General features: G+C 37.1%; 46 protein-coding genes, 1 tRNA gene and 7 pseudogenes. 19 read left to right on the plus strand and 35 right to left on the minus strand.

Annotated features, from left to right (window positions below; all coding sequences use genetic code 11):
• The coding region (locus PVV70_RS02775; RefSeq protein WP_273757780.1) for an antA/AntB antirepressor family protein at positions 1-422 on the minus strand (422 nt) is incomplete at its 3' end.
• 253 nt (positions 423-675) lie between these two features.
• Positions 676-1,257, minus strand: a complete 582-nt coding sequence (locus PVV70_RS02780; RefSeq protein WP_404977257.1) for an antA/AntB antirepressor family protein — start codon at positions 1,255-1,257, stop codon at positions 676-678.
• Between the two features lie 391 nt (positions 1,258-1,648).
• Between PVV70_RS02780 and PVV70_RS02785 the strand changes: the two genes are divergently transcribed.
• The 8 genes and pseudogenes from PVV70_RS02785 (at position 1,649) to PVV70_RS02820 (ending at position 7,826) form a co-directional block, all read left to right on the plus strand.
• Positions 1,649-2,884, plus strand: coding sequence for a phage tail sheath subtilisin-like domain-containing protein (locus PVV70_RS02785; RefSeq protein ID WP_273757781.1), 1,236 nt, complete (start codon positions 1,649-1,651; stop codon positions 2,882-2,884).
• Complete coding sequence (locus PVV70_RS02790; protein ID WP_273757782.1) at positions 2,884-3,390, plus strand: phage major tail tube protein; 507 nt, start codon at positions 2,884-2,886, stop codon at positions 3,388-3,390. The genes PVV70_RS02785 and PVV70_RS02790 overlap by 1 nt, the downstream gene beginning before the upstream one ends.
• Before the next feature lies 1 nt (position 3,391).
• Entirely contained in the window at positions 3,392-3,676 is a 285-nt protein-coding gene (locus PVV70_RS02795; protein ID WP_273757783.1) for a phage tail assembly protein, read from the plus strand.
• A gap of 8 nt (positions 3,677-3,684) precedes the next feature.
• Positions 3,685-3,789, plus strand: a complete 105-nt coding sequence (locus tag PVV70_RS09790; RefSeq protein ID WP_268885528.1) for a GpE family phage tail protein — start codon at positions 3,685-3,687, stop codon at positions 3,787-3,789.
• Positions 3,786-5,921 (plus strand): annotated as a pseudogene (locus PVV70_RS02805) (phage tail protein). Before PVV70_RS09790 ends, PVV70_RS02805 begins: the two are co-directional and overlap by 4 nt.
• Before the next feature lie 5 nt (positions 5,922-5,926).
• Positions 5,927-6,307, plus strand: coding sequence for a phage tail protein (locus tag PVV70_RS02810; protein ID WP_273757784.1), 381 nt, complete (start codon positions 5,927-5,929; stop codon positions 6,305-6,307).
• Positions 6,304-6,528 carry a tail protein X gene (locus tag PVV70_RS02815; protein WP_273757785.1) on the plus strand — a complete coding sequence of 75 codons (225 nt, stop codon included), beginning with the start codon at positions 6,304-6,306 and terminating at the stop codon, positions 6,526-6,528. The genes PVV70_RS02810 and PVV70_RS02815 overlap by 4 nt, the downstream gene beginning before the upstream one ends.
• Positions 6,525-7,826: pseudogene (locus tag PVV70_RS02820) on the plus strand (phage late control D family protein). Before PVV70_RS02815 ends, PVV70_RS02820 begins: the two are co-directional and overlap by 4 nt.
• 58 nt (positions 7,827-7,884) lie before the next feature.
• Here PVV70_RS02820 and PVV70_RS02825 read toward each other — a convergent pair.
• Together PVV70_RS02825 and PVV70_RS02830 are read right to left on the minus strand one after the other, a co-directional pair.
• Positions 7,885-8,208 (minus strand): type II toxin-antitoxin system PemK/MazF family toxin, encoded by a 324-nt coding sequence (locus PVV70_RS02825; RefSeq protein ID WP_273757786.1) that lies wholly within the window; start codon positions 8,206-8,208, stop codon positions 7,885-7,887.
• Positions 8,208-8,432 (minus strand): antitoxin MazE family protein, encoded by a 225-nt coding sequence (locus PVV70_RS02830; protein WP_273757787.1) that lies wholly within the window; start codon positions 8,430-8,432, stop codon positions 8,208-8,210. Before PVV70_RS02830 ends, PVV70_RS02825 begins: the two co-directional genes overlap by 1 nt.
• 143 nt (positions 8,433-8,575) lie before the next feature.
• On the opposite strand from PVV70_RS02830, the gene PVV70_RS02835 reads away from it, so the two are divergent.
• The 4 genes and pseudogenes from PVV70_RS02835 (at position 8,576) to PVV70_RS02850 (ending at position 9,804) form a co-directional block, all read left to right on the plus strand.
• Positions 8,576-9,238, plus strand: a complete 663-nt coding sequence (locus PVV70_RS02835) for a lysozyme (protein ID WP_273757788.1) — start codon at positions 8,576-8,578, stop codon at positions 9,236-9,238.
• Positions 9,235-9,462, plus strand: coding sequence for a hypothetical protein (locus PVV70_RS02840; RefSeq protein ID WP_273757789.1), 228 nt, complete (start codon positions 9,235-9,237; stop codon positions 9,460-9,462). The genes PVV70_RS02835 and PVV70_RS02840 overlap by 4 nt, the downstream gene beginning before the upstream one ends.
• Positions 9,395-9,598, plus strand: coding sequence for a hypothetical protein (locus tag PVV70_RS02845; protein WP_273757790.1), 204 nt, complete (start codon positions 9,395-9,397; stop codon positions 9,596-9,598). The genes PVV70_RS02840 and PVV70_RS02845 overlap by 68 nt, the downstream gene beginning before the upstream one ends.
• A pseudogene (locus PVV70_RS02850) lies at positions 9,591-9,804 on the plus strand (hypothetical protein). The gene PVV70_RS02845 and the pseudogene PVV70_RS02850 overlap by 8 nt, the downstream one beginning before the upstream one ends.
• Positions 9,805-9,926: 122 nt before the next feature.
• Here PVV70_RS02850 and PVV70_RS02855 read toward each other — a convergent pair.
• From PVV70_RS02855 to PVV70_RS02900, 10 genes and pseudogenes are all read right to left on the minus strand, one after another.
• On the minus strand, positions 9,927-10,208 hold the full coding sequence (locus PVV70_RS02855) for a type II toxin-antitoxin system YafQ family toxin (protein WP_273757791.1): 282 nt from the start codon (positions 10,206-10,208) through the stop codon (positions 9,927-9,929).
• A gap of 12 nt (positions 10,209-10,220) precedes the next feature.
• Positions 10,221-10,496, minus strand: a complete 276-nt coding sequence (locus PVV70_RS02860; RefSeq protein WP_273757793.1) for a type II toxin-antitoxin system RelB/DinJ family antitoxin — start codon at positions 10,494-10,496, stop codon at positions 10,221-10,223.
• A 114-nt stretch (positions 10,497-10,610) separates the two neighbouring features.
• Positions 10,611-10,889, minus strand: coding sequence for a hypothetical protein (locus tag PVV70_RS02865; protein ID WP_273757794.1), 279 nt, complete (start codon positions 10,887-10,889; stop codon positions 10,611-10,613).
• Positions 10,886-11,635 carry an antA/AntB antirepressor family protein gene (locus PVV70_RS02870; RefSeq protein WP_273757795.1) on the minus strand — a complete coding sequence of 250 codons (750 nt, stop codon included), beginning with the start codon at positions 11,633-11,635 and terminating at the stop codon, positions 10,886-10,888. The genes PVV70_RS02865 and PVV70_RS02870 overlap by 4 nt, the downstream gene beginning before the upstream one ends.
• A 273-nt stretch (positions 11,636-11,908) precedes the next feature.
• Positions 11,909-13,065, minus strand: a pseudogene (locus PVV70_RS02875) (tyrosine-type recombinase/integrase).
• Between the two features lie 1,600 nt (positions 13,066-14,665).
• A complete protein-coding gene (locus PVV70_RS02880) occupies positions 14,666-15,220 on the minus strand; it encodes a biotin transporter BioY (RefSeq protein WP_273757796.1) in 555 nt (184 codons plus the stop codon).
• 329 nt (positions 15,221-15,549) lie between these two features.
• Positions 15,550-16,104 carry a biotin transporter BioY gene (locus tag PVV70_RS02885; protein WP_273757797.1) on the minus strand — a complete coding sequence of 185 codons (555 nt, stop codon included), beginning with the start codon at positions 16,102-16,104 and terminating at the stop codon, positions 15,550-15,552.
• Positions 16,105-16,116: 12 nt separating this feature from the next.
• Positions 16,117-16,757 (minus strand): annotated as a pseudogene (locus tag PVV70_RS02890) (energy-coupling factor transporter transmembrane component T family protein).
• Entirely contained in the window at positions 16,754-17,434 is a 681-nt protein-coding gene (locus PVV70_RS02895) for an energy-coupling factor ABC transporter ATP-binding protein (RefSeq protein ID WP_273757798.1), read from the minus strand. The pseudogene PVV70_RS02890 and the gene PVV70_RS02895 overlap by 4 nt, the downstream one beginning before the upstream one ends.
• A gap of 40 nt (positions 17,435-17,474) precedes the next feature.
• A complete protein-coding gene (locus PVV70_RS02900; RefSeq protein WP_273757799.1) occupies positions 17,475-18,902 on the minus strand; it encodes an amino acid permease in 1,428 nt (475 codons plus the stop codon).
• A gap of 2,182 nt (positions 18,903-21,084) precedes the next feature.
• On the opposite strand from PVV70_RS02900, the gene PVV70_RS02910 reads away from it, so the two are divergent.
• A tRNA-Thr gene (locus PVV70_RS02910) sits at positions 21,085-21,157 on the plus strand.
• A gap of 112 nt (positions 21,158-21,269) precedes the next feature.
• Here the strand turns inward: PVV70_RS02910 and PVV70_RS09795 are convergent.
• Positions 21,270-21,472: pseudogene (locus PVV70_RS09795) on the minus strand (DNA-binding protein).
• Positions 21,473-22,538: 1,066 nt separating this feature from the next.
• On the opposite strand from PVV70_RS09795, the gene PVV70_RS02915 reads away from it, so the two are divergent.
• Both PVV70_RS02915 and PVV70_RS02920 read left to right on the plus strand, forming a co-directional pair.
• Positions 22,539-23,201: a lysozyme gene (locus tag PVV70_RS02915; RefSeq protein WP_273757801.1), complete on the plus strand. Its 663-nt coding sequence runs from the start codon at positions 22,539-22,541 to the stop codon at positions 23,199-23,201.
• Complete coding sequence (locus PVV70_RS02920; protein ID WP_273757803.1) at positions 23,198-23,425, plus strand: hypothetical protein; 228 nt, start codon at positions 23,198-23,200, stop codon at positions 23,423-23,425. Before PVV70_RS02915 ends, PVV70_RS02920 begins: the two co-directional genes overlap by 4 nt.
• A 683-nt stretch (positions 23,426-24,108) precedes the next feature.
• Here PVV70_RS02920 and PVV70_RS02930 read toward each other — a convergent pair.
• The 3 genes and pseudogenes from PVV70_RS02930 to PVV70_RS02940 all read right to left on the minus strand — a co-directional run.
• Positions 24,109-24,327, minus strand: a pseudogene (locus tag PVV70_RS02930) (integrase); the annotation flags it as partial.
• A gap of 1,562 nt (positions 24,328-25,889) precedes the next feature.
• Positions 25,890-27,041: an FMN-dependent L-lactate dehydrogenase LldD gene (gene lldD / locus PVV70_RS02935; protein ID WP_273757805.1), complete on the minus strand. Its 1,152-nt coding sequence runs from the start codon at positions 27,039-27,041 to the stop codon at positions 25,890-25,892.
• 838 nt (positions 27,042-27,879) lie between these two features.
• On the minus strand, positions 27,880-28,968 hold the full coding sequence (locus PVV70_RS02940) for a 2'-deoxycytidine 5'-triphosphate deaminase (RefSeq protein ID WP_273757806.1): 1,089 nt from the start codon (positions 28,966-28,968) through the stop codon (positions 27,880-27,882).
• 261 nt (positions 28,969-29,229) lie between these two features.
• Here PVV70_RS02940 and mutL point away from each other — a divergent pair, with 261 nt between their 5' ends.
• Both mutL and PVV70_RS02950 read left to right on the plus strand, forming a co-directional pair.
• On the plus strand, positions 29,230-31,080 hold the full coding sequence (gene mutL / locus PVV70_RS02945; protein WP_273757807.1) for a DNA mismatch repair endonuclease MutL: 1,851 nt from the start codon (positions 29,230-29,232) through the stop codon (positions 31,078-31,080).
• Between the two features lie 107 nt (positions 31,081-31,187).
• Complete coding sequence (locus PVV70_RS02950; protein ID WP_273757808.1) at positions 31,188-31,418, plus strand: DUF2093 domain-containing protein; 231 nt, start codon at positions 31,188-31,190, stop codon at positions 31,416-31,418.
• Between the two features lie 11 nt (positions 31,419-31,429).
• Here the strand turns inward: PVV70_RS02950 and lpxK are convergent, their stop codons facing one another.
• The 8 genes from lpxK to PVV70_RS02990 all read right to left on the minus strand — a co-directional run bounded on the left by lpxK (position 31,430) and on the right by PVV70_RS02990 (position 41,249).
• Complete coding sequence (gene lpxK, locus PVV70_RS02955) at positions 31,430-32,479, minus strand: tetraacyldisaccharide 4'-kinase (RefSeq protein ID WP_273757809.1); 1,050 nt, start codon at positions 32,477-32,479, stop codon at positions 31,430-31,432.
• The gene (waaA, locus tag PVV70_RS02960) at positions 32,469-33,791 is read right to left on the minus strand and encodes a lipid IV(A) 3-deoxy-D-manno-octulosonic acid transferase (RefSeq protein WP_273757810.1); all 1,323 of its coding nucleotides are present in this window, start codon (positions 33,789-33,791) and stop codon (positions 32,469-32,471) included. The genes lpxK and waaA overlap by 11 nt, the downstream gene beginning before the upstream one ends.
• Positions 33,792-35,049: 1,258 nt before the next feature.
• Complete coding sequence (locus tag PVV70_RS02965; RefSeq protein ID WP_273757811.1) at positions 35,050-35,295, minus strand: DUF4170 domain-containing protein; 246 nt, start codon at positions 35,293-35,295, stop codon at positions 35,050-35,052.
• 46 nt (positions 35,296-35,341) lie between these two features.
• The gene (locus tag PVV70_RS02970) at positions 35,342-36,145 is read right to left on the minus strand and encodes a 3'(2'),5'-bisphosphate nucleotidase CysQ (protein ID WP_273757812.1); all 804 of its coding nucleotides are present in this window, start codon (positions 36,143-36,145) and stop codon (positions 35,342-35,344) included.
• Complete coding sequence (locus PVV70_RS02975) at positions 36,132-37,463, minus strand: TldD/PmbA family protein (protein WP_273757813.1); 1,332 nt, start codon at positions 37,461-37,463, stop codon at positions 36,132-36,134. Before PVV70_RS02975 ends, PVV70_RS02970 begins: the two co-directional genes overlap by 14 nt.
• A 770-nt stretch (positions 37,464-38,233) precedes the next feature.
• Positions 38,234-38,680: a hypothetical protein gene (locus PVV70_RS02980; RefSeq protein WP_273757814.1), complete on the minus strand. Its 447-nt coding sequence runs from the start codon at positions 38,678-38,680 to the stop codon at positions 38,234-38,236.
• Between the two features lie 621 nt (positions 38,681-39,301).
• Entirely contained in the window at positions 39,302-39,868 is a 567-nt protein-coding gene (gene rsmD / locus PVV70_RS02985; protein WP_273757815.1) for a 16S rRNA (guanine(966)-N(2))-methyltransferase RsmD, read from the minus strand.
• Positions 39,849-41,249 carry a pseudouridine synthase gene (locus tag PVV70_RS02990; protein ID WP_273757816.1) on the minus strand — a complete coding sequence of 467 codons (1,401 nt, stop codon included), beginning with the start codon at positions 41,247-41,249 and terminating at the stop codon, positions 39,849-39,851. The genes rsmD and PVV70_RS02990 overlap by 20 nt, the downstream gene beginning before the upstream one ends.
• Positions 41,250-41,516: 267 nt before the next feature.
• Between PVV70_RS02990 and PVV70_RS02995 the strand changes: the two genes are divergently transcribed.
• Together PVV70_RS02995 and PVV70_RS03000 are read left to right on the plus strand one after the other, a co-directional pair.
• The gene (locus tag PVV70_RS02995) at positions 41,517-41,963 is read left to right on the plus strand and encodes a nucleoside deaminase (protein ID WP_273757817.1); all 447 of its coding nucleotides are present in this window, start codon (positions 41,517-41,519) and stop codon (positions 41,961-41,963) included.
• A gap of 430 nt (positions 41,964-42,393) precedes the next feature.
• Entirely contained in the window at positions 42,394-42,639 is a 246-nt protein-coding gene (locus PVV70_RS03000; protein ID WP_273757818.1) for a hypothetical protein, read from the plus strand.
• Here PVV70_RS03000 and PVV70_RS03005 read toward each other — a convergent pair.
• The 9 genes from PVV70_RS03005 to mutM form a co-directional block, all read right to left on the minus strand.
• The gene (locus tag PVV70_RS03005) at positions 42,626-43,117 is read right to left on the minus strand and encodes a hypothetical protein (RefSeq protein WP_273757819.1); all 492 of its coding nucleotides are present in this window, start codon (positions 43,115-43,117) and stop codon (positions 42,626-42,628) included. The genes PVV70_RS03000 and PVV70_RS03005 overlap by 14 nt on opposite strands.
• Before the next feature lie 178 nt (positions 43,118-43,295).
• Positions 43,296-46,211 carry an isoleucine--tRNA ligase gene (gene ileS, locus PVV70_RS03010; protein WP_273757820.1) on the minus strand — a complete coding sequence of 972 codons (2,916 nt, stop codon included), beginning with the start codon at positions 46,209-46,211 and terminating at the stop codon, positions 43,296-43,298.
• 247 nt (positions 46,212-46,458) lie between these two features.
• Positions 46,459-48,072, minus strand: a complete 1,614-nt coding sequence (locus PVV70_RS03015) for an outer membrane protein (RefSeq protein WP_273757821.1) — start codon at positions 48,070-48,072, stop codon at positions 46,459-46,461.
• A 1,268-nt stretch (positions 48,073-49,340) separates the two neighbouring features.
• The gene (locus PVV70_RS03020) at positions 49,341-50,171 is read right to left on the minus strand and encodes an outer membrane protein (RefSeq protein WP_273757822.1); all 831 of its coding nucleotides are present in this window, start codon (positions 50,169-50,171) and stop codon (positions 49,341-49,343) included.
• 337 nt (positions 50,172-50,508) lie between these two features.
• Entirely contained in the window at positions 50,509-51,342 is an 834-nt protein-coding gene (locus PVV70_RS03025) for an outer membrane protein (RefSeq protein WP_273757823.1), read from the minus strand.
• Between the two features lie 1,479 nt (positions 51,343-52,821).
• Positions 52,822-53,151 carry a hypothetical protein gene (locus PVV70_RS03030; RefSeq protein ID WP_273757824.1) on the minus strand — a complete coding sequence of 110 codons (330 nt, stop codon included), beginning with the start codon at positions 53,149-53,151 and terminating at the stop codon, positions 52,822-52,824.
• Positions 53,152-54,484: 1,333 nt separating this feature from the next.
• Positions 54,485-55,105 carry a ribonuclease D gene (locus PVV70_RS03035; RefSeq protein WP_273757825.1) on the minus strand — a complete coding sequence of 207 codons (621 nt, stop codon included), beginning with the start codon at positions 55,103-55,105 and terminating at the stop codon, positions 54,485-54,487.
• Complete coding sequence (locus PVV70_RS03040) at positions 55,098-56,492, minus strand: M20/M25/M40 family metallo-hydrolase (RefSeq protein ID WP_273757826.1); 1,395 nt, start codon at positions 56,490-56,492, stop codon at positions 55,098-55,100. Before PVV70_RS03040 ends, PVV70_RS03035 begins: the two co-directional genes overlap by 8 nt.
• An 85-nt stretch (positions 56,493-56,577) precedes the next feature.
• Complete coding sequence (mutM, locus tag PVV70_RS03045) at positions 56,578-57,453, minus strand: bifunctional DNA-formamidopyrimidine glycosylase/DNA-(apurinic or apyrimidinic site) lyase (RefSeq protein WP_273757827.1); 876 nt, start codon at positions 57,451-57,453, stop codon at positions 56,578-56,580.
• Positions 57,454-57,671 lie beyond the last annotated feature (218 nt).

Genomic DNA, 57,671 nt, shown 5'->3' on the forward strand with positions numbered 1-57,671 from the left:
AATTCTGCAATCACATGATCTTTTTGTTCAATTTGACTTTGTAAGTGATTCAAAACACCAAGTAATGCTTCGGGTTTTGAGTAATCAACTTGTGGTGTTGCTACTTTTTTCAAAAGCCGTTCACATTCTATAAAATATAAACGGGCTTCTCTACCTTTCTTATTGTTCTCCACCATAGAGAGTTCTTTGGCTACACTTAAAGTGAGATGACATTCTTTTAATACCACATTTTGACGTTCGCCAATTTTGGCGAGCGTTAAAATATAATCTCTTTCTTCTTTAAAGCCATATTTATTGATACGATCTTTAATCCAATTGGAAAAATCTCGCTTTATCCCTAAGAATGTGTGCAATTCGCGTGCATTAACGGCTTGAACAATCTCTTGCCCAATTGCTTGTTCTGATATTTTAATGAGAGTCATTGTGAACTCCTAGTTGTTAGACGTTTTTCATTGACATTTTTTACAAAAATGCCGGGTGCTGAAAAACACGGCAACTAGCCCGTCGTTATGCTTTCCCCGAAAGGGTATTGTATAGCATAACCACACCCGACAAAGTTATTATATGCATGTAGCATACAATGAGTCAAAACTTTTTAATTGCGGAAGATTAGTTATTTCGGCAACTAATCCGCTAGTTGTTTTAAGGCGTTTTTCAGGCACCTGATTTGATTATTCATATTGTCACTACATTGTCAAGTGGCAATATAATATTTTTATAAAAATAATCAGTTAAATCTTTTGGTCGTACCTCTAGCATCTTTGCTGCTTCAATAAGACCGAACAGCCCATCAGAGCGTTTTAAGCCCTCCAAAGCCTCTGCTTTTGGAGTTAATTCTGCAATGGTGTTATCCTTCTGCTCAATTTGGCTTTGTAGGTGATTCAAGACGCCAAGTAAGGCCTCGGGTTTGGAATAGTCAACTTGTGGTGTTGCTACTTTTTTCAAAAGCCGTTCACATTCGATAAAATATAAACGGGCTTCTCTACCTTTCTTATTGTTCTCCACCATAGAAAGTTCTTTAGCTACACTTAAAGTGAGATGATAGTCTTTAGAAGGGCGACCACCTTGGAGGTTTTCGCCAAAATTGGCGAAAACTATATAATCCTTATTTTCTATAAAGCTGTATTTGTTAATACGGTCTTTAATCCAATTGGAAAAATCCCGTTTTACCTCTAAGAATGTGTGTAGATCACGAGCACTAACAGTTTGAACAATTTCCTGGTCAATTGTTTGTTCTGATATTTTAATGAGAGTCATTGTGAACTCCTGTCCGATTAGATGTTTTTCATTGATACTCAACAAGAAGTGCCGGGTGCTGAAAAACACGGCGAACAGTCCGTCGTTATGCTTTCCTCATAAGAGTATTGTATAGCATAACTACACCCGACAAATTTCTTATACGCTTGTAGCATATAAGGAGTCAAAGCTTTAATATGCGGAGAAGAGATTGTTTCGGCAATCCGTCCGCTGTCCGTTTAAGGTGTTTTTCAGGCACCTGATTCGAAAATACACATCACAGAAATAATGTCAATATACTTTTGATATTTTTATTAATTTCATCTTTGGATGCTGAGCATTGAAAAACACAGCTCTTCATCTCTCATTTTTTATCTTCATTTCATTCGCCACTATTTTAAAGGAGCATAAAATGGCAACAGGTTTTCTACACGGTGTTGAAGTCATCGAAGTTGATGACGGCACACGCCCCCTTCGTGCAGTTCAGTCTGGCGTTATCGGAATTATCGGCACAGCGCCCGATGCCGATGAACAAGCTTTTCCTCTTAACACACCGGTTTTGGTCGCAGGCTCTCTTTCACAAGCCGCAAAACTGGACAAAACAGGAAAACGACGTGGCACTTTGCCCAATGCCATTGATCTGATTTTCAAGCAAGTGGGAGCAATTGTTGTTGTTATCCGTGTAAAAGAAGGTGACAACGAAAACGCAACACTCACCAACATTCTAGGTGGTGTAAACGAAAATGGCACCTATGAAGGTGTTCATGCTTTCATTGGAGCGCAATCTGTTGTGGGACAAACACCACGTATTCTGATTGCTCCAGGCTTTACACATCAACGTCCATCCAGTGTGACCATTGAAGGGGATGGAACGAGCGATAGTGCCAAAACTGAGATCAGTATAACATCTAATCCCGTTGCGGCAGAGTTGATTGGCATTGCAGAACGTTTGCGCGCCATTGTGGTGATTGATGCACCAAACACAACAGATGAAGCAGCTCTTAGCGCAGCAAAGGATTTTGATTCAAAACGCGCCATTCTTATTGATCCATTTGTAAAGGTCAATCGCAATGGCAAGATCTTAGAAGAACCAGCAAGTGCAGCGGTTGCTGGGGTCATTGCTAAAAATGATTTTACCAATGGTTTTTGGCATTCTCCTTCAAACAAAGTGATTAATGGAATTGTGGGAACTGCACGCCCGATTGATTTTTCCATTGGTGATCGTGCAAGCCGCGCTAACCTTCTCAATGAACAAAATATCACAACCATTATTCGTGAAAATAGCTATCGCCTCTGGGGCAATCGCACCCTTTCAAGCGATACAAAATTTGCCTTTTTATCCGTGGTACGCACCGCAGATATGATTAATGATGCTATTTTGCGCGGACATCTATGGGCAGTCGATCGCAATATCAAAAAGACCTATCTGAATGATGTGAGTGAAAGCGTCAATGCTTATTTGCGTGATTTAAAAGCGCAAGGCGCCATTCTTGGAGGACGCTGTACACCAGATCTAGAACTTAACACAGCAAGTGCTATTGGAGATGGCAGAGTTTATTTCAATGTGGAATTCACACCAACAACACCCGCAGAACACATCACTTTCCGTTCACAAATCATCAATGATTACCTAGAGGAGATCTTTTAATGACTATCCCTGTTTTACCAAGAGTTTTGAAATATTTTAACATTTATGTCGATGGTATTCCTTATCAAGCAGAGTGTGAAAGCGTCACCTTACCAAACTTGAATTTGGTCGTTGAAAGTTACCGTGGTGGTGGCATGGATAGCGCCATTGAAGTTGATCTTGGGCTTGAAACCCTCACGCTTACCATGACCATTTCTGATTGTTCACCAGAATTAATGGTGCTGTTGGGACGCACTGATGTCGACATATCACTACGCAGTTCAATGCAAGCCCAAGGCACACCCGCAGAAGGGGTTATCATTACCATGAGAGGACTTTCCAAAGGCTTTGAAATGGCAGAATGGCAACCAGGAGGCAAAGCAACTTCTACAGCAACATTCACATTGCAATATTTCAAATATGTTCAGAAAGACGTTGAAATTGTTGAGATCGACGTCCTCAACATGGTGAGAAAATTCAATGGCGTCAATCAACTCGCAGAGCATAGAGAAATTTTAGGATTATAAAATGACTGTACAAAAAACTGTTACACACCAATTGCTTGTTCCTATCACATTTGAAGGAAAAGAACATAGCGAAATCACCTTACAACGCCCCAAAACAAAAGATTTGCAAGCCATCGACAAAAAAGAAGGCATAGAGCAAACAATCGCTATGATTGCACGTCTTTCTGGATGGCCGCATGACGCGATCAGTGAACTCGATATCAATGATCTCTCAAACATTGGAGAGATTTTGGAATCTTTTATCAAACGGCGGGAAACCTCGACTGGGAAACCGCCGCTAAACTGATCGCCGATATTGCCATTGTGTTCCATTGGTCCCTTTCAGAGATGATGGAAATGGAACCGCAAGAACTCATATTCTGGCGAAAACAAGCAGCAGAAAGGTATAAGACAAAATGAGTAAAAAAGTTGCCGATGCAAAGGTCAAGTTGTCTCTTGAAGATAAACACACCATACCTTTAAAACGTGTGCAAAAGGAATTCGACAATTTATCAAAAACATTATCCCATAGTTTGAGTCTTCCACGCTTTTCTGCTGCTGTAAAAAACATGACAAAAAGCCTTCATGGCGTTCAAAGTGCTCTTGGCACAGCGGCAAGCCGTGCTTCAGTCTTTACCGATGTCCTAGAGCTTGCTGGTGGTGGTCTTGTGGAAAGCTTGACCGCCGTTACTATGAAAACCATGCATATGGGCGATAGTCTCTACCATGCCTCACGCCATTTAGGAATGAGTGTTACAGCCCTTCAATTATGGGGTGATGCAGCCGATAATTCAGGATATTCGGCCGAACTCTTTCAACAATCCTTAGCAACCTTAAATAGACGTTCTGCGCAAGCATATGCCGGACAAAAAAGAGGTATTATGGGATTTGAAGCGCTTGGTATTTCTGTCAAAAATACTTCTGGTAAACTCAAATCAAATTCTCTCTTACTAGAAGAAATTACTGAAAAAATGAGTAAGATGAAAAATCAAGCACAAAGGCAGCACATTGCTGCTCTGTTGTTTGGTGGGGATGGTAAAGAAATGGCCGCCATGCTTTCACAAGGCATGGCACCCATTAAAGAACTCTTTGCAAAGGCGAGAAAAGGAAAATGGCTGATAGGTGCTGATGTTGCACGCTATGCAGCAGATTTAAGTGATAAGCTTGGTGCTTTTAAGAAAAAAATAGGCGGTATCGCAAGCTTTATTGGTGCACGTTTCATGCCCGTGATCAATGATTTAATTGATGCATTTTCAAAGTTGATTGATGAAAACCGTAACCTCATCCAAACAACCGTGGCAAGCTGGGCAAAAACCTTAAAACAAGTCTTGCAAGATTTACTTAATCCTACCTCTGATTTAAGAAAAGGCATCAGTGATCTCACAGAGAGAATTAAAGGCTGGTTCCAATGGCTAGAGCCCTTAATTGGTGAAATAACCCTCTTTAAAGTTGGACTTGTCGCCCTTGGTTCATTTATTTTTGGTCCACTCATTGCCGCATTAGCAGCCGTAGGAGTAGCGTTTGTTAGCCTTGGCTATGCTATGATGACCACCCCTATCGGTTGGCTCATTGGCGGTATTGTAGCACTTGTTGCACTCTATAAAAATTGGGATACAATCAACGGCTGGATGGCAGCATCTTTAGCCGCAGTTGGAGCCGTTCTTATCGGGGCATTCATTGCGGCAGTGGTACCGGCCGCTTCTGCAGTTGCTGGTCTTGCGGTATCTCTTGTCGCGTCACTTATCCCAGCAATAACTGCCGTTAGTTCTGCTTTTATATCGTTTGGTATTGCTATCATGACCACACCTATTGGCTGGATAATGGCTGGTATTGCAGCCCTTATTGGAATTGGATATCTGCTCTATAAAAACTGGGATACAGTCATGAATTTCTTACGCAATTTGTGGAATTCTTTTGCCAACTTATGCAGTACTGTTTTTAATAAACTCTTTAGTCTCTTTAAAAAGTTTTCACCCCTCTCTTGGATTGCAAAAAAAATCAATGACCTCATTAAATGGCTGTTTGGGATCGATTTAATGGCCGCAGGAACCAATCTGATTAACGGACTTTGGGAAGGCATAAAAAACAAATGGAATGATCTGTATAACTGGCTTGGCAAACATATGGATGGATTAACCAGTTGGATGCCAAACTGGATGAGAGAAAAGTTAGGATTTAAGGCTACAATCGACAAAAATTCAACCCAAACCATTAAAACCCTTACCGATGAAGCACAAGCCCCTGGCAAAAGAATTCTTGATACAGCCATTATCCCCAATGCACCCTCTGGGAAAGGTAAGAGCAGTTCTAATAAAGGCATAGTCGAAACAGGACAAATGCAGGCGACAAATGTAAAGGTTGAATCTTTCAAAGTTTCAGAGCCCATTACCGTTCACAAGCCGGTAGAAATCGATGCCCGCGTGATGATTTAAAATTTAAATGTTTCTGTTCCCAATGGTTTAAAAGACGAAATCCGCGCCGCCGTAAATCAAGCCCTTGAACACTATGCCAAACAACAGCGTTTGGCTATCGCTTCTAGCCTTTCGGATTAAACATCATGATGTTAGCTTTAGGTCATTTTATCTTTTCCATTGAAACAGCAGCTTATCAAGCCCTCGATATGACCTATAACATTCCATGGGTCGAGCAAGGGCGATTGAGGCGCAAGGCTGCTCTTCAATTGCCAGCTGTTGCCAATGCGGAATTTTCCCTAACAGGTGTGGTTTATCCAGACTTTAAAGGCGGTTATAGACAACTGGAATATTTACGACAAATGGCACATGAGGGACCTCATATCCTTGTGACGGGTCAAGGCAAGATTTTGGGCAAGTTTGTCATTCTTTCTGTTAAAGAAAAGCAAAGCTTCTTTTATCAAAATGGTAGCCCAAAAAAACAAGAATTTACCGTCAATTTGAGAGAATATGGTGAAGAACTATGAGTAATCTTTACGTAACCAAAGAAGGCGATATGGTTGATGCTATTTGCTGGAGATATTATGCCAAAGGACAACAAGCCCTTGCTGTTGAGCGCGTTTATGCGGCTAATTTTGGTCTTGCAGACTATGGACCCATCTTAAAAGCAGGCATCACAATCCTCTTGCCGGCCCTTCCCTATCCTAAAGCCACACCAGTGATCAGAATTTGGGGCAGTCAATCATGAAACCTTTTTGCAGAATGATGGCAAATGGAGAGGATATTACAAGAACTCTCATGGACTATGTTTCGTCGATTGAAATTACCGATGAAGCGGAAGACAAAAGCGACCGTATCACCATAGAGCTTGATGACCGCGCCCGTGAGAGCGATAATGGCTTTCTTGATATTCCTCTCATCGGAACTATCATTTCTGTCACTCTTGGCTATGAAGGCGGTAAAAACCGCGATATGGGAGCCTATTTGATTGATGAAATCTCTGTAAGCAGCCCACCACAAACCTTAAGTGTTACAGGGCGCGCTGCTTCTATGAACACATCTTATCGAACACCAAAAAGCCAATCTTATCATCAACAAACCCTCGGGGGTATCATTCAAGAAATAGCGCAGCGCAATGGCTATACAGCAAAGGTAGATCCCAATCTTGCCAAAATTGTCGTGCGTCACATCGATCAAACCGCTGAAAGTGATATGGCTTTTGCCACACGCCTTGCAGAAGAATATGACGCCGTCGCAAAACCTGTTGATGGCAAATTGGTGCTTGCCAAACGCGGTGAAGGAAAAGCCATCACCGGTGAAACGCTCCCTATTGTTGTTATTCATGAAAAATATTGCACCTCTTGGGATTTTAAATATAGTGCACGCGATGAAGCAGGTAGTGCCAATGGCTTAGCAACAGATGCAGGAGATGACCAAAAAGCCGCCGCTGATGCAAGGGAACCAGAGGAAATTGAGGAAGGCGAAGATGTGACCCATATGGATGAAAATGATGTCCCTAATTTGCCTAAAGCATAAAAACAATCCTCTGAAAAACAAGAGCAAGAAAAAGAGAAAAAGGGCGGTGTCCTTGCAAGCTATCATGATATCCGCACTGGTGAAAAAAAGGAAGTCAAGGTTGGTAAAGAACCTTTTCATGAGCTTAAATATACTTACCATAATCAATCAGAAGCGGTTGCAGCCATTGCGACTTATCGCAACAAATCATCGCGTAGGAAATCTTCCTTTTCGTGTGATATCGGTGGTGATCCCTTCGTGCAAGCAGAAGCAAAGCTTATTCAAGAGCCCCCTTTCCGCCCTTATATTCCAGCAGAATGGCGCATCAAAAGCGTCAAACACAAGCTTGATAAAACAGGTGGATATACAACAAAAATAGACTGCGAACTTTTTGATAAAGCCCAAGAAGACGCTGCAAAAAACGTAGCCAATACCACACCAGACAAAGACGATACCCTTGATCCAAACGCCCCTCCCAATGCATGCGATGAAGGAGACGGCGTCATTCATATGGATAAAGAAGATATATGAATAAAACTATCTTCTGATGATAAAAATCATATTTCTGTCCGAAAGGAAATCCAATTTTTTATTTTACTATTCCTAAAAATACAGCCAAACAGCGTTCAATCTCTAGCAGTTCCTTTGCTTGAAGAGAGCCAAAAGAGGGACTCATTTTGTCACATCTTACAGTCATGATCTTATCAATCATAACTTGCGAAGGCTTTTGTAAACCATTTTTAGCGTTTGGTTGAAGAGTAATACGGAGTAATGGTGCATCAACAAGTGTACTTGTAATCGGTAAAACCGTCATGCTTGTATGTTCACTAAATTCATTCGCTTGAATGATCAGTGCAGGTCTTGGTTTACCAAAATCACCTTGCATAGCTATTGTTACAAGAGAACCGCGCATTATTCTGCCCAGCCATCAACATCCGTTAAAGATTGATCCATAAATAATTGTATAGATGTATCAGATTTATCCATTTTTGCTACTAAACGGGATTGACGGCGGCACTCTTCTGCAAAGTCTGGTCTGTGTGTATCTGGAACCCAAATTTGCATTAAACGCAGACCTGCTTTTCTTTGTGCATTACGATGTCTTTGAACCCGTTCATTAACGTGTACTGTACCCATAATAAAATCTCCATTATGTTTCATGTAACGTATAACACAAAAAAAAGTTACATGAAACGAGATTTTTAATAAAACGCAATAATCACAATTTTTAACATTTACTCAGCCTCACCTTGTGTGGGGCTTTTTTTATGGAGAAGTTCATGCGAAAAATATCACAAGAAGGGCTAGCACTCATAAAACAATGGGAAGGCTTGCGCCTCAATGCTTATAAAGACGCCATTGGGGTATGGACAATCGGGTATGGACATACCAGTGCCGCCGGAAAACCTTTCGTTCACAAAGGCATGACAATTACTGAAAAACAAGCCGAAGAACTTCTTTGTAAAGACTTAAGACAATTTGAAAACACTGTTGCAAAAGCCGTTACAGTCTCTTTAAATTCTTGGCAATTCGCAGCCTTAGTATCTTTTTGTTATAATGTAGGAACAACAGCTTTTTGCAATTCTACACTGCTAAAAAAGCTCAATCAAGGTGAATATGAAGCAGTACCGGCCGAATTACAGAAATGGACCAAAGCGGGTGGTAAGCGCCTGCAAGGTCTTGTCCACCGGCGTGTCGCAGAAGCGGGATTATGGGCGAAAGGGGCGTTTGTTTCCTCCAACTATCAAACCGTAGAAACGCAAGCGCCAACAGGACTTTTAAAAGCAGAAGCATTGGCACCAGTCATTGGTTCTTTTTCAGGTCTTGGCGGCTTGTTAGCGGGCAATGGTCCAGTGCAATGGGCACTTGCCACCATCATGGTTTTAGCTGCAGGTGTTGGTCTTTTCTTTGTTGCCAAACGCTTTCAGGAGCACCGACTATGATGTTATGGATAAAAAAGAATCTGCTGTTAACAGGTGCGGCTTTTGCCGCTTTTTTTATGGCTTTAGCCAAAGCTTTCATGCTTGGCAAAAAGAGTGAACAGCAAAAACAGATAGAAAAAACTTTAAAGGCAGCAACAACACGTCTGGAGGTGGAAAATGAAATTAATCAAAAAACTGATGCTGATGTGCGCACTGCTCTCTCTCGTTGGCTGCGCAACAAATAAGTATGTTTCTTGTATTGGTTGGTTACCCATTTATTTAAACAAAAGAGATGTTAACGTCATCAGTTCAAGCTTAGCAAGAGATATCTTAAAACATAACACTATAGGTGAACGTTTGTGTGGATGGGAACATGGCTAGAAGAAAAACAAGAGACGATATAGAACTCTACAGAAGCGGAAAAAGAAATCCTTCAAGAAATTATCATGATCTATAAAAGCGTGAAAGTAATGTCTCGTTATACGAAATGGATTGTACTAATTATACTCTTATTAGCGCTTGATTTTTCACGTATTATGGATGCATTTGTAAGTATTTTTACACAAAAACCAAATATCCGACTCTAAATACGCTCTGAGACGTGCTAAATTTTTTAGCCAATAGATTTTTAATTTTGCACGTCTCATGAAAGAGATCAATAATGCCTTTGCACATTTTAAACAGGGGTTTTAAAAAAACTGAAAAATTGTCATAAACGCAATTCAGCATGTGAACCAAGCCTTAAAAGTTCTAATGTTTCATCATCAGGCTTTCGATAGATCAAAACCAAATCTGGTTTGATATGGCAATCACGACAGTTTCGCCATTGACCTGTTAGTGCGTGATCTCTCCACTGCACTTTTAGTGGTTCGTTTTCCGCTAACAATTTGATCACAAGAAGTAAATCTGTCTCTAATGTATCAGCATATCTCCCCCTACTTTCACGTTTAAGATCACGCCGAAAAGACTTCGTATAAACAATTTCCCGCATAGCTAACCAAGATCACTTTGCAGATTTACATACTTCAGCTTTATCCGCACGAATCATGGCGCGCAGATCATCCAATGACGTACGTTCGACACGCCCCATCTCTGCATCTTCAATAGCTTGCAATGTTTCCGGATTGGGTTGAAAGAGATCAAGAGGCAATGCTCTATCTCTAGCAATGCGGGTCATAAACATACGGACCACATCTGATACAGTTAAGCCCGTGGATTTGATAACCGCACTTGCAACTTCTTGAACTTCATCAGGAATGCGTGCTTGAATTTTACCCATTTGCCTCAATCTCCTATTTATTTGTACTACAATGTACTACATTTAAGACTCATGTCAAGAGATTTATCTAATAACCCTCTCCCCGCTTTTAAAACGGGGAAGAGGATGTTTACTTTAAGCAACCTTTTTAATGGGGTTGTCTAAATGGGGTTCGTAAGCACGCAATAAAGATTCTATAATCGGAGGTGGTCTCAAAGTTCCAAAATTTGTAATCATTGCCAAAATTTTTAGTGCATTTGGAGTTTCATCTTGAAGTTTTAAAATCAAAGCTTTTTCTATCGCATCCATAGTTTCAATGAGGGTATTAAAAGCCTTATCTTCAATATCATCACGATCAGAAAACTGATACAATGCCATCCACAAATCACATAAAAAGTCGATACTGGTATTCATTGCACACCTCCGTGGATTTGCTCTCTCAAACATGCCAATCCTCTGGAGGTTATTTTCGTAGAAGGGAGGACCTTTTCTGTACCATCCGGTCTTTGAATAGTGATCGCAGGGCAATCCATGAGTTGTTTTTTGATCTTATCCTGATAAGGCAACAGAGGTGCCCCTGGAGCACGTCGATACACCCAATCATGTTTGCGCAAATAATCGGTCAAATCCTTTGGTCTCACCTCTAACATTTTAGCTGCTTCAATAAGACCAAACAGCCCATCAGAGCGCTTTAAACCATCTAAAGCCTCTGCTTTTGGCTTGAGTGTACTCACTTCGTTTCTTAAGTCTTCTAATTGATTGATACTCTCTAAAAGAAGTTGTTTAATTGTAAGCGGATTTTCTAAAGCATTGGCAAGATTTATCTGTGGTGTTGCTACTTTTTTCAAAAGCCGTTCACACTTGATAAAGTATTGACGCGCTTCATGTCCTTTCTCATTGCGCTCAACCATTGAGAGCTCTTTTACCATGTCTAAGGTAAGGTGGTATTCTTTGCTGATAACATTTTTACGTTTCCCAATTTTGGGAAGCGTTAAAATATAGTCTTTTCCCTCTTCAAATTCATACTGATTAATGCGGTTCGTAATCCAAGTAGCAAAACGTTTTCCTATTGCCAAAAACGTATGTAATTCACGTGCATTTACTGTCTGAACGCTCTCTTGATCTATGACTTGTTCTGATATTTCTATAAGATTGTTCATGATGAACTCCTTACTACTTAGATGTTTTTCATTGACACTCTAAAAAGAGTGCCGGGTGCTGAAAAACACGGTAGTAAGTCCGTCGCTATGCTTTTCCCAAAAGGGTATTTTATGGCATAGCCACACCCGACAAGATCCTTATATGCTACATACATATAATGAGTCAAAGCCTTTAAATTTGCGGAAGATTAGTTATTTCGGGAACCAATCCGCTTACTATCAAGGTGTTTTTCAAGCACCTATCTCAACAATAGACACATTGTTATAAGTCTGTCAAGTCGCTCCCGTTATAAATGCAGCCCACTGTTCCAAGAGAACATGGCGTTGTTCTAAAAAATCCGTTCGCATATAGGCTTTTGTCACTGAACTCCCAACTGAATGTGCAAGAACAGTTTCTGCAATCTCAAAAGGCGTTGACGTTGTCTCTGCTATCCAATCCCGTAAGCTTGAACGGAAACCATGGGGACGATAAGCCAAACCACAAACTGTCATATATTTTGCCATGCTTACATCAGAAATCGGCTTGCCGGTAATACCAGAAAAGAGAAAACCTTTTTTTTCAAAAGGGAAAGATTTCTCAATCACTTTCAAAGCTTCACGACTTAATGGCACGCGAAAATCGGAAACCTTCCTACAATACCTTTCATATTTTCTTTGGGTATTGTCCATATATTTTTATCTATTTGTTCAAGACGCAAATATCGCAATGGATGTGATCGCACCCCTGTCAAAATCAGAAGCTTCAGTGCTAAATTTGAAAGAATCTTATCATCTAAATTCTGATAAAAAGCCGGTACTTCTTGCCATGGCATAGCAGGAATATTTGTTGATGTAGCACGAGGTTTTCCTAAAAGGGCGCGTGCTTTCATACAAGCCTGTAGATCAACATCCAAACCAAGAGCTGCAGCATATTTCAAACAAATGTTAATACGATTAAGTGCTTTTCGTGCTGTGTCTGCTTTTTCATGCCAAAGAGGAGCAAGAACATTGCGAATGATATTAGCCGTTAATTTTTCTATAGAGAGGCTGCCTATGTGTGGAATAACATGCAATTCCAGCGGAGAAAACCAGCGCCCATTTTTGCCTTCATTTTTTAACTCTGCTTTTTTACTTTCAAAAGCCGCTGTTGCAATCTCACTGAATATGTTGCTTTGCTGTTTTAAGACAGTTTGTTCTCGAAAGACAATAGGGTCATTGCCTTCTCTGAGAATAGTACTATAATGCTTGGCAAGTTCGCGCGCTTCTTTCAGAGAAAGTTGTGCGACTGGACCGAGCCCCATTTCACGGCGTTTGTTGTGGTATGTATAGCGAAAAAACCAAGAACGTGTATTGTCTTTTCGAACATTCAACCACAGCCCTGCCCCATCACAATATTTACCTTGAGAAGCAGACTTGACAAGTAATGCTGATAATCTATGAATCGCCCTCACTTAATTTCCCTTCTCGTCCACCTTTTCACACATTGCTCGTCCACCTTTTTGGGTCCACCTTTTAGACCACCTTAATTTTTTGATTTGAGATTTTTTCTTTAATTCTTAATTTTTTTATTGGAACATAAAAAACTATACATATCAATACGCTCTTACACATATTTATATACTTTGAATCTTGTTGATAAAGCCCTGTCTGCCGCGTCTGGGCACCATTCTCTTTTTTATTCCTAATAATTTATTGTTTTTACAAATGTTTTTTAAGTGAGAGAGTGGAATTTTCCAACATGTCTCTTAATTATTGTGAGTCAAGACTTCTTCTTGAGATATGTTGGTTGATTCGAGTACTTAAAATGTTTTTGTTTTTAATAAGATGAATCTCTAAAGAATCTTTCGAATTTTATTACAATTATTATACTGCAATGTTAATTGGGTCCTGAAAATTTTTGATAATATGCGCCATATTGTTAGAACCAAGAGCTATAGTGATCTTGGAACTGGAAAAAATATATGATGGTATCAACTTTTTCCTTCATAACTGTAAAAATGCGGGTGTTCTCATATATCATTCGTGGGGGCTTTATACCATTCACAAGCATCGACACGAAATGGATATGACGTGCCTTGAGAGATGCTTTTTGAAAACAAACTCGTAAATTAACAATAATAAGTATTCGCGTTTGAGCTGTTCTCTTTGTAAGTGAAGGACATCACCCTATTGAAGAACGTGAGACATAAAAGCGTAAGACAATGCTGTAATTTCCATTATTAAAAAGATATTGATATGGGTGCTTTTGAAAGTCGGAAAGCCCAAATTAAAAGGAGGTGATCAAGCGATTGATCGCTTTGCATCTACCCCACATCATTTTCTTTAAAAAATTAAATAATCTACCATTTGAATATGTAAAATATTGAAGAATATAAATATATTCCTAAATTAGTATACACACGTTTTGTTGTTTCAAAAAGCAATGTCATATTTTTCCAAAATACATCATGATCACCAGGATGAGTTGGTAAAATAACTTTATTTAATAAATAATCGCTCTGTTTACTAAGAAATAAATCTGATTTAGAAATAGAAGAATTAACAGTAACATATGTTTCTCTTGGTAAAAATGTGCATTCAGATGCTTTCACAACAGATAAAAAAATTAATAATAGAGCACATATAGCAAAGAAATACTTTATAATCATTTTTATAATTTACCTCCATTAACAAATATTCGTAATGAAATTAACATATTTGTATTTTTGTGTCTATATTATATTTAATAAAAAATAAAAATATATGATATAATATAATTTTATAGTTAAAAATCACATATTTATGATATAAATTAAAATATGATTAGATATAATTATTACTTTATGATATTGGAAAATAAACTACAAAAAATATTATTTTTATAATTTTTCTAAGATATATTTTATAAAAAATAATTAAAATTTATAATAACCATATAAGATATAATAAATTATTATTTTCTATATATTCTCTTTCATTAAAATACAAATAGTGATATAAAAATACTTTAGCTTGTTACTATTTGTGCTCTATCTTTCTCATGCAATGTAATACAAAGTTCAAGAATCAAAACTATCCTTTCTTGGAATGAATGAGAGGGATGTTTTTTTTAACAGTAAGCGCTATAAACGATGCAATTAGCACTTTCAAAAAACCGCTAGCCAAAAAACCTAATGAACTTATTAAAACTGTCAGAAAAGGAACCTGAGTCATATAAGCCACCCATGGTATCCCAAAAGAATAGACAATCCCTATGCCCCCTACAGTATTTATAACAAATAATATTATAAAATTTAATCGTTTCCAAAATAACTCAACCATAAAGCCAATGAAAAATGCAGCAAATGGAAAACTAATCAGATAACCACTTGTAACTCCTGAAAAAACACTCATTCCACCACGACCTCCAGGCAATAAAGGTAGCCCAATCGCAACAAGAAAAAGGAAAAGAAATGATGCTAGAGCTCCCCTTATTCCCCCAAGTATAGATCCTGCTAACATCGGAGCCATAGAATGAGCTGTAATAGGTACCCCCAACAAAAAAGGAAGATAAATAGGAGGGAAAAGACTCAAAACAGCGTAAATAGCAGCAAATAAAGCAATATAGACTAAATCTTTTGTATTCATTAGGCTATTCCCTCATTATTAAAAAACTTGAATTATTTTTGTATAATTAATCAAAAGTATCAGCTTTATAAAAACATTCTTCCAATGTCTTAGATATAAAGAAAAATATTATAAAAATTTATTTTAATAATACTCCTTATATGAATCATATTAGATTCTACAATGTCTGATTATGTCATAAATTACTACAGTTAAATTCAATGGACTTGTGATGATATATAAATATCATATAATAAAAGCATGAAAAAATGTTACATTTATTTTAACCTACTCTTAATTATGCTTCATTTTAAATGTGTGGCATTATAATAATACATTCAAAATAAAACCTATTTCTTCTTTGAATGAATAAGAGGTATGGATCTTTTAATCGCGAGAGCAACAAAAGATGCAATCAATACTTTTAAACAATCACCTATCAAAAAACCTGAGGAGGCTATTAAAACCTTCAGTAAAGAGACTTTAGTCATATATGCTGTCCATGGAACACCAAATACATAAACAACTCCTATGCCACCCACAACATTTATCACAAATAATGTTATAAAATTTAACCGTTTCCAAAATAATTCCACCATTAAACCAATAAAAAATGCGGCAAATGGAAAACCTATCAAATAACCACTTGCAATCCCTGAAAAGACACTGATCCCACCACGACCACCAGGCAACAGAGGCAATCCAATCGCAACGAGAACAAGAAAAAGGAGCGATGCTAAAGCACCTCTTTTTGCTCCAAGTATAGAGCCTGCTAGCATTGGTCCCATCGACTGAGCTGTAATAGGCACTCCTAGAAGAAAAGGAAGATAAATAGAAGGAAAAAGGCCTAAAATAGCATAAATAGCGGCAAATAAAGCAATATAAACTAAATCTTTTGTATTCATTTGATTCTTCTTTCACGATAAAAAACTTTGGTTATTATGAGATGCTGTATCAATCAATCAGCATCATAAGAACGTGCTTCCAATGCTTCAGCTACTTCTGAAGCCATTCTTATGGTTCGTATAATTAAAGGTATTGCAAGAGCGACAACGTTAGTATTAAGTCCCCGCGCTTGCTGTGCTTCATGTACTTCATTAAACTTTTCGCTCAAAAGAGGAATAAACCTAATCGCCATAGAGATAACCATACTTACTTTTGGTGGGTTTATACCAAAAAAACGAAAGGGCTGAAGACCTACTTCAATAGCATCCACCATATCTGAAACTTTTGTTGTAAATGAAATAAGTGATGATAAAGAAAAGAGGATAACAAGACGTAATATGACCTCAACTCCCGTAAGCCAACCGTTAAAAATAGTTTGAAATACGAATAGAAGAACTAAAAGAAATCCCATCGATTTAAACTGCTTTATCACAGTTTTTAAAGGAACTTTGGCAACCTTATAAAATAAAATTACAAACAATAAAAAGAGTCCAAGAAGCACTATGGAAGAAACCATTATTATAAATGTTCCACACACCGTAAGAAATAATAACTTAACTCCAGGACTTAATCTATGAATAAATGTATCCCTTGGAATATATAAACCAATCATGACATTCTTCTTATATATTCCTTAATAGCAACAAAAGGTACATCATCAATTGCTATTTCCCCCTTATCAAAAACTAGCACTCTATCAAACTTTTTCAAAAACTCCAAATCATGCGATACAACTATTGCCGTTTGTGGTAATTCTTCTATCACTTGCGTAACGCGATGCTTATTTCGCAAATCAAGTAATGTCGTCGGCTCATCAAAAATAATGTAATCTGGTTTCATTGCTACTACACTGGAAATAGCGACGAGTTGTTTTTGCCCACCACTTAATAAATGAACAGCGTGATTTCTGAAATCTTGAAGTTCATAGCGCTGTAAAATTTCATCTACACGCTCCTTAATTTCATCTTTACTAAGCTTCAAATTTTTAAGACCAAAGGATAAGTCTTCTTCTACTAATGGTAAAACAATTTGGTTGTCAGGATTTTGAAAAACAAATCCTACTTTACGCTTTACCGCCTTTGCATCGCGTTTTGTATCAAGCCCATCAACACTTACAAAACCATGAGATGGTAATTGGAGCCCATTGATAAGACGAACAAATGTACTTTTTCCAGAACCATTTGCACCAATAACAGCAATCCGTCTTTCGGTAAGTTGCACAGTAATATTCTTTAAAACACACAATTCACCAAAGACTTGTGTTACCTTATCAAATTTTATAATCCCCAAGATTTATTCCAATCAATCCCTTTTATTAGCTCTTCTTTCGTTATTGTTTCAGTTTATAGCCTAAAAGTAAAAACAAGCACCATAGAGGAACAATGATGACTGCCAAACTCATATCAGGCATCTGTACAGGGATATATATTTCAAGAAAGGATACCCTGATTCCTATCATCTCAAAAAGTCGAGCCATTAATCCATTTTTCCCAAAACCACTTATAAACATTATACAAAATAATAAAACAAGAAAGCATAAGCAAAGATAGTTAGCGTAAGGATATAAACAAAACGCATAAATAAAATTTCCTTTTCTGTTCTTATGGGCCTTTCGAAACTTCAAATGAACAATAACAATAATGGTCCAAGTAATAACGGCTGCCGCTGTCGCAAGAGCCATGATCCGCATAAAACTATTATCAGGAATTAAAGCATTAATAATAAGGATTATTGCCGTACAGAACGATGAAAAAAGAATAGAAACATAAGGAACACGAGCAGCACTCAGTTTACTGAAAATATGTGGAGCATTTTTTTGTATAGCTAAACTATAAAGCATACGACCATTAGAATAAATGCCACTATTGTAAACAGAAATAGCCGCCATAATAACCACAAAATTCAAAATATGACCCGCAGCGGGAATTCCTACAGTTTCAAAAATTGTAACAAAAGGACTACCATTTTTTCCAATCATATTCCACGGACTGATTATCATAATAACGCTGATAGAACCAACATAAAAAATTATAATTCTCCACATAACTTGACGAATAGCCGCTGGAATTGTTTTTTGTGGATTAGATGCCTCTCCAGCAGCAATACCAATAAGCTCGGTTCCTCCAAAAGAAAACATTACTACAGAAGTCGCCAAAATAACCCCTATAGCCCCATAAGGGGAAAAACCGCCGTGATCCCAAAGATAATAGATACTCGCTTGATTTTCCCCCATTCCAGAGACAATGAGAAAAATCCCAAAAATAATCATACCAACAACAGCAGCAACTTTGATTAAAGCACAACCAAATTCAAATTCTCCATAAAAACGAACATTCGATAAATTAACTAACGTGACAAACAAAAGTACAATGAAGGATGACTTCCAATGATCAATCAAAATCCAATGATCTAGATAAAATCCAATCACTGTAAGTTCAGTCATACTAACGAGGATATAAAGAAACCAATAATTCCAACCTGTTATAAAACCTGCTAAACTCCCCCAATATTTATAAGCAAAAAAACTAAAAGCACCAGATGTTGGTTCTTCTACAGACATTTCACCAAGCATTCGCATAATGAAATAAATAATAAGTCCCCCGAAAAGATAAGCTAGAATAGTCGAAGGACCCGCCAATTGAATTGCCTCTGTTGATCCATAAAAAAGCCCCGTCCCTATAACGCCACCCAAAGCAATCATTTGAATGTGGCGATTTTGAAGATTACGCTTCAATTCATTATTCACATCCTTACGCATTATTCCTCATTCCCCCCTGAGTATTGATTGTAATCTTTACACGAAAGGTTGATAGTATCTTCGACATATTTTTTTTCAACAGAAATTATACAAGAAAACATAAACCTATCTTTTTGTCATAATGCAACTCCTTGTCTTTTTGTGCATTATGCGAATGTTCCGTTGAAACTACAGGAAGAAATATGCTTCGCTCTTTATTCAAATTAATGGCTTTCATTTTTGTTACACTAACAATTATAGCATTGGTTATTGATAATACACACTCTATCATCACATCACATTGGACAATAACCCCCCTTAATAAAATTCTCGTAAATCTTCTGCAAACAGATATCTATAGCCTGAATCAATCTCTATGCAAGATAATGCCTAATTTTCTGTCCTCCATTTGTATTACTCTCACTTATCTACCAGCATGGATTATCTTTGCTGCTTTAGCAATAATATTTTGTATCTTAACGTACGAAAAACAAAGGCCTTTTCAAAAAATATCATATACATATAATGAAGAATACATTTAAACTTGAAAAAGACTTCTAGAGCTCACTGTACTATACACAACTGATGTAGCTTAGAGTTCCTCCCCCGATTAACACAACTAAAAGTTATTTGATCTAAAAACGAGTTAAAACGCTTTATTATAATAAATGTATATGTTCAATTATGATTTTTAATCGATAACGATAACATCATTTCATTTGCATCAATTCAAGGAAATTAGCGAATAAATTTAATCCCTGCCTATGAGAAAACTCTGTACAGAAAAATTGAAATACATTGAAGTCTCTCGATTTTTTTTGTAGCTGCTTTTTTATACTCTACAAAAATTTTTCTTAGCTTTAGCACTAGAAATCATATATAAAAGCTGTCTTCCGATATCAGCACACTTTAATAAGATTGAAAATTCTTGAAATTAATAAGTAAGTTTTCTAAAGCTTATAAAGACTGTTCTATATGCTAAAAAATACATTAAATGAAAACTGGTCTTTGAATAACGCAAAATCGTGATAAAGAACTTTTCACACTTTCCTCCCCTTATGATATTTACTCTATCACATCTAAAAAAACTAAGAGGCTATTACTAGAAAAATTTTTAAAAAGCATCTTCATAGGGGCATGGCCCTCACGTAAAATAAAACACCAGTGGGTTACACGTTCACGCGCTGGTTTTAAAACAACATCTCTCAATATACCTAAGCCCATTTCATGACATCGACCATGAATGATATAACAGTAAACCCATTCAGCACCTCCATCCTTACGCTGGTAGAGTAAAAAGCCGACACCCTCACATACTTTGCCAGCCCTAAAATGTTGCTATAGCCTTTGATACTTGAAATGATTTATAAAAGGTATTTTTAGCCCTTTCTTAATAGTTTTTATCCACACGGGCTCCTCCCGCTTGCAACGTGCAAACATGGTTTTGACTTATTCACAACGAGGGAGATTAAGAATAAGAAAATTTTACGGTAATCAAAACTTTAATTCAAGTTGAATAATGATAAATTATTATAAATCAGCATATTGCTTTATTGAAAAAATGGCAAAATAACAGCTTCAGTAAGGCTGTTCTCTTCTGAATCTGCAAAGCGTCTCGCTAAAACATCAACTTTTTAGATATCTCCTCCAAACTTTTCCATTGATCAATGACCACACAAGAAAGTCCTCAATGAATTTTTCTTAGTAAGTTCCCTTCGTTTCTCGCTCTATCAGCCGATTTCATCCGACATGATTCCGGCTCCATATTAAGTAAAAAACGTGATTAATTTTATTAACTCTCCCCCTTTTTCTTCCTATAAAATTGCAAAGTAGCTTCAACTAATTTTGCTCGTCTTATTATATAAGGTTTATGATAAACTTTAGTTTCCTGAGCACTTATTTAATAAATTTTTTCCTTATCTCAAAAGCAGAAAATATTTTTATCTTTACTAAGATATCTTAACATAATCTTCTATCTTAAAGGGCTAGGTTTCCAGCTTCTTAATTTGAACACTATCATAAACTGGTAAGCATTTTATAGCATTACAATCACAAGAATACTGCCTTCATGACTTTTGTGCAGTTTTCTCCTTCAATTATTATCACATCTTATAAATTATTGAAAAAAATGCATACTTGCTTTTATACATACTTTTAGCTATTACCCTCAAATTAGTTTTGTATCATTGACTTACAAACCTATGCCGCATTAGCTCAGTTGGTAGAGCACATCATTCGTAATGATGGGGTCGCTGGTTCGAATCCGGCATGCGGCACCGATTTTTGTGTTTAGAATATTTAAATATATAGATTTTTTCTTTATCTTCTATTTTTAGACCATCTTTTAGTCTACCTCTTGTGGCTTATATAATTTTACTTAGTTTGTTGTTATTTTCTCCGTCTTTTTTGAGTAAAAGTGAGTATCTCTTTTTTCTCTATTTCACGACTCTAACTCACTTATATAACTCTGGAAGTAGCGCTTTGAAGCCTCCAAGTATGAATCATTGTTGTGGATACACTAAAAAGCTGTGCACATTCATGGGTGAGGCATATCTATCGTTATTATCTCTATCGCCATTATCAAAGAGCATCTCATTTTTACACTCCATAAATGGGTGAAGATATTGGAAGGAAACAGTTCCCTTCCTAACTTCAAGGAGCTTTTATAAAAATCTTTTGTATCCCTTGTGTTTTTGCACCTAAAAGATTTTAAAAGCCTGATTAATTTGTTGTTCTGAAAACTTAGCTAGTACAACACCAGACAAGATAATACCACTACCAAAGCACCTCACAAAACGCTTCATATGAAGAAAACAAAGCATTATTCATATAAATAAAAAACATAACCAAGACTGCCGCTCAAATTTCTTACAGTACAATATTCTTTAAAAAATTATTAAATATCATTGATCTATAGATTAAATACGCTCCTCTGATATATTGTTTCAGATGGAAACTGACTATAAGAGAGTGATAAAATATCCATTATGTTTTCATGTAAATATATTTTATTTATAAAAAATTTATGTAACAGTTTATTTCAAATCCTTTATGAAGGTATGTTTTTAAGGAAATTAAGCAATTAGATGAAAAAATAAAGAACAATTAAATTAACTATAGCTTTTTTGATTAAATGTGTATAATACGTTATGTATTCGTCATTTTGATTCTAAAATAACTTGTAGACTGAAATGTTTAATTATAATGTCTATTTTTGTTTTATAAAGGTTTATATATTGTAAGTTATGGATTTTAAAAACATTTAAGAATGAATGCTTATTATTTCGTTAATTATTGTATTTCTTACTTTTTCTTGAAAAGAGCTTTTCTTCGCTAAAAGTATTGAGATCTTTCAAAGAAATTGTCTCTAAACATTCTAGATAAATTGTATTTATAGGTGAAATATCTGATTATAGATTTATAAATTGATTTATCAAAAATTGTTGTATTTAGGCTTAAGAGGGAGTTAATTACTACAAAATGAATAGTAGTTAATATGATTTCTGCTATAATAAGAATGATATGGGTTTTAATAAAGTTCATTAAGGTGGTTTTATCTCAATTAAACCCTTTCACTGTTGCGTGCTTTAAAATTGAGTAGATGTAAGTTTTCAATTTATGTCCTGCTTTGTGTAGGTTTTTTATAGGATAAGAATAATGCGGAAAATATCAACAGAAGGGCTTGCACTGATTAAGCAATGGGAGGGTTTACGTTTAAAGGCCTATGAAGATTCTGGTGGAATATGGACAATTGGTTATGGACATACGAGTGCAGCTGGCGCTCCAAGTGTCCATAAAGGCATGAAAATTACAGAAAAAGAAGCTGAAAAGATCCTTTGTCAAGACTTGAGGGAATGTGAAATCGCTGTTGAAAAAGCTGTTGCCGTTTCTTTAAGTGATGAACAATTTGCAGCTTTAGTGTCATTTTCCTATAACGTAGGAATAACAGCTTTTTGCAAATCTACACTTTTAAAAAAGCTAAATAACGGTGAATATGAAGCGGTACCAACTGAATTGCAAAAGTGGACAAGAGTAGGCGGAAAACGTATCCAAGGTCTTGTCAATCGTCGAGCAGCCGAAGCAGGGTTATGGGCGAAAGGAGCTCATGTTGCCCCTAATTATCATGTCGTAGAATCAGAAGGCGTAACAGGGATTTGCAAAATAGAAGCTCTCGCACCAATTATAGGTTCTTTTTCAGGGCTTGGAGGACTTTTTGCAGGAAATGGTCCTGTCCAATGGGCTTTAGCAGGAATTATGGTTTTAGCTGCTTGTACAGCAATGGTATATATTGCTAAACGTTTTCAGGAACACCGCTTATGATCTTATGGATAAAAAAATATCTGACGACAACGTCAGCAATCATAGCAGCTTTTTTTATAGCTTTGATGAAAGCCTTTTTCCTTGGGAAAAGAGTTGAGAAGAAAAAACGAACAAAGGAAGCTTTTAATACAGCGAAAACACGGCTTGAGGTAGAAAATGAAATTAACAAGAAAAGTGATGCTGATGTGCGCAATAAGCTTTCTAACTGGTTGCGCGACGAATGAACGAACTTCTTGTATTGGATGGCTGCCAATTTATTTGAATCGACAAGACATCAATGTCATTAGCCCAAATTTGGCAAGAGAGATTCTCAAACATAACGAACAAGGTGAGCGTGTATGTGGGTGGAAACATACACGAAAAGTGAAGTGATAAAAATACGATTTCTCTGAAATAATAACCAATAAAAAAATTTGAAAGAGATGAATCCATTCAAATTAAAAATAGAAGCTCTTATAGAGCTAAAGCACTTTGGTAGTCTATGTGATTTACTTGGAGCGATTTAATTTCATTGGAGTGACAATTTCATTGGAGTGACGAGGGGGTGCTTGACTTAAAATCAAAGAATTTAATTGGTTATATTTTCGTAAAATGATTGGATGTATTGAGATATTTTAAGGTTGTTTCTGTTATCCTAACCAAACAAGAGGAGAAAGGATTTTGTAGATTGCCCTTTTATTGCCTTTTAAAGACCTGATGATATAAAAAAGGGCTGTCTTCAGCAAAAATTATTTTTAGAAATCTGTCCATATTTAAGAAAATAAATCCACAAAACTATACAGAGATATTAGCTTTTTAGAGGGATATTAATGAAGTTTTTTCAGCTTTCTACTGTAATGTTCTTGAAGATAAAATAAATATTTTCGCTAAAATAAATATTTTCGCATTGTATCTGCTTTTTATGCTAAAGTGGTGCAAAAATATTGCAAATAATATTGGCTGTTAATTTTTCTATAGGTAAGCTCTCTATGTTTGGAATAACATGCAATTTCAGTGGAGAAAACCAACACCTATTTTTACCTTCATTTTTTTACTCAGCTTTTTTACTTTTAAAAGCTGCCTGCACAATTTCTTTAAAAGTATTGCTTTGCTGTTTTAAAATAGTTTGTTCTCGAAAGACAAATGGCAGCTTCACAAATATCTGGAAAGATTGCCCAATTCGCAAAACTTTATCCGACATGTATTGTAGAAGTTGGAAGTACTGAATAAAATTTGATAGGTATAGCTGCTGGTCTTACTTCATGTGAAAAAAGTTCTTTGTTATTTTCCAGGCTTGTTTTTTGAGAACACGTGCCCTTAACAAATAAAGGTAGATACCTGCTTATTGTGAATATCCTGTTCGATTAATTGATATTAGTGCGGGTATTAGCTATGATCCTGAAAATAACCCATCATGCCATTTCCGATTTTTCTTTGTTTCGCACCATTCCTAACATACAGTATTATTGCTTCTGCAGATAATAAAGAAACAAAATCCACAATTTTCCCAACGTTAAACAATCCTATGCACGTTTATATCCCCCTAGGAAAGAACCCTGTTATAAATATTCCAAAAGAGTACTGCAAACATCGATATCAGCAAAGCTTCTGTTATCAAAAAAGGAAAAGATATTCTCCTATTTGCCACTGGAAAAATCGTCTAGATTTATCTTGATGCAGCTGAAGCGCTTAAAAAATATGAAATTATCCCAACAGTTGTCAGTGTATCCACAATCTAACCTTTAGACGGTACATCTATATTAGAACTCTGTAAATCTCACAAATCTATTGTTGTTTGTGAAAAGTATAGTATTCATGGGAAACTTGAAGAAGCAATTGCGAGATTACTTATGAAATATAGCATTGCATGTAAATTTGTATCGTTATGAATACCGGATGAGCCAATCTATAATAGAAGACAATGGGATGTTCTGGCACGTTATAAAATAAGTCGAGAAGATATAAAAAACGGTGTTAGCAATGATATAAGATACAAAAAACATGAAACTACATCTTAATATGGCTAGCCCAGTTTAAAACTATCATAAATCATTAAGGATGCAAAAAAAGGAACTGATAAGCACATTAAATCGCGTTGTCTTGCTTTCTAGTGGACGCGTTTTTTTAAGATACTATATTGTATTTTTATTCTTTTAAAATATATTCTATAAAAAATAATACCATGTCTGTATAATATATTATTCATTAGAATCATCATAAATACTATATATATTATAGAATATATCTCCATTTTTTATTATAATTTATATATACTAACAATACATATTGATTTTTTAAATAAAATTAATTATATACTATATGTGTTTAATTTAATATTAAAAACATGATTAATGTATTATATTTTTTATAAATAGGAGAGGAAAAATGCTCACAACATTATTTATATCTATTTTTTCTATATCAACAGTTGTTATGCCTTTGCTCGCAGCGCTTGTTCCTTTTTATCCTTAGAATGCGTTTTAACAAAGTGAATAACAAATTTATGAAGTGTTATTTGTACTTTTTCTGCTTTGATTGTTATTAAGATTTTTTTTAATATTATTATAGTTATTGAGTATTTATTGTCATATTATAGAAGGGATTTTTGACCTTTTTCTTCAACGTTAACTGTCAACATATCTGTAAAATATACAATGATGCTCTTCTATAAAAAATTTCTTTTTCTAAAAGCAGTATAAAAAATAACTTTCATTGCTTAAAAACATCTGTATTCACTAAACTTTTGTGTGTAATCTCTTTGACTGTCTGAGCACCTGTCAATATCATAGCTACCCGCATTTCATTGGCAAAAAGATCAAGCAGGTGAGTAACACCTTTCTCACCTGCTGCAGCAAGCGCATAAACAAAAGCACGACCAATCATAACGGCATCTGCGCCTTGTGCAATCATGCGTACAACATCAAGACCAGAACGCACACCAGAATCCACTAAAATAACTAAATCACTCTTTACAGCCTCCACAATTGCAGGCAACGCTCGTGCCGTTGATAAGACACCATCGAGTTGGCGTCCGCCATGATTGGAAACAACAATACCATCAGCACCAAATTGTACTGCTTCTCGCGCATCTTCTGGATCAAGAATACCTTTTAAAATCATTTTTCCCTTCCAAAAATCGCGAATCCATTGTAGATCATGCCAACTAATTGATGGATCAAAATTTGCCCCAAGCCAACCAACATAATCATCCAGTGCAATCTTCTTTTTGAGATAGATGGAAACATTTCCAAGATCATGGGGGCGCCCCATAATACCAACGTTCCAAGCCCAATGCGGATGCATAAAAGCTTGTAAAAAACGGCGTAATCCAGCATAAGGACCAGACATCCCCGAATGCGCATCACGGTAACGTGCACCTGGTACTGGCATATCAACTGTAAAAACCAACGTACGGACACCAGATGCCCAAGCGCGCTCTAATGCATCACGCATGAATCCACGATCTTTGAGAACATAAAGTTGAAACCAAAATGCATCTCCAACTGCTTCTTGCACTTCTGCAATAGGACAAACTGAAACAGAAGATAGAGTAAAAGGAATCCCTTTTGCAACGGCTGCACGCGCAGCTTGTACCTCACCACGGCGTGCATACATGCCCGTTAGCCCAACAGGGGCAAGAACAATTGGTAAATTAAGTGTCTGATCAAAAAGCTTTATTGAAAGATCAACACCACCAACTTGCCTTAGAATCCTTTGACGCAGTGCAAGTGCTCGAAGATCGCTACAATTACGTCGTAATGTTTCTTCAGTATAAGCCCCACCATCAATATAGTGAAAAAGAAAGGGAGGAAGACAACGCTTTGCGGCCTTGCGATAATCAAATGTTGAAGAAATAATCATTGGTGGCACCATTGTTCCTAAATAAAAAGAGAAGACATCCTAAAACACATAAGAGCCCCCAGTATCTCCTCTTTGATATCTTCCCAAAACGCTCTATTGAATAGATAAAGGTAACAGAGATTGCAACTTTCTAAAAAAACTCATTGATAAAAACAACGTCTTTTTTCTCTTTTCCAAATTTAAAACCTCAGAGTATGGAGGAGGATCAGTAACCTATTATTCATACATTTATACATCGTTCATCTAAAATTGAAGTGCTAGGCTTTACTGTAAACAGATGCCACTTTGAAAGCTATTGCGCCGCCAGTTTGTTCATTGTAATTCAAAGTTATCTCTCCCTTAAAAGTCTATTGACATTATTTTTTATAAGAATAGAGAGTCTCTTATCACGTAAAATAAACTATAATTCTTCCAAAATATACTAGGTATTTAAGCTCTAAAACAATGAAGTTTATAGCAGCATCTAAGTCTTGCATGTTTGTTTTGAAAATCAAATACGTTATTGTTATATTGAGCTTTATTAACTTGTTGATTTATTATTATAATGCATATGCAATGACTTATTGAAATAAGAATTGAATACCGTAAAACTCTTTCATTTTAGATCTTTTTACGATGAAATAATTGGAACTATTCTTTCGTTCACCATAAACGAAGCTCTTATGGATAAAAACTCCTTTAAAAAAGTAACAATGCCTCTCATATTTTCTAAAATGCAAGGGTAATCATAACTTTTAAAACTGAAAAATGCATAATACCGGTTTTGTGAAGAATAATATTTTCTTACTTAAAAGGTATTTCCTGCATATACTTTATCAAAACTCGTAGTTTTTATAGCTCATTTAAAATGCTTGGATAATTTTAAACCCTGTGCTTGATAATGTGACCCAACATCATGTCCATAAAGGGCTGATGGTCGATTAAGCATATGCTCATAGACCAAACGGCCAATAATTTGACCATGCTCTAAGATAAAGGGAACTTCATGACTCCGCACTTCTAGAACCGCTCGTGCCCCTTTACCACCGGCTTCCATATGCCCAAATCCTGGATCAAAAAAGCCTGCATAATGCACCCTAAACTCACCTACTAAAGGATCGAAAGGGGTCATTTCTGCGGCATAAAGCGAAGGCACATGAACAAACTCTCGTGAGACTAAAATATAAAATTCATCAGGATCAAGAACTAGCTCCCTTTGACCACGATCAAAAAGAGGCTCCCAAAAATCTAAAACGTGGGCAGCAGCACGTTTATCAATATCAATAACACTTGTATGATGTTTACCACGATAACCTATAAGCCCGTTTTCATCTCCTTTTAAATTAATGGAAAGTCCAATACCTCCAGCATTAATATTAGGAAGATCATCCGATATCAGCATTTCTTGCCTTTGCAAAGCGTACAGCTCAATTTCATTTAAATAACTTTGTCCTTTTCTAAATCGAAGCTGTGATAAATGCGAGCCAGTACGTACCAAAATTGGAAATGTTCGTGGACTAACTTCCAAATAAAGCGGACCATGATAACCAGCACAAATTTTATCAAACTCTTGAGCATTATCCGTAATGACCCGTGTAAAAATATCTAATCGTCCCGTCGAGCTTTTTGGATTGGCAATAGCAGATAAAAATTCTGGTAAGGCCAAATTTTCTAAAAGCGGAACGATATAAACACACCCCGTTTCCAAAACAGCTCCATCTCGTAAATCAAACTCATGCAACTTTAACCGTTCAAGCTTATCCAAAACTTTTGCCTCAAGACCCGGCATAAAGGAAGCACGTATACGATAAGCTTTCTCTCCTAAACGAAGATCAAGACTTGCGGGTTGTATTTGAGATCTATTAAACGGATACAGAGCCTTCAGAAAGTTATTATCAATCAAAGCTTGTATATCACTATCTGCTAAAATACCGCTTAGACGCGCCATATATGTTGCCTTCCCTTTTTACACTGTTTCTTTTTTGACCTAGATGATAAATTGGTGCAAGCTATTTTAGGATGATCAAAATTATTTTTTCTATTTTTCCAAGTCATTTATTAATATTTCGAATAATGAAAAATATTTAGTATAATACGCCCTCAAATAATAAGAAGCGTTTAGAAATAATACCTCTCATTCTTGAATGTTACACAAATGATGTTATCATAATTTTCTATAACCCCCTTAAGAATCCTGTTAGAATTTATTATGATTATACGTCATCTTAGCGAAAATATTATTAATCAAATCGCCGCTGGTGAAGTTATTGAACGGCCAGCAAATGTTGTCAAAGAACTTGTTGAAAATGCTATTGATGCTGGTGCAACGCGCATCGAAATTATGACAGCAAATGGGGGGAAAAATTTTATAAAGGTAAGTGATAATGGTTGTGGGATTCCTGCTGATCAGTTAACTTTAGCCGTTTCTCGCCATTGTACCTCAAAGATTACCGATGACGTACACAATATCTGCTTTCTCGGGTTTAGAGGAGAAGCCCTCCCTTCTATTGGTTCTGTTGCTAAACTTAAACTCATTTCACGGACAAAAGAAGCTGAGAATGCTGCTGAAATTTCCGTTACTGCAGGAAAAATTGTAGGTCCCAAACCAGCTGCTGCAAATCTGGGAACAATTGTTGAAGTTCGAGACCTTTTCTTTGTCACGCCAGCACGGTTAAAATTTATGAAAACTGATCGAGCTGAAACAAATGCTATTAGTGATATGATTAAGCGAATTGCTATCGCATTTCCACATATCCGTTTTTCTCTTTCAGGACTAGACAGAACATCTATGGAACTGTCTGCGACAGAAAATAATACTCAAGGACAATTACAACGTATTACCCAAATTATGGGAAAAGAATTTGCCCCTAACAGCATTGCATTGAATGCTGAACGCGAATCCGTGCGCTTAACGGGGTTTGCTTGTTTGCCGTCTTTCAACCGAAATAACAGCCTTCATCAATTTGCTTATGTTAATGGACGTCCGGTGCGTGATAAATTTCTATGGGGTGCAATTCGAGGTGCTTACGCTGATGTCATGACACGGGATCGTTATCCTGTCGCTATTCTTTTTATTGATCTTCCTCCTACTGAGGTCGATGTTAATGTCCATCCAGCCAAAGCTGATGTCCGATTCCGTGATCCAGGATTAATTCGTGGTTTAATCGTTGGAGCAATTCGTGAAGCATTGCAGCAATCTGGTATTCGCCCTACTTCAACTCGTTCTGAAGCAATGCTTGCAGCTTTTCAAACACAAAAACCTTTGGCACAACAACCATTGGGCAATTTTAAAAACGCTCACCAATCCTCTTCTTACAGCTCGCAGTCTCATCATTTTTCCGCCGCTTCAATGGTTCACAAACCGCTCGATAGTACTAGCTCTTTTGGTTTAAAAGAAGATGCCACACCTATCATGGAGGGCTTAAATACACCAAGTGGTGCTACCTACCCAAGCACTATACCTTCATCAGAAGAGTTATCTTATCCTCTAGGTGCGGCTCGAGCACAAATCCATAAAAACTATATTATCGCCCAAACTCAAGATAGTTTGATCATTGTCGATCAACATGCTGCGCACGAACGATTGGTCTATGAAGCACTTAAAAATGCCCTTTATACCAAATCACTTCCTTCACAATTATTACTGATTCCTGAAATTGTAGAACTCTCTGAAGAGGATGCAACATGCCTCTTAACGCACAAAGATGCTTTGCAAAAATTTGGATTAGGAATAGAACCATTTGGACCTGGTGCAATTCTTGTACGCGAAACGCCTTCCATGTTAGGAGAGCTCAACGTGCAAGCTCTTATTAAAGATCTCGCAGATGAGGCGGCTGAGTATGATACAACAAACAATTTAAAAGCAATGCTTGATTATGTTGCAGCAACGATGGCTTGTCACGGCTCAATACGGTCAGGGCGCCTTTTACGCCCCGAAGAAATGAACACACTGTTACGACAAATGGAAGCGACACCTAATACAAGTACGTGTAATCATGGACGTCCTACTTATATTGAACTTAAATTAGCAGATATAGAACGGCTTTTTGGCAGAAAATAAACGCTTAACTCTTTTGACAAGAAAAATATTTTTAAATTAATTCTCGACTTTATAATATATCTTATGGCATTTTTTTGAATGATAATGTCAAGTAAAAAGGAACTAAAATGTTTTCCGATGATGAACGCGAAGCAAAGGTTCGTTATTCTAACAATGGGTATGACATTGTAGAATATGGAACCTATACTATTTGTGCCGTTAGCGGGCAAAAAATCCCTATAGATGATTTAAAATATTGGAATCATCATCGCCAAGAAGCGTATGCTAGTTGTGAAATTTCCTATAACCGTGAACTTGAATGCAACCCATATCTCAAGCAATTGTTACAAAAAGAATAGCTCCTTAAAAGCTACAAATTTAACCTTTGCCCTTTCTGACAAGAAAATTCATAGGAACGTTTTCTAAAGCGGGTTATGACCTCTTCAAGGAGCATACGACAGAAATCTTTTTGAAGAAAATCGACTTCTACATCAAAAACAATAAGATTTTTCAAATCTTTTTGCGTATGAATTGTCTGTATACGAATATAATCTTTAGCTGTTGTCGCTAGCCATAAATTGTGCTTTTGAGCTTTTTGTATAAGAACTGTTAAGTTTTTATCGGTGAAGAAATAGTGATCTGGATAGGTATAAGTTTGCACCACATGACCAGACAATTCTTTAATAGATCGAAAAAATTTATTTGGATTGCCAATCCCTGCAAATGCCAAAAATGATTTTCCCGCAACCTCATCAGAGGCTCTTGCCTTAAGATGAGCACGATGTAAAGGTTTTCCCGTACGCGCAACAAGAAAAGCAACCTTATCATGCGCATCTGGGTGACCAATCAATAAAACGCTATCCATAAAAGAAAATTGCGTTTTTAATGGTACACGTAAAGGTCCTGCTGGAAAGACAGCTCCATTCCCAAAACCACGCATCGCATCCACAACAAGTAACGCATAATCCATATAAAGGCGACGGCTTTGAAAACCGTCATCCATTAAAATAAGATCACATCCCTCTTTTTGCAGCCGTTGTGCTGCTGCATAACGATTAGCCGATACAGCAACAAAAGCATGCCGTGCCAATAAAAGGGCCTCATCTCCAACATCGCGTGCAGTATCATATTTCCCATTTACAAGATGCACTCCTTTAACGGCTCCACCATAACCACGTGATACAACACCAGGAACGAAACCAAGTTCTTTAGCCACTTTGGCAAAAGCGATAACAACCGGCGTTTTACCCGTACCACCACATGTAAAATTTCCAATACATAAAACCGGAAGATCAATCATGGGAGGCTGTCTTGCCATAAAACGATGTGCAAAATAGCCATACCCCAATGAAACTGGAGCTAATAAAACACGCAAAAAACTTTTATTTTTCCACCAAAAATGGGGAGCACTAATATGCATATCCACCCTGACGCTGACGTAAACCTGTTTGTATGACAAGGGGTTGTAAAAATGGATCTAAAATCTTTAATGTGCGCTCAAGTGCACCTGCCATACCCGTTGCGACCTCATGAGCCTTATCAACCATTTCTTGTCGCAATGTTTCATTTGTTAAAAGTTTATACACTTGGATCGCAAGCTGTTTTGTATCTTGAACCATGTATGCTGCATCACGCGTTAAAAATTGTTCGAACATCTCTTGAAAATTTGAAACATGAGGTCCCGTTAAAATAGCGGAATCCAGCAAAGCCAATTCCAATGGATTATGACCACCCTTTCCACATAACGACTTACCAATGAAAGAAACTTTCGACAAACGAAGAAAAAGTCCCATTTCTCCAATCGTATCTCCCCATAAAATGTCGGTATTCATATCTGGAATAGCATTTCTGCTTCTCCGAATAAAACGTAAACTCTGATTGTCACATTTTTTGATAAGATCTTCTACACGTTCAGGATGACGAGGTACAATAATTGTCAACAAATCTGGCAAATAATTTTTAACAATCTTATGAACCTCAAAAGCTACCTCTTCTTCCCCTTCATGCGTTGAAATAGCGGCCCAAACTGGACGGTTGCCGATAGCATTACGATAACGTGCAAGCAATGCTTGATCTTCAACCAAAAAAACATCAGCCTTGAGATTACCAGAAAACGTAACAGATTTTACGCCAAGTGTATGGTAATAAACGCTATCTCTTTCGTTCTGACTAATCGCCAAATCAATATTCTCAAAAATATGTTTGGCAAGAACGCGCCGCTTTTGCCACGCTTTAAAAGAACGTTCAGACATATGGGCATTAACCAGAATCTGCGGAATACGCATTTTGGCAAGTTCTTTAATACGCAGAGGCCAAATTTCCGATTCACAAACCAAAACGAGATCAGGCTTCCAATGACGAATAAAACGCCGCACGACAAAATCTAAGTCCAAAGGCGCATATTGATGAATCAACCGATTCCCAAAATGTTTTTTCACAAGAGAAGAAGATGTCACCGTCCCCGTTGTCAATAAAACATTTATTTTTAATGATAAAATATGATTAATAAGTGGAACAAGCGCAAGTGTTTCTCCCACACTTGCTGCATGCAACCAAACTAATGAACCTTGAGGACGTAGAAGGGAGCTTTTACCTAAACGCTCTTTTTTGCGACACCACTCTTCTTTTCCACGGATAGCACGAAAAAACAAATAAAAAGGGATAACAGGATATAAGCAAAAGCCAATCATCCGATAGGTTAAAAGAGCTGCATGTGCCTTTAATTTTACCATTTAACATCACCTCATCCAGCTGTTTTGAGATACCTATAGGCTTATTTTGTTAAAAAATTCATCAATACTCTTTGGTTCACATCCATATTTTTAAGACTATCCATATCTTGGATACAAAACATTTCTCCTATGAGAAAATTGAAGAAGCTAAAGGAAAAGAAATACAATTTTATCCCCATCTTTTTTTAATCTTCCTATAAGAATAGCATATACACAAAATACAATAGAATAGATAAACCATTGACTATACAATGTCTCTTTTCCAGCTTTCTTTACTCTTCCATATGAAATAGGTACATTTATAGCCATATTTTTTCTCAGATTTAAAGGCATTTCAAACATTAATAATACTCACAAATTTTTATATGAACGTAATATGCTGTACATTATTCTATTCCAATCACAATCATGTTGAACTTACCCTGTTTTATAAATTCCATATTTGTCTTTGCATAACCAAGAAAAAATAGAGTAAAAACTTTCTCAATCTGAGAACAAAACAGCTCCAAGACAATACTACTTGTGTAAAAAAAGTGATAACAAATGAATGATATGCGCCTTTGTGTCTTTGCAATTGTCATCTAAACCTATCTTATAAATAAAGAGATATACCTCATTGCTTTCACAATAAAAACTTGCGCAAATCACCCTCTCATCAGTAATTGCTCCTCATTTTACCAAAGGCACTTTAAAATGTATTGCCTCTTTTTTGAACTCTTTTACGCACTTTGACATCAAATACAGAAACCTCAATCACAGGATATTCGCGTAATCAGGCAATATATTGATGTATAATGATTAACCATTGCGTAACTTACCGCTGAATATCGTAAAATTCTTCTATTTAAAGCCAACTTATGTTGAAGCAATAAAAACCTTTTGCTTATGCACAACAGGTGGAGGGGGCATAGATAAAAACATACGGGAAAGGTACAGTAATACCTCTTATGCCCTCTCTCAAGTGCTAAAATTTATTCTCATCGTTTGAACTCACAAAGTGTACAATGACGTAAGAGAAGAATTTTTATAATATTTAAGCGTAAAAGATGGTAATATAATAATGGATTTTATTCCTTGCGCGAACACCATTATGAAATGGATTTGACACCTTGAGAAAGGTTCCCTTAGGAAATCATATGAGTTTACAATAATACTAGCATTTTGTTCTATGGCATTTTATTTTTCTTAAAATCTCTCTTATGAGAGAGCACGATAAACGAGCGTAAGATAGCGGATATAATGCCTCAATATTTAAGCTTTACTCCGCATCGCCTGTTTCATTATCAAGAAACTGATGCAAATCCACGATGTAATAACGTTGTAATGCATTATCTACACTGCTTTGCGCTTTTGCCTGCCATGCTTCTTTAGCAGATTGATAACTTGAAAAAATACCAACCACATCTAAATCATCAGGATTCTTAAATTGATTACTCTTAAGATTTTTTAATTCACCACCAAATACAAGGTGTAGATATTGTTTTTTTCCGTTGGTTTCGGTCATATGTGCCTCCATATCATTCAGATAATTTTAGCGTGCTTTTATGCGATTAAACTAACTTTGCTTGATGAACAACATCTATCATATCCTGACAGCAATTATTTTTACCAGCAATTAAAAGTCCATATTGATAAGGTTCAATTCCGTAAGACAATAAAGGGGCATCAAGCGATAAAAACCGCCCCCCACACTCGTGCAAAATAAGATCAGCTGCGGCAATATCCCATTCATGACAATTCGGACGAACTAACACAATATCGATCTCGTCTTGAGCCACGAGAACAATACGATAAGCAAGAGAGGGAAGATAATGGTAAAGACTGACTCGATTGAGAAAATCATCTGGTAATTTTTGTGCGAGCGATTTATCAAGCGAAATTTTATATTTTCGATGAACCTGAAGAGCTAAACGAGGAAGTTTTATCCCATTTAATGTTGCCCCTCCACCCGTGACAGCTGCATAGACATCTCCTTGAGCCGGACATTGTAGAACGCCCACAATAGGACGACCATCTTCAATAATAGCAACCGAAATACACCAATAAGGACTGCCAGAAAGAAAACCTCGTGTTCCATCAATAGGATCAACCACAAAGGAGCGTTTATAACTTTGTTGTTCTCGATTATCTTTTGTTTCTTCTGAAATCCATCCATAATTTGGACGCGCCCCAAGAAGCTTCTCTTTCAAAAAATGATCAATAGCAAAGTCTGCCTCACTGACCGGTGAATTACCCTCTTTCATCCAAACATCCAACGTGCATCCAAAATACTGCATTGCTAAATCTCCTGCCTCTCGACAAACGTCATGCAAAAGATTTAAATCAGAAAAATGATGCGTATTATTTTCCTGCAAGTGTCATCCCTTCAATTAACAATGTTGGAGCCGCTGTACTATAACGCCGATCAATATCATTGGCTGGTGTTAAATGTGCTAACATATGAAGCAAATCAGAACCCAGCGTTACTTCACTCACCGGATAAGCAATTTCACCATTTTCAATCCAAAAACCAGAAGCACCCCGACTATACTGACCGGTAACAAAATCAATGCCATGGCCGAATAATTCTGTCACATAAAATCCATTTCCTAAACCTTTTATCATATCGCAAGGTGATACTAAACCCGGTTCAATAGCAAAATTTGTACTTGTCGGCTGCACTAATGACCCCGAACGTACACCGTGTCCATTTGTTTGAAGTCCCAATTCACGTGCTGTGGATGATGAAAGAAGCCAGTTTTTTAAAATACCATTTTCAATAATATTGAGTGTTTGCCCCTCTATCCCTTCTCCATCAAAAGGATGAGAAGCATTTCCCCGTAATCGCAAAGGTTGATCGGTCACATTCACATTAGGCCTCATCACTGGCTTACCTAGAAAGTCCTGTAAAAGACTCGTTTTACGAGCCACAGAAGCTCCATTGACCATAGAGGCGATATGTCCTGCAATTCCACGCGCTGTACGCGGACTAAAAATAACATTAACGCCTCCTGTCGCTGCACGAACTGCCCCCACACGTCGAACTGCACCAAGCCCTGCATTCTTTCCCACAGTTTCTGCATCCTCTAAATCAGAAAAATGTAAGCCTGTTGTGTAATCGTAATCGCGCTCCATCTGTGTCCCTTCCCCCGCAAGAGCACTGCAAGAACGTGAAAAGCAACTGGAGCGATAAGCGCCACAAAAACCATCGCTGGTCACAAGAATAAACCCACTACGGCCATAAGCTGTTGCAGCGCCGCCAGAATTGCTTACACCTTTAACATCAAGAGCTGCCGCTTCTGTTTTTAAAGCATCCTCTGTTAAAAAATGACTGCTGGGTACAAAATCATCAAAAAGATCAAGATCTTTAGGATTCTTAACCAAACACTCTTTATCTGCCAAACCTTCAAATAAACTATCGGGAGAAGCTTTAGCCATTGCAACAGCACGTTCTGCAAGTTCTTGCGGATAAGACGCTAAATTAGCAGAAACACTTGCTACTTTTTTTCCAACAAAAACCCTTAGAGTAAAATCATTGCTCTCCGCTGCTTCTGTCGATTCGACTTTCCCAAAACGAACAGATACACTGGTGGAATGCGCATGAACAATAACAGCATCAGCAGCATCCGCCCCAGAACGCCTTGCCGCTTCAACCAACGACGCCGCTTTCTCAATCTGGTTCTTGTCAGTCATTATAGACTCCCTAAAATATTTTATTATTTACATTGGTAAGCACTCTGACAAATTTATACCAATCAGAATATAACTCTTGTGTGTTCATTCATAAAATTATGCACGTCTTATGCATTTTTTAAATGCATTAAATCACTTTCCTTTTAGCTGCTTTATGAAAAGATGCAATATGTCGTAAAATTTCTTTAGTTTCAAGATTTCTCATCGGCCCTTATCATTTTAAAAGCTCAATCTGCAACTCACAATCAGATCAATAGAAGACTTAGCAATAACTCTTGGAATTAAGCCAAAATCTTCAAAAATTCAACAAGCATAAAACACACGTCTTTTGTTCTCTGAAGTGTCAAATAACCTCCCTCATTCCTATAGAATTCTTTAATGTCTCCACAAGAATCAAGAAAACGATTTATCTTTTTGGATATTGCTTTACTTCTATAAGCTCTCTCGTAATGAAATGACAATCTTGTGACTATAAATAGTGTAAAATATCGTGACAATACTGGCTACAGCTTCACAAGAGCAGAAAAGAGTTTCTACAGTTTTCTTATTTTCAATGAAAAAATCATCTTATAAGTTTTTATATAACAAAATAAAATTTTATAACTTTTATAAGATCTTTAGGGAAAAATTAATCCCGTAAGATGATTTGGCACGCTTTTAATGGCTAATTAAAAAGCTTATTAATTTGTGATACACTCATAACCGGTTTCATCCTAACAAGGCTATAATTTCAGTATCTTTTAAAAGGTCAACTTCTTTATGAAGACACATCAGATAGCTTTATTTTCAGTAAGAGCACGTCTGCTCATTTCAATCATTGCATCGCGAAGATGTAACTTAATTTTTGATCCAATAATCATTCCAAAGAAAGGAGAAAGTAAACCAGACATCGTTACAGTATGACGAATTTTGTTATTTGAAGAACCAGATTTGGTTGAACAAATATATTCATGATCAAAACTCATGCGTGTAAAAGGAAGTTTCGCATAATCAGAAAAACAAACATTTTTTATAACTTTATCAAGTGTAAAAGTTACTATTGGTCCTTTTTTAGGTTTCATACGTCCTACAGCGCCTTTTTTAAAAGCACCAGAAAATTCTACCCATTCAAGTTCATGATCCCAGCAAGTCCATGTTGCTACGTCTTGCCACATAGACCAAATTTGCTCAGCACTTGCTTGTGTACTAATTTCTTCACTATAGGTCCATTTAAACATGATAAGCTCCCCTTTTTTACAAAATCAGATATCTTTAGTGACAAAGAGTAATATATCAATTACTCTTAAAGCTCCACAAAAATAAGATATTTAATATTTTCAATTGTCCTTAATAGAGAATGATTAAATCAACAAGCGATATTAATAAAATAAACACACGAATGTTCAGTATAAATGAATACTATTGTCTACCTTAAATAAAAATATCTGTTTTTTACGTCCATACAATAACAAAGAGGGAATTTACGCACCATTTAAGATATCAATGTAGTTTGAATTAATAAATTAGCCCATAACTTGCAAAAATGAGCAGCAACACATACTGCCACTCTTGGGTACAATACTATTTACACCTCAAAGAAATTTGGGTTAGACAGAAAATCAGATGGATTCTCTATATATTAAAAGAGCGTATATTGTAAAAGCTTCGCTCTTGGAACTATAAAAAAGCTTCAAAAAATAGAGGAATTGAGACAAAAAAATATAATGAAATTATAACATATCAATTTCTTTAACATTAAAATCTTTTATTGATTTTCTGCTTAACCTTTAAAGAAACCATATAAGATAAAGGAAACTGTAAAGAAGTTTTTTCGTTCTACCGGATAAAAAAGAACTTTCTCAAGATGTAAGCAATCGTAATTTATAAAGACGTATTGCTGTCTCACCATAAAAACGCTCATCATCTAGATAAAAAACGTCAGGTAAATGAATGATTGTATCTTTCTTTTCTTCAAGTATGAAGAGTGTATCCGCTTTTGCCCACCCCCCTTGCAAAGCTTCTACAAAAGACCGTTCACCTAAGCAACGGCTATAGGGAGGATCAGCAAAGATAACATCAAATGGAAGCATTGTTCCAATCTTGCCAAGTTTTGTTGCATCACGACGCAAAATTCGCCCAATAGACTGTAATTCAAAGGCTTCGATATTTCTTTGAAGCAAACCACGTCCCTCAACCGAGTTTTCAACAAAAACAGCGGCCTTTGCTCCACGTGAAAGGGCTTCTATGCCTAAAGCACCAGTACCAGCAAACAGATCAAGGATGCGTTTATTGGTCCAAAACTGTTCTTCACGGCTAGAAAGAATATTAAAAAGGCTTTCCCGCGTACGATCACTCGTTGGACGAATCGACTGATCAACAGGCGAAAACAAAACACGCCCAGCAAATTTACCGCCGATAATCCGCACCTGGTCCTCCAAATCGCTTCGACGTTTTTGCACCATCCTGATGTGATTTAGATTTTTTCAGAGCACCACTAAACGATTTTACCTTGTCTTTTCTCTCAAAAGCACGTTCATCACGACCACCTCTTATCATTTTCTCTTTATCCTTAGAAAAGTGATCTTTCTTACCAAAGGCACGCGTCTCATCGTAAGAGGTTTTGCCACGTTTTTGAACAAAATGCTCACCCTTCTCTTTCTGCAAGTGATTGTCTTTTAATTTTTCTTTGCCTCGATGAAAGGATTTTCTACCAGCCAAATCACTTTTATGATCATGGGATTTCTCCTCACTATAGGACAGCTTCCTCCGTGCACTCTGCGGACGTGCACCAGGAGCCATCCAAACATTAGCACGGCGAGAACGTGGTAGGAAACGCTCTGCTTTTCCTTCCTCACTTTTCCCCTTATTCACATTCTCATGAGACTTTTCTCTTAATCGTGCGCGACCATGCTCAACAGAACCATCTTTAGGGTAGCGCCGTATCACCCTTTCGCTTGAGAAAACCCAACCATCATTTGCAACAGAAACATCCTTCTGGCTTTGCTTTTCCGCAACAACTGCAGAATTTGAAAAAGGTTTTAGAATAGGAGCATCAAAATCGGCATTGGCCTGCATAATCAAACGCTCTCCCAACTGATCTCGTAACATCCGACCTTTTAATTCTTGTACAGCCCCTTCTTCTAAATCAGAGAGATGAAATGGGCCATAAGAGACACGGATTAAACGATTAACGGATAATCCCAATGCCCCTAAAACATTCTTTATTTCACGATTTTTTCCTTCTCGCAAAGCAACAGAAAGCCATATGTTAGACCCTTGTTCCCGTTCAATTGAAGCTTCAATGGAACCATAAAAAATACCATTAATCGCAATACCATTTTTAAGGTTATCGAGCGCACTCTGCTTTACTCTTCCATGGGCACGGACGCGATATTTGCGGACCCACCCCGTTACAGGAAGCTCTAATACGCGCGCTAAGCCACCGTCATTGGTTAAGAGCAAAAGCCCTTCCGTGTTAATGTCAAGCCTTCCAACAGAAAGAACGCGCGGCATTCCTTTTGGTAAATGACTAAATACTGTAGGTCTACCTTCCGGATCACGGTTCGTGGTGACAAGCCCTGCTGGTTTATGGTAAAGCCATAAACGCGTTCGTTCTATAGGAGGTAAAGGTTTGCCATCAACTTTAATAACATCAGAGCGGCTAACATTAAAAGCAGGTGTTAACACAACTGTACCATTCACAGAAACACGACCTGCAACAATCATCATTTCTGCATCTCGACGCGAAGCAACACCAGCACGCGCTAATCTTTTAGCAATCCGTTCACTCTCATTATTTTCATTCATTTGCGTTTCAAACCAATCTTTGCCAGTATGTTTAGAAAATTATGCACATGCACCATACCGCTTATCCTGAAATAGGAAGTAGCACAATCATTTATCATTTTCTATCCTTTAACTACAATAACGTATCCATTGACTTGCAAGTTTGTTTTAAACACTTAAAAAATAAAGGTATTCCTTTCATTATAAAAGCGTAATAAATTATTCATGCTATAACATTCTTTATCGAGAAATCTTTAAGTTCTCCCTTGCCCTCGTAGAAAGAACATTATGACTTTGACACCCATGGAAATAGCCCTTTTGGAAGCACAGTGGGCTGCAAAAAAAGATGAAGTTCCCGTAGGCGCTATCATTACACGTGGAAAAGCTATCATCGCACGTGCCGGTAACTTTATAAAATCTGCCTATGATCCTACAGGACACGCAGAAATGCGCGCAATCCGTATAGCTTGTGAAACATTGCAAAATGAAAGGCTTTCTGATTGCGATCTTTACGTAACACTTGAACCTTGTGCCATGTGTGCCGCTGCCATTTCATTTGCACGCATACGACGTCTGTATTATGCAACAAATGATCCTAAAGGAGGAGCTATAGAAAATGGCCCACGTTTCTATCAGCAACCAACCTGTCATCACAAACCTGAAATTTATTCTGGTTTTAAAGAAAAAGAAGCTGCTCAATTACTTAAAGATTTTTTTATCCAAAAGCGAGGCTAAAAACAATTCTTTATCCATAACTTTCACTCTTTAGAAACTATCCTATTTCTCAAAAAGACTGTTAATCCTTTTGATATATAGCGAAAAATATTTCGAAGCATTTTCACTTTCTTTTAATACTGCATATTGCTTCTATTAGATGATGTATTCATTTATTATTGATGAGAATAATTCATTATTTTATCTATAAAATATAAAGTCAAAAATATTGTAGAATACTCTTATTTCAAAGCTGTTTATAGTGAATCAATAAAAATCTCTTTCTTGCACATCACAAAGTGGATTCTCATCTGGATAAAAACAATTTAGAAAAGACTAAAAATATCCCTTATGAAGACTCTCAAATGCAAGGACTATCGTAATATTAGAGACTGGCAAATACAATGATTGCACCAGTCTACTTTCATAAGCATAAAGATGGTGGTGCATAATGGATTTTACGTTATATCATCCACACGAGCAACAGTATGAAATGGGCTTGAAATCCTTAAAAGATATTTCTTGTGAAGAAAACGCAGTACCACTCTCTCTATGCTATTGCCATATTGCTATGTCAGAGAAAGAGCAATCTCCTAGCCGCAAAGGTAAAGCTCTGCCTAGAGAAGAATTTGGTATTATAAGTAGGAAGAATACTTCACATACTTTAATATTTTTTCTTTTCTCTAGCGACCAATAGGTGCAGTCTTTGCCGGTTGGCGGTAACTTAAAGGCGGTTCAGTGAGATAGCGACGGTATTTTGAGCTTCCAACTTGTGCTCTCTGACGGCGTAAATATTCTTGTCGTTGTTTCGCATTCAACTGCGAAGGATTTTCTGAACCAATGCCATTAACTGAAGACCCTTTGTGAGAAAAAGAAGTACTTCCTTGATGCTGTTTCGATGCTGCTCCTTTATTAACAGATCTATCTTGTTGTGGCACCGGCAAAAATCCGCGTGAACTAGGACTTGGTATTACAAGTTTTGGATGAGGCTTCATAACAATCTGACTGCTGTTATTTGTCGGTGTTAATGAGGCAATATTAGCAACATCTTCAAAAAACTGTATCGAAACCGGTTTATCTGTCCCATAGGTAGGAGCAGATAAATTGCATCCCGTTAAAACAAAGCATATACCTAAAATTCCTATTGGAAATATTTTTAATTCACGTTTTCTCACTGCTTATTCCATTTCCTAAGTATATGGCTGACTAATATTCCCGCTATTTATAAGAGAACGGTCCATACACAAATTTCCCCCCTGCAGATAAAACAACGGAATTTACTCCGTACCACAAAAAACGATATTCATCAATATGGGAAATCTCCTTGCATTTCTTTTCCTTTGATTTAAAATTTTAAACTTTGCCAAGAATCCTCAATTCCCGTAAAGCAGCTGCATCGCGGGCAGAGACATCCGGATAAGCTGGATCACTCCCAACATCTTGTGTATAACGCCATGACCTAGCACATTTTTTCCCCAACGCTTTTTCTGGATATACACCAACCCCTTCAACATCATTCAAAGTAAAAGCATTGGAAGGCATAGTATCCTGCGTAATTGTGAGAGCACTGGTGATACAGATCTCCGCCATATCTACATTTTCTAATGCTTCTCGTAAAACTGGATTGGAAATAAAAACAATAGGAGCCGCTTCTAACGAGGATCCAATACGCTTATCAGCACGCTCAAGCTCTAAAGCTCCTGTTACAACTTTACGGACCTGTCGAATTTTTTTCCAACGCTCAGCTAAAGATTCGTTTTGCCATTCTCCTGGTACAGAGCGAAATTGTTCTAAATGCACCGATTGGCTTTCTGGATAACGCTCTAACCAAGCTTCCTCCATCGTAAAAGGCAACATGGGAGAAAGCCATGTCACCATTCGCTCAAAAATCTCACGAACAACCTGTAAAGAGGCCCTCCGTTTTTGTGATGAAGGCGCATCGCAATAAAGAGAATCTTTGCGGATATCAAAATAAAATGCCGATAACTCAATGATTGAAAAATCTAATAATGCACGCATAATTTTTTTAAAATCAAATTCGTCGTAAGCGCGATTAACCAACTGATCCAGTTCAAAAAGCCGATGTAATATAAATTTTTCAAGATCTGGCAGTGCGCCATAAGATATTTCTTCTCCTTCATCATACGCCAAAGTTCCAAGCATCCAACGAATTGCATTGCGTAGTTTACGATATGAATCCACATTGGTTTGAAGAATTTTTTTGCCTAAACGCTGATCTTCCCAATAATCCGTTGTCATGACCCAGAGACGAAAAATATCAGCTCCAGATGTTTTAATAATCTCTTGCGGAACAACCGTATTGCCTAAAGATTTAGACATTTTCTTACCATTCTCATCCAAAGTAAAACCGTGTGTGATCACTGTCTTATAGGGAGAACAAGCACGCGTACCACAGCTTTCCAATAGAGAAGATTGGAACCATCCACGATGCTGATCTGAACCTTCAAAATAAACATCTGCAGGCCATTGCAAATCAGCCCGATCCTCTAACACAAAACTATGACTTGCTCCAGAATCAAACCAAACATCCAGAATATCATAAACCTGCACCCAAGGCTCATGCGCACGATCACCTAAAAAACGTTCACGAGCTCCTTCAGCAAACCATGCATCTGCTCCTTCTGCTTCAAAAGCCTGTAAAATACGCTCGTTCACGTCTTCATCTTTCAAAACAACACCATCTTCATTGGCAAAAATACAAATAGGAACACCCCAAGAACGTTGACGAGAAAGAACCCAATCAGGACGATCTTCTATCATAGAAGCAAGGCGGTTTTGTCCAGAAGATGGCACAAAACGCGTTTTTGAAACAGCTTCCAAAGCCCGACTGCGTAAAGTTGAACCATCCCCAAGATCTTTATCCATTGAAATAAACCATTGCGGTGTATTGCGAAAAATAACCGGTTTTTTCGAACGCCAACTATGGGGATAGGAATGCTTTAAACGCCCCCGTGCAAACAATCGATCTGCTTTAATTAAAGCATTTATGACCTCTCTATTGGCATCACCCATTTTTCCATTATCATCAATAACACGTGCAGGTCCCCCTTCACGATCCGGTCCCAAACCTGGAACATCTTTCGTATAGAACCCTGCATCATCAACCGGAAACGGTATCGATGAATCAATCCCCGCCTCCTCCAATAAAGGCTTATAAGCATTCCAAATTTCAAAGTCCTCACGCCCATGGCTTGGTGCTGTATGGACAAAACCTGTCCCCGCACTCTCTGTCACATGAGCACCATCAAGCAGGGCAATCTTATAATTATACGCTCCAGCAAAACCTTTGAGTGGATGAGACAAAACAAGAGCTTTCAATTCGTCAGCAGAAATAACACGCAAACGCTTCAAAATCAGTTTGGCTTTTTCTGCACAACTCATCGCTAGAGCATCTGCAAACAGAAGCTTTTCTCCCACTTGAGGACCAAAATCATTTTCAGCACTTTCAACTTCGTAAAGACCATAAGAAATCTGCGAAGAATAACTCACTGCGCGATTGCCTGGAATTGTCCATGGTGTTGTTGTCCAAATGACGACATAAGTACCATATAAATCATCAGAACTTGCTTCAAAAACAGGAAACTTAACCCAAATCACCTCTGATTCATGATCATGATATTCAATCTCTGCCTCTGCCAAAGCTGTACGTTCCACAACAGACCACATCACCGGCTTGGAACCACGATAAATCTGATCTGACATCGCAAATTTTATCAATTCACTCGCGATGCGTGCTTCTGCATGAAACGCCATTGTGGTGTAAGGTGTGTTAAAATCTCCCACAACACCAAGACGTTTAAATTCTTCACTTTGAACGGTTACCCAATGTTGTGCAAATTCACGGCATTCTTGACGAAACTCGTTAAGAGGAACCTCGTCCTTATTTTTTCCTTGTGCACGATATTTTTCCTCAATTTTCCATTCAATTGGAAGCCCATGGCAATCCCAACCGGGGACATAATTTGCATTAAATCCCCGCATTTGAAATGAACGGATAACCACATCCTTTAGAACTTTATTTAAAGCATGCCCGATATGAATATGACCATTTGCATAAGGAGGGCCATCATGAAGAATATAAAATGGACGATCTTTTGCTTGTTGGCGCAATTGCGCGTAAAGCCCTATATTTTCCCAATGCGCCATTAACTCAAGCTCTTTTTGCGGAAGCCCTGCACGCATAGGAAAATTTGTCTGTGGGAGATAAAGAGTTTTTGAATAATCTATTGTTTCATTTTTCACAGTCATTGTGAAATATTCCTGTCCACTTTTACGATTTCATTTTTGCATAACTTCCCTGAACTCTGCAACTCTGGTTTTTATCGATAGGGAAAGCCGAGCTTATCATTCGTATTAAGCAGCGATCAAGAAAATATATCATCACACTTTATGGGCTTTATCATGAAATTTGCAAAAAAAGAAACCAAAAAATGAACTTAAAAAATAAAGGCTCCACCAATAGTGGAGCCTCTTAGAAATTTACTTTTTAAAAAGATTAGAATTTATAAGCTACACCAACGCGGAAATCATTGGTTTTGTAGTTAATTTCAAGTTTTTCCTTTGCAAATTTCTTTTTACCAAAATCGGAGTAACGATATTCTGCACGCACAATCACATTATCCAGCACAGAGAAATCAACACCACCACCAAGAGTGTAACCAATCATGGTTTTTGTTTCATCGGTTAAGTTCTTAGAAGAAACAACTCTTCCCTCATCATCCTTAACAGATATTGATACAGTGTCTTGGAACTGCCCATAAGCAATACCACCAGCAACATAAGGCATAAAGCGATCGGCAGCAAAACCGATACGTACCCGTGTAGCACCACCCCAATTTTGCTTGAAAGTATGATTTAAAGTTTCAACTTCATCCTCTTGATCAAGACCAAGTTCAGAAGCCATCTTTTTCATTTGTTCTATACCATATACGCTGGTATCACCCTTATCCGCCGCTTGTGTACTCTGTACTCCATGAGGACGAGAAGCATGTGGATTAGTACCATGTGAACCGTGTGGGTTAGCTCCAGAGCCATGATGCCCACCTGCGTGTGACCCACCATGCGGATTAGCATTATTTGCACTACCATGGACGCCATGATGAGCTCCGTTTTGCGCTCCACTTGTTCCGTTGGAAGCTTTTGCATCTGATCCATTAGATGATCCTGATCTCGCGAGTACGAGTGACGCGCTCGGTATTGTTCTTGCTGCTAATGATGGTTGTGCTGATGCTGCTGATGCTGCGGGTGCTGCTCCAACCGCTCCTCCTGCTTCTGACTTTGCTGGTGCAGGTTTTGCTGCTTCAGGTTTTGCTGGTGCAGATTGTGCTGGCGCAGGTTTTGCTGGTACAGGTTGTGCTAGCGCAGGTTTTGCTGCTGCAGGTTGTGCTGGCGCAGGTTTTGCTGCTGCAGGTTGTGCTGGCGCAGGTTGCACTGGCGCAGGTTGTGCTGGTGCAGGTTGTGCTGGTGCAGATTGTGCTGCTCCAGGTGTTGGTTCTGCAGATCCTGATGCTGCAGATCCTGATGCTGCAGATTTTGATCCTCCAGATCCTGATGGTGCAGCTCCTCCTGAAACTGATGGTGCAGCTCCTCCTGAAACTGATGTCTTAGGTGCTTTTGGTGCAGGAGTTCCTGAAGCAACTGCTTGTGTTGATGGTTGTGTTTGTTGGACTGGAACTAATGTTACTGATCTGCGGGATCTTCCGACTGCATTTTCTACTGTAACGTTATCAGATGAACCTATAGTAATGGTCTTTGTGTGTTTTTTTCCAGACAGTGTTAAATCCGTATCGACACCAAAAATAAAGCTGTCACCGAGATCAATATTAGAGCCTGCATAAAAACCACCGGTAAAACCTGAAAGTTTAGGAGAGAATTCTTTATCCAGTGGAAAACTCTTTTCTTGACCAACAAGAGCCATATCACCCTTGCCCGAAAAACCACCAGCTTGGACACCTAAATAAAGACCCGTCCATGAAAAAGTAGGCGCAACAATGGCAGAAGAAGGAATCGATGGTGCTGACTGATGAGAAATTTGTACATCAGCAGCTAGCGCTGTTGACGCTGAAATTAAAGAAAAAATAGACGCTGTTATTAAACGTTTTGTATTCATAAGATCTCTCCAAATATCCAAAATGAAATGTATATAGAGCATCTTTTTTGAAATATCTGTAGCAAAAATGACACACTCACAAAAAAATAAAGAAATTATGAAAATAAGGCTTCTTAACTATTTAATTTTGCATTTAATGAAAATTTATCAACTAAATCATACTAAAATTATGTCTCTTAAAGTTGGATTCATTTTCATTCAATTTTCGCACAACTGTTAATGGTAATATCTTTTATAAATTTCTTTTACCAAAATCTCAATAACGGTATACTGCACACAACAGAATATTGCTTATCATTGCACAATTAACGCCAACGCAAATAGTGAAACCAATCATTGGCTTTTTTACCCAAGTACCATCAAAGTTTCATCTATTGACGAGCTTGGTCTATCTTTGATGCTTTAGTATTTTGTATTTTAAATTACGAAAACAAAAAACTGAAATCAAACATTATCGAAGAAGACTTTTAGAGGTTCTTTGCGGAAATATTTTCATCCTGACACATTATTTTTTTATTTATAAGGATAACTTCATTATCTTGCATATTGAATGAAAGACCTCCCGTAGGATTCTCTCATTTAAAGGCTGTTCCCGTGTTGAATTAATCAGAACAATGCCTCTTGAACACCACAAGTAGCGGATAGCGCTAAATAAAAACATCAAAAACAAGCCTGTGAATATGCGACAATAAGTGTATCACGTTAACCGCATTCCGTTTAGAGTGTTCTGTTTTGGATGAAGACAGTGATCCTATTAAAGAACGTAATAAACAAAAATGCAAGACAATATGTCATCTTCATTATTTAAAAGACATTGCTCTAATAAATGTTTTTGAAAATTGTAAAAAAATTAAAAGAAGATTGTAAAGTTGGAAACTGGTTTCTATCTCTACAACTTTATATTCTTCTCCAATGAAACTGCATTTCCCAGAGATTCCTCTAACAGATATAGGCAATACACTCGACACTCGCTCTAACTTGGCCTATAAGAGCAAAATAAAGTTAATCACTGATTATGATCTTTTCCTATTTCTGAAATTAATTGAATGCTTTTCAATTGCTCGTAGAATAGTAGCAGGAATAAAAAGATTTTATATTAGCTATTATAAAATCGATATATAATCCCCATTCTACCTCTATAATATAAAACTTTTTTTAAAGTTTTATATTATAGAATTATACAATTAAAATAGATAGCTAATAAAATAAAGGCCTCGTTAAACGAGGCCTTAGTATTTTTTGTATTCATCATTTCGTTATTTACGAAATTAGAATTTGTATGCAACACCAACACGGAAGTCATTGACTCTGTATTGAATTTCAGTTGTGTCTTTAAAGTATTTCTTTTTACCGTAGTCTGAATAACGATATTCTGCACGTAACAGAACATTGTCTGCCATTGCGAAGTCAACACCAGCACCAAGGGTGTAACCAACAAGGGTCTTTGTTTCATCATATACGTTACCAGAAGCAACCAATTTACCAGAATTAGCAGAAGGAGTAGCAGAAGTATCAACAGCTTTTTTTACTTCAATTGTGGAAATTCCTTGCATTTGCGTATAAGCAACACCACCAGCGATATAAGGCATGATACGATCAGCAGCAAAACCAATGCGAACGCGTGTAGCACCAGACCACTTTTCTTTCAAAGTGACACTTTCGGTGTATTTATCTCCTGCTGCAACTGTTAGATTATCTTTTAATGGGATCTTAGCTTCTGTAAGGATTTTATTAATATCTGCATCAGTTTTACCAAGTGATTTTCCAACAGTATGTTCACCATAATTAACTGTGTCTTTTTTACCAACAAAAGAGACATCTGTATCCAAGCCAAAGACTACACCACTGCCGAGATCAATATTGTAACCTGTGTATAGACCACCGATCATACCGGAAAACTTAGAATCGTTTGAAAAGTCAGATTTTATTGAACGCCCACCAATCTGAGCACCAAGATAAAAACCTGTCCAAGAATAGGCAGGGGCTGCTGTGATAACTGCTGGGGCTGTTTCACGAGGGACGATAACATCAGCAGCCTGTGCTGCAGAAGCTGCAGCTATAGCGATAACAGAAGTTGTTACTAAAGATTTTATATTCATAAACTTTGCTCCTAATTTATTATGAGCACAGTGCTACAAGATTACACGGAGAAAAGCTGTAGTAAAAATAACACAGTCACAGGAAATGGAGGACACATCCCAGACAAAATCGCTTCATAGCTTGGTTTTATACGAGAAATTATAAACTGTATATATAGATAACTTATTGATTTTAAATGAATTTTTCGTTTATTGCTTATGAATAAGCTTTTTATAAAATCTGAATAATATCTTTTCATATCCACAATAAAATATGGGATATGTGATAATATAGCAACAGATAATAATAGAGGCTCTATCAGAGATAGAGCCTCTTTGTTATTTCACTGATCATCTGTTAGAATTTGTACGCAACACCAACACGGAAATCATTGGTTTTGTAAGAAGTCTCATATTTATCATTTGAGAATTTCTTTTTACCAAAATCGGAGTAACGATATTCCGCACGGACAATAATATTATTGGTCATGGCTAAATCAACACCAGCACCAAGGGTGTAACCAACAAGGGTCTTTGTCTCATCAGACAGAGTACCAGAAGCGATGACTTTGTCTGAATCTTTGTCTGTTATTGAAATCGATGCAGTATCTTGAAGCTGTGTATAGGCAATACCACCAGCAACATAAGGCATAATACGTTCAGCAGCAAAACCAATACGTACCCGCGTTGCACCAGCCCACTTTTCTTTAAAAGTGAAACTGTGGGTTCGTTTAAAACTGGGTTTAAGTACATCTTTATCAATATTAATTGAAGCGTCTTTTAACATCTTGTTAATATAATTGATATGTTCTGGGGCAATGACATATGTTTTTCCTGTCTTCGTGTCATCTTTATTAGACCACATGATATCTGTATCGACACCTAAAATAAGTCCATTGCCCAGATCAATATTGGAACCTGCGTAAAGACCTCCCATAAAACCAGATAGTTTAGGCAAATAATCCTCATCTACTGGAATCTTTTGCCCATTAGCAAGAATATCCATCTTTGCTTTACCCGAAAAGCCACCAATCTGCCCACCAAGGTAAAAACCTGTCCAAGAAAAAGTTGGAGCAACAATAACGGGAGCAACCGGTGTTGGACTCGGGGGAACAATAACATCTGCTGCTTGCGCCGCTGAAACTGAAACAAAAGCGAAAGCAGAAGCTGTTATTAACCATTTCATATTCATATTTTCTCTCCATAGCTGAATATTTATTTGAACACGTCATGTCATATAGAGCCCAAACTTCAGATATCTGTAGCAAAAATGATACACTCATAAAAAAAACAAAAATCCAATCAAAGTGCCCTTAATTGCTTTATCTGTAGTCAATGAGAATGAAACGATGCCCATGCATAAATGAGTTCTTCTCGCCACATTTTTTCTTCTTTATGAATTTTTTAAAAAAACTATGGCATCCCCCGTGTAGAGCATCTGTTATTAGCTATGAAAAGATAGCCTATTGATTATAATACCAAAATTATCTACCTCAACGTTACAAACGAGCACGTATGTGTAAAATCGTTTCAGAAAAATTAAAAATGGCTTCTTATGAAAGCTCTCAATATCAACGACAGCGAAAAAACTATTACGATCTTGAGAACAAAGACAAATGCAGATGTGCCATTTAAATTCATAAAAATAAATTTATACAAACAATGTATTTAGTTCATTATTTGCAAAACCAAATGCGCATAGCTCTTTGATTGTTTTTTACTGTAAAAGATGTGTATCGCACATAAACAAAGTTTCGAATACTTCATGGATTGCAATAAGATCACATTCAATTTACCTGCTCTTTGTTTTGCTTTAAGAATTTATTGTTTTTGAAAGATTGACCATTTTTTATCTCAACCTTATAGAGATTCTGTTTTCAAAGCTTTAGCCTTCTTTGTCGGCGCTCAATTTCATACTCTTTATAAACTAAATTGAAAAAAAACAATTCATAAACATTGAAACTTATATAAAAACTCTCCCTCAAGCTGAAAAAATGAGAAATCGTTCTTAAAGTTTTCAAATAAAACCTTGCTTTAAAAATCATGAATTTGGCAGAAAAGCTCTTTGATATCTTAAATCACAGACAAATAAAGAATATTTTATCTCTCGTCAAAACATGCCAACAAAAATTAAAAGTTTAATATTAAAAATAAAGCTTTTTTACACTTCACTACATTTATACTTCACTACAGGCCTCCTCCTCGATTTTGAGGAAAGATCCTTTTCAGATTCTGCCCGTAAACAACCCAGATTCTTGCCAAACGGGTTTGTCTTAATTGCCCTCTCATGTGATTGACTTAATTCAAGAGCGTATGGACCAAGTCCTATTCTTGATCTATCTCGTATCCTAAAAACACTTAAATAAAGGAGATCTCTATGCTTCATATAACCAAACTTCAGGGAATTTGCGACATACATAATAGAGTAATCCAAAATCTACACGTTATATAATTCCATGAAATTTGTAACGAGCAACCGCCCTTCACACAGTGTATTCTTTCACCAAAAACTCCCCTACCCTTATCTTTTCCGAACAGTACCACCCATGACCCAGCGCATAATCATAATACCCTTCGCAAATAAACATCTCCCCCCTGTTTTAAAGTGATAAAAAATATCTCTTTTATTCAATTCCCAGACATAAACTTTTTGATGTTATTTTCTTACTTTTTAATAACTCATTGGACTTCGTGCAAAGAGATTTGGCCGTTTTCCTTTTCTTGGTCCTTTTTTAGGTTTAGGACCTCTTTTTTTACCAGAATGTGACACAGGTACTAACTGAGCCGCTGTCATGCATTGGCTGTTATTTATGCAAGAAAGTTCCATTTGAACAACTTCAGATAAGATCTTGCTAAACTGTTTCCTAGAAAAAAGATCTCTAGGAAGAACAACAGAAGATAGCCCCTCTGTGGACTTTTGAGAAGATAAAAAGCCCGCCCCCTGAGCGACAGAGATTGAAAAAAAAGTAGCAAAAGCTGTAATAAAATATTTTATGTTCATAAATTTAACCTCATTAAAATATCCATAATGGATTTTACCTAGTGCCTTCATTGCCAATTTCCAGAAAAAATAGCATGTTTATAGATAAAAAGTGAGAATTCTCAAAAAACAAAGCCTTGGAGAATTTTAATTTTAAAATAAATTGTAAATTACTCTGCTCGTCCAACATAGAAAACACTTGTTTAGCAATGAATAAAAACACGAAGTATCGTCTAGGGACGATAAACTACATAAGTGTCATATCAACATATTGATTTATAAGTATAATTTATAATTCTCCCTATTGAATGAGAGCTCTCAGTATCATAAGATATTCTCATTTCAAACTTGTTCTTGATGCATTAAGCAAAATTATTCACTTACATGTCATAAATGAGGTTGATATATGGATAAAAATCTGGAAAAAGGCATTTTTTCTTATGAAGCCATTTAAATGCAAAAGTGATTATAACATTTTGACTTGATCAAAAGCATGCTCTTGCTAACTTGTTTCTAGATATCATTCTTTGTATTGTTCAATATAATCGTAGACACTCTTTGTATATTAAGCCTACCAATATTTGATTTATAATGATATATATAGCATTATTCATATTGAATTAGAAGCCTGAATACCATAAAATTTTCTCAAGTTGAATCAACCAAAACTATTTGTTTGCGCATTACACAAGGACAAACTTAAGTGGAGTAAAACTGTACAATAAAAATGCCCCTTATAAATCGGACCAAAGGCTGTCACAAAATTGGATGTTGGTGAAGTGTGTAATGTTAGCGGCTTGATACTCCATAAGCGTAAAGATGGTGGTGCTCAATAGATTTTATATCATATTGAGAGCCTTATCGTTATACAATTTATGAGCGCACTGTAAAATGGGATTGGAGCCAGTTTTTTGAAAAAGCGCGTGAATGAGAAACTCTAATACATTCTCCGTTTAGGGGAGTATTTTGCATAAAGGGCGTAACTCTGCTAAAGAAAGTGAAAAAGAAAAGCTTAAGGCGATGCGTAATCTGCATTCCTTAACAGATATTACTTTAGGTCCTTTTGAAAGGCGTAAAGTAAAATGAATGATCGTCAGAATGTTTTACATTGATATCTTCATATTCTCTGAAAATTAGGGCATATACCAGTTTCAGAGATTTAAGCCTTCTGACCTCCTGCCGTATATTCCTAGCCTCTCTTCAAAATTGTTTTTATTGCCTCAACTTCAAATCAAAGAGCACTTACGTTATAATTGTTATCTAAAGATGATAGAAAAAAGGACAAAACGCCCATATTATCGGCATTTTGTCCTCTTGCATCCATAATTCACTCCATTAAAAGCCAATTTTAAAGTTAGCTATGAGCAAAAATATCAACTTCCGCCCACCCTAAAAGGTCAAGCTTAGCTCTCATAGGCAAAAATTGAAAGCATGCCTTGGCAACATTTTCTCGCTCTTCGCGTCTTAAACGTTCTTCAAATATAACCTTTAAACGATGCAAATATAACACATCTGATGCAGCATATTCAATTTGTGCCTGTGATAACGTTTCTGCCGCCCAATCCGAAGATTGTTGCTGTTTAGAAATATTCACATTCAGCATTTCATTACAAATTTCTTTCAATCCATGACGATCCGTATAGGTACGTGTGAGTTTTGAAGCGATCTTTGTACAAAAAACAGCCTCTGGCATAACACCAAATGTATGCGCTAAAATAGCAAGATCAAAACGCCCAAAATGAAATATTTTGGTGACAGCGTTATCTTTAAGAAGCTTGACCAAATTGGGAGCACTCTTTTGTCCTTTAGAAATTTGTATAATATCAGCAGTCCCATCTCCAGAAGAAATCTGAACAACACACAAACGATCACGATGTGGCTGTAACCCTAAAGTCTCAGTATCAATCGCAATGGCATCAGTTTTATAATTGTCTAAGTTTGGCAAATCACCTTGATGAACGCGAATCTCAGCCATTCACCCTCCTCTTTGCTAAAGCGGTAAGAATGCGTGCCCAAGACCTCTGCCCCTTATGAAATGATTTTAGATTATACTTTTCATTAGGCGAATGAATACGATCATCAGCCAATCCAAAACCAACCAAAAGAGTTTCCATACCAAGAATTGACCGAAAATCGGCAACAATTGGAATAGACCCCCCCATGGCTGTCAAGACAGCAGGAACTTCCCACTCTTGTGATAAAGCATCCTTCGCCTCCTTGATAAAAGATGAATCATCAGACAACTGAAGTGCTGGAGAAGAACCATGATTCTTAAATTCAACCGTACAGTCAGCAGGAATTGAGCTACGTACATAATCACGCAGCGCTTGGCGTATTTTCTCTGGATCTTGCTTATGGACTAGACGACATGATACTTTTGCACTCGCTTGAGACGCAATAACCGTTTTCATCCCTTCCCCTTCATAGCCCCCACTAATACCATTAAATTCCATGGTAGGACGTGCCCATACAAGCTCTAAAATGCTCCGTCCTTTTTCACCTGCTGGAACAGAAAGACCAATAGGACCAAGCAAATTTTCAGCAGTACAATTAAGCGCATTCCATGATTGTAAAATATGTGGAGGTGTTTCTTCTACTCCATCATAAAAACCAGGAAGCGTCACCTTATTATTTTCATCGTGAAGTCCTGCCAAAACTTTAGCTAAAATACGAATAGGATTAGCGGCTACGCCCCCAAAATAACCAGAATGCAAATCACGATTAGCTGCTGTGATAATAATCTCTTCCGCCATAATTCCCCGAAGAGAAAGAGCAATAGACGGTGTATTTGCATCCCACATCGACGTGTCACAAACCAGTGCATAATCTGCCTTAAGCTCCTCCTTATTTGCCTTCAAAAAAGGAATAAGAGAAGGAGAAGCACATTCTTCCTCACCTTCACATAAAATAGTTACTTTAACGGGAAGCTGTCCTGTTTCTTTCTTATAGGCACGACATGCTTCAATAAATGTCATCAGCTGACCTTTATCATCAGAAGCACCGCGAGCACAAATAACTTTTTCTCCATCTCTCTCTTTTAAAGAAGGTGTAAATGGATCATCCTCCCATAAACTCAACGGATCAACAGGTTGAACATCATAATGTCCGTAAAACAACACATGTAAACAATCCTCTGAAGGTCCTGGATGATGCCCAACAACCATTGGATGACCCGGTGTATCACGCCGTGAAGCCTCAAAACCAATGCTTTTTAAATCCTCTACTAACCAGTCAGCTGCTTGACGACATGCGTCCTTATAAGCCGAGTCTGTAGAAATCGATTGAAAACGTAAAAGAGAAAAAAGGCGTTCAAGGCTCTTTTCTATATTTCCATCAAGATGTGTTAGTACTTTATTCAGCATAAAAAAACCTCTCAAGCCTCATATATTTATATAATTGTAAGAACCTGACTTTAAGCCTCTTGTAGGATTTTGCAAGACATCTTATTCATTTTTGACACTGTGAGCAGTAAAAACTTGAACGCCCAGCCTGTAAAATACGTAATATAGGCGTTCCGCATTCCAAACATTCCTTGCCTTCTCGTCCATAAACTGAAAAAGCATGTTGAAAATAACCAAGGGAACCATCTATATGCATATAATCACGTAAGGAAGAGCCACCAGATAAAATAGCTTCAGAAATTACATTGCGTATATTCTGTGCTAAAGAATCTGCTAGTTCACGTGCATATACCGTTTTTGACGCCAATGTAAATGCACCACGCTGTGGAGATAAACGACTCCGCCAAAGTGCCTCGCAAACATAAATATTTCCAAGCCCCGCAACGATAGACTGATCAAGTAAAACACCCTTGAGAGACATTTTTTTATTAACAAAAGCCTTTTGTAAATAACGACCAGAAAATGCATGACTCATAGGTTCAAGCCCTAGCTTATTTAAAAGCGGGTGTTTATAAAGCTTGTCCGTATCAACTAACAGCATAAACCCAAAGCGACGCACATCATTATAAATAAGATGATAAACTTCACCATTCCTTGTCTGAATACCCATGATAAAATGATCATGCTTAACCAATTTACTGGTCGTTGAAAAAGCTTTTCTTAAAAGAGTGTTTTCTATACGCCATGAACCAGACATTCCTAAATGGCTTAAAATCGTTTCATCCTGAGAAAGATGAAATAATAAATATTTCGCACGTCGACTAAGTTCTAGAATTCTTCTACCAATAAGCCGTTCAGAAAAAGCCTCAGGAAAAGGAAAACGCAAATCTCTCCGATTAAGTTTAACAGATACTATCTTTGCATCAATGACAACAGACTTAAGTCCACGACGAACCGTCTCTACTTCAGGAAGCTCAGGCATCACTCCTCTTTAATAATTATGCACTCTCCAAGCATATCACTGATCAATTGATCTCTTCCCTACTCTCAAAGAATAAAAATTTTCAACTCATCTGTTCTATAAATAATCGTGATTCTTATCAAGTGAACTTTATTTGGCTGCATACTCATGTAACTCATTTAACGAAAGGTTTTACACGATCAAGCTCTATCCTGAATATTCATCCACGTACTCTAGAA

Source organism: Bartonella sp. AU55XJBT (genome assembly GCF_028618525.1).

Bases quoted from the DNA above. Each gene is read 5' to 3' on its own strand.
- PVV70_RS02780 (WP_404977257.1), bottom strand. From the start codon at position 1,257: ATGACTCTCATTAAAATATCAGAACAAACAATTGACCAGGAAATTGTT.
- PVV70_RS02785 (WP_273757781.1), top strand. From the start codon at position 1,649: ATGGCAACAGGTTTTCTACACGGTGTTGAAGTCATCGAAGTTGATGAC.
- PVV70_RS02790 (WP_273757782.1), top strand. From the start codon at position 2,884: ATGACTATCCCTGTTTTACCAAGAGTTTTGAAATATTTTAACATTTAT.
- PVV70_RS02795 (WP_273757783.1), top strand. From the start codon at position 3,392: ATGACTGTACAAAAAACTGTTACACACCAATTGCTTGTTCCTATCACA.
- PVV70_RS02810 (WP_273757784.1), top strand. From the start codon at position 5,927: ATGATGTTAGCTTTAGGTCATTTTATCTTTTCCATTGAAACAGCAGCT.
- PVV70_RS02815 (WP_273757785.1), top strand. From the start codon at position 6,304: ATGAGTAATCTTTACGTAACCAAAGAAGGCGATATGGTTGATGCTATT.
- PVV70_RS02825 (WP_273757786.1), bottom strand. From the start codon at position 8,208: ATGCGCGGTTCTCTTGTAACAATAGCTATGCAAGGTGATTTTGGTAAA.
- PVV70_RS02830 (WP_273757787.1), bottom strand. From the start codon at position 8,432: ATGGGTACAGTACACGTTAATGAACGGGTTCAAAGACATCGTAATGCA.
- PVV70_RS02835 (WP_273757788.1), top strand. From the start codon at position 8,576: ATGCGAAAAATATCACAAGAAGGGCTAGCACTCATAAAACAATGGGAA.
- PVV70_RS02840 (WP_273757789.1), top strand. From the start codon at position 9,235: ATGATGTTATGGATAAAAAAGAATCTGCTGTTAACAGGTGCGGCTTTT.
- PVV70_RS02845 (WP_273757790.1), top strand. From the start codon at position 9,395: ATGAAATTAATCAAAAAACTGATGCTGATGTGCGCACTGCTCTCTCTC.
- PVV70_RS02855 (WP_273757791.1), bottom strand. From the start codon at position 10,208: ATGCGGGAAATTGTTTATACGAAGTCTTTTCGGCGTGATCTTAAACGT.
- PVV70_RS02860 (WP_273757793.1), bottom strand. From the start codon at position 10,496: ATGGGTAAAATTCAAGCACGCATTCCTGATGAAGTTCAAGAAGTTGCA.
- PVV70_RS02865 (WP_273757794.1), bottom strand. From the start codon at position 10,889: ATGAATACCAGTATCGACTTTTTATGTGATTTGTGGATGGCATTGTAT.
- PVV70_RS02870 (WP_273757795.1), bottom strand. From the start codon at position 11,635: ATGAACAATCTTATAGAAATATCAGAACAAGTCATAGATCAAGAGAGC.
- PVV70_RS02880 (WP_273757796.1), bottom strand. From the start codon at position 15,220: ATGAATACAAAAGATTTAGTCTATATTGCTTTATTTGCTGCTATTTAC.
- PVV70_RS02885 (WP_273757797.1), bottom strand. From the start codon at position 16,104: ATGAATACAAAAGATTTAGTTTATATTGCTTTATTTGCCGCTATTTAT.
- PVV70_RS02900 (WP_273757799.1), bottom strand. From the start codon at position 18,902: ATGCGTAAGGATGTGAATAATGAATTGAAGCGTAATCTTCAAAATCGC.
- PVV70_RS02915 (WP_273757801.1), top strand. From the start codon at position 22,539: ATGCGGAAAATATCAACAGAAGGGCTTGCACTGATTAAGCAATGGGAG.
- PVV70_RS02920 (WP_273757803.1), top strand. From the start codon at position 23,198: ATGATCTTATGGATAAAAAAATATCTGACGACAACGTCAGCAATCATA.
- lldD (WP_273757805.1), bottom strand. From the start codon at position 27,041: ATGATTATTTCTTCAACATTTGATTATCGCAAGGCCGCAAAGCGTTGT.
- PVV70_RS02940 (WP_273757806.1), bottom strand. From the start codon at position 28,968: ATGGCGCGTCTAAGCGGTATTTTAGCAGATAGTGATATACAAGCTTTG.
- mutL (WP_273757807.1), top strand. From the start codon at position 29,230: ATGATTATACGTCATCTTAGCGAAAATATTATTAATCAAATCGCCGCT.
- PVV70_RS02950 (WP_273757808.1), top strand. From the start codon at position 31,188: ATGTTTTCCGATGATGAACGCGAAGCAAAGGTTCGTTATTCTAACAAT.
- lpxK (WP_273757809.1), bottom strand. From the start codon at position 32,479: ATGCATATTAGTGCTCCCCATTTTTGGTGGAAAAATAAAAGTTTTTTG.
- waaA (WP_273757810.1), bottom strand. From the start codon at position 33,791: ATGGTAAAATTAAAGGCACATGCAGCTCTTTTAACCTATCGGATGATT.
- PVV70_RS02965 (WP_273757811.1), bottom strand. From the start codon at position 35,295: ATGACCGAAACCAACGGAAAAAAACAATATCTACACCTTGTATTTGGT.
- PVV70_RS02975 (WP_273757813.1), bottom strand. From the start codon at position 37,463: ATGACTGACAAGAACCAGATTGAGAAAGCGGCGTCGTTGGTTGAAGCG.
- PVV70_RS02980 (WP_273757814.1), bottom strand. From the start codon at position 38,680: ATGTTTAAATGGACCTATAGTGAAGAAATTAGTACACAAGCAAGTGCT.
- PVV70_RS02990 (WP_273757816.1), bottom strand. From the start codon at position 41,249: ATGAATGAAAATAATGAGAGTGAACGGATTGCTAAAAGATTAGCGCGT.
- PVV70_RS02995 (WP_273757817.1), top strand. From the start codon at position 41,517: ATGACTTTGACACCCATGGAAATAGCCCTTTTGGAAGCACAGTGGGCT.
- PVV70_RS03000 (WP_273757818.1), top strand. From the start codon at position 42,394: ATGGATTTTACGTTATATCATCCACACGAGCAACAGTATGAAATGGGC.
- ileS (WP_273757820.1), bottom strand. From the start codon at position 46,211: ATGACTGTGAAAAATGAAACAATAGATTATTCAAAAACTCTTTATCTC.
- PVV70_RS03015 (WP_273757821.1), bottom strand. From the start codon at position 48,072: ATGAATACAAAACGTTTAATAACAGCGTCTATTTTTTCTTTAATTTCA.
- PVV70_RS03020 (WP_273757822.1), bottom strand. From the start codon at position 50,171: ATGAATATAAAATCTTTAGTAACAACTTCTGTTATCGCTATAGCTGCA.
- PVV70_RS03025 (WP_273757823.1), bottom strand. From the start codon at position 51,342: ATGAATATGAAATGGTTAATAACAGCTTCTGCTTTCGCTTTTGTTTCA.
- PVV70_RS03030 (WP_273757824.1), bottom strand. From the start codon at position 53,151: ATGAACATAAAATATTTTATTACAGCTTTTGCTACTTTTTTTTCAATC.
- PVV70_RS03035 (WP_273757825.1), bottom strand. From the start codon at position 55,105: ATGGCTGAGATTCGCGTTCATCAAGGTGATTTGCCAAACTTAGACAAT.
- PVV70_RS03040 (WP_273757826.1), bottom strand. From the start codon at position 56,492: ATGCTGAATAAAGTACTAACACATCTTGATGGAAATATAGAAAAGAGC.
- mutM (WP_273757827.1), bottom strand. From the start codon at position 57,453: ATGCCTGAGCTTCCTGAAGTAGAGACGGTTCGTCGTGGACTTAAGTCT.